Source organism: Nocardiopsis potens DSM 45234 (genome assembly GCF_000341105.1).
GTDB classification, from domain to species: Bacteria; Actinomycetota; Actinomycetes; order Streptosporangiales; family Streptosporangiaceae; genus Nocardiopsis_A; species Nocardiopsis_A potens.
The window spans coordinates 1-55,576 of record NZ_ANBB01000057.1; the positions used below are offsets into that span (position 1 = coordinate 1).

General features: G+C 73.8%; 54 protein-coding genes, 3 tRNA genes and 1 riboswitch (1 of these 58 cut by a window edge). Of the genes, 29 read left to right on the forward strand and 28 right to left on the reverse strand.

Annotated features, from left to right (window positions below; all coding sequences use genetic code 11):
- Positions 1 to 288: 288 nt before the first annotated feature.
- The gene (locus D459_RS32480) at positions 289 to 1,284 is read left to right on the forward strand and encodes a helix-turn-helix transcriptional regulator (RefSeq protein WP_040710884.1); all 996 of its coding nucleotides are present in this window, start codon (positions 289 to 291) and stop codon (positions 1,282 to 1,284) included.
- 623 nt (positions 1,285 to 1,907) lie between these two features.
- Here D459_RS32480 and D459_RS0123155 read toward each other — a convergent pair.
- Positions 1,908 to 2,216, reverse strand: a complete 309-nt coding sequence (locus D459_RS0123155; protein ID WP_017595393.1) for a hypothetical protein — start codon at positions 2,214 to 2,216, stop codon at positions 1,908 to 1,910.
- A 230-nt stretch (positions 2,217 to 2,446) separates the two neighbouring features.
- Positions 2,447 to 2,508: riboswitch (guanidine-III (ykkC-III) riboswitch) on the forward strand.
- A 30-nt stretch (positions 2,509 to 2,538) separates the two neighbouring features.
- On the opposite strand from D459_RS0123155, the gene D459_RS0123160 reads away from it, so the two are divergent.
- From D459_RS0123160 to D459_RS0123185, 6 genes are all read left to right on the forward strand, one after another.
- Positions 2,539 to 2,853, forward strand: a complete 315-nt coding sequence (locus D459_RS0123160; protein ID WP_017595394.1) for a DMT family transporter — start codon at positions 2,539 to 2,541, stop codon at positions 2,851 to 2,853.
- Positions 2,854 to 2,977: 124 nt separating this feature from the next.
- A complete protein-coding gene (locus D459_RS0123165; RefSeq protein WP_081620674.1) occupies positions 2,978 to 3,811 on the forward strand; it encodes a helix-turn-helix domain-containing protein in 834 nt (277 codons plus the stop codon).
- Between the two features lie 328 nt (positions 3,812 to 4,139).
- Positions 4,140 to 4,262, forward strand: coding sequence for a DLW-39 family protein (locus tag D459_RS37075; RefSeq protein WP_017595396.1), 123 nt, complete (start codon positions 4,140 to 4,142; stop codon positions 4,260 to 4,262).
- A gap of 147 nt (positions 4,263 to 4,409) precedes the next feature.
- A tRNA-Ala gene (locus tag D459_RS0123175) sits at positions 4,410 to 4,482 on the forward strand.
- 293 nt (positions 4,483 to 4,775) lie between these two features.
- A complete protein-coding gene (locus D459_RS0123180; protein ID WP_017595397.1) occupies positions 4,776 to 5,570 on the forward strand; it encodes a VOC family protein in 795 nt (264 codons plus the stop codon).
- Between the two features lie 147 nt (positions 5,571 to 5,717).
- Positions 5,718 to 6,341, forward strand: a complete 624-nt coding sequence (locus D459_RS0123185; RefSeq protein WP_026120689.1) for a DUF1707 and DUF4870 domain-containing protein — start codon at positions 5,718 to 5,720, stop codon at positions 6,339 to 6,341.
- Between the two features lie 1,528 nt (positions 6,342 to 7,869).
- Here D459_RS0123185 and D459_RS0123190 read toward each other — a convergent pair.
- Positions 7,870 to 8,478 carry a hypothetical protein gene (locus tag D459_RS0123190; protein ID WP_017595398.1) on the reverse strand — a complete coding sequence of 203 codons (609 nt, stop codon included), beginning with the start codon at positions 8,476 to 8,478 and terminating at the stop codon, positions 7,870 to 7,872.
- Between the two features lie 271 nt (positions 8,479 to 8,749).
- On the opposite strand from D459_RS0123190, the gene D459_RS0123195 reads away from it, so the two are divergent.
- Together D459_RS0123195 and D459_RS0123200 are read left to right on the forward strand one after the other, a co-directional pair.
- Positions 8,750 to 9,274: a peptidylprolyl isomerase gene (locus D459_RS0123195; RefSeq protein WP_017595399.1), complete on the forward strand. Its 525-nt coding sequence runs from the start codon at positions 8,750 to 8,752 to the stop codon at positions 9,272 to 9,274.
- Between the two features lie 13 nt (positions 9,275 to 9,287).
- On the forward strand, positions 9,288 to 10,226 hold the full coding sequence (locus tag D459_RS0123200; protein ID WP_017595400.1) for a rhomboid family intramembrane serine protease: 939 nt from the start codon (positions 9,288 to 9,290) through the stop codon (positions 10,224 to 10,226).
- 277 nt (positions 10,227 to 10,503) lie between these two features.
- Here D459_RS0123200 and D459_RS0123205 read toward each other — a convergent pair whose 3' ends face one another.
- The 8 genes from D459_RS0123205 to D459_RS0123240 form a co-directional block, all read right to left on the reverse strand.
- Positions 10,504 to 10,764 carry a cell division protein CrgA gene (locus D459_RS0123205; protein WP_017595401.1) on the reverse strand — a complete coding sequence of 87 codons (261 nt, stop codon included), beginning with the start codon at positions 10,762 to 10,764 and terminating at the stop codon, positions 10,504 to 10,506.
- A 115-nt stretch (positions 10,765 to 10,879) separates the two neighbouring features.
- The gene (gene pknB, locus D459_RS0123210; protein WP_017595402.1) at positions 10,880 to 12,724 is read right to left on the reverse strand and encodes a Stk1 family PASTA domain-containing Ser/Thr kinase; all 1,845 of its coding nucleotides are present in this window, start codon (positions 12,722 to 12,724) and stop codon (positions 10,880 to 10,882) included.
- A gap of 42 nt (positions 12,725 to 12,766) precedes the next feature.
- The gene (locus D459_RS0123215) at positions 12,767 to 14,224 is read right to left on the reverse strand and encodes a serine/threonine-protein kinase (RefSeq protein ID WP_017595403.1); all 1,458 of its coding nucleotides are present in this window, start codon (positions 14,222 to 14,224) and stop codon (positions 12,767 to 12,769) included.
- Positions 14,221 to 15,660, reverse strand: coding sequence for a peptidoglycan D,D-transpeptidase FtsI family protein (locus D459_RS0123220; RefSeq protein ID WP_017595404.1), 1,440 nt, complete (start codon positions 15,658 to 15,660; stop codon positions 14,221 to 14,223). Before D459_RS0123220 ends, D459_RS0123215 begins: the two co-directional genes overlap by 4 nt.
- Complete coding sequence (locus D459_RS0123225; RefSeq protein WP_017595405.1) at positions 15,657 to 17,096, reverse strand: FtsW/RodA/SpoVE family cell cycle protein; 1,440 nt, start codon at positions 17,094 to 17,096, stop codon at positions 15,657 to 15,659. The genes D459_RS0123220 and D459_RS0123225 overlap by 4 nt, the downstream gene beginning before the upstream one ends.
- Positions 17,097 to 18,560, reverse strand: coding sequence for a Stp1/IreP family PP2C-type Ser/Thr phosphatase (locus D459_RS0123230; RefSeq protein ID WP_020380303.1), 1,464 nt, complete (start codon positions 18,558 to 18,560; stop codon positions 17,097 to 17,099).
- Positions 18,557 to 19,039, reverse strand: coding sequence for an FHA domain-containing protein FhaB/FipA (locus D459_RS0123235; RefSeq protein WP_017595407.1), 483 nt, complete (start codon positions 19,037 to 19,039; stop codon positions 18,557 to 18,559). The genes D459_RS0123230 and D459_RS0123235 overlap by 4 nt, the downstream gene beginning before the upstream one ends.
- Positions 19,040 to 19,377: 338 nt before the next feature.
- Complete coding sequence (locus D459_RS0123240) at positions 19,378 to 20,139, reverse strand: FhaA domain-containing protein (RefSeq protein WP_449289439.1); 762 nt, start codon at positions 20,137 to 20,139, stop codon at positions 19,378 to 19,380.
- Between the two features lie 224 nt (positions 20,140 to 20,363).
- On the opposite strand from D459_RS0123240, the gene D459_RS0123245 reads away from it, so the two are divergent.
- Positions 20,364 to 20,446: transfer RNA gene (locus D459_RS0123245), tRNA-Leu, on the forward strand.
- Between the two features lie 146 nt (positions 20,447 to 20,592).
- Here D459_RS0123245 and D459_RS0123250 read toward each other — a convergent pair.
- Both D459_RS0123250 and D459_RS0123255 read right to left on the reverse strand, forming a co-directional pair.
- Positions 20,593 to 21,228 (reverse strand): TetR/AcrR family transcriptional regulator, encoded by a 636-nt coding sequence (locus tag D459_RS0123250; protein WP_017595409.1) that lies wholly within the window; start codon positions 21,226 to 21,228, stop codon positions 20,593 to 20,595.
- Positions 21,229 to 21,319: 91 nt separating this feature from the next.
- Positions 21,320 to 21,796, reverse strand: a complete 477-nt coding sequence (locus D459_RS0123255) for an SSI family serine proteinase inhibitor (protein ID WP_017595410.1) — start codon at positions 21,794 to 21,796, stop codon at positions 21,320 to 21,322.
- A gap of 70 nt (positions 21,797 to 21,866) precedes the next feature.
- Here D459_RS0123255 and D459_RS0123260 point away from each other — a divergent pair, with 70 nt between their 5' ends.
- The 7 genes from D459_RS0123260 (at position 21,867) to pheA (ending at position 27,653) form a co-directional block, all read left to right on the forward strand.
- Entirely contained in the window at positions 21,867 to 22,199 is a 333-nt protein-coding gene (locus D459_RS0123260; RefSeq protein ID WP_017595411.1) for a rhodanese-like domain-containing protein, read from the forward strand.
- A gap of 111 nt (positions 22,200 to 22,310) precedes the next feature.
- A complete protein-coding gene (locus tag D459_RS0123265) occupies positions 22,311 to 24,263 on the forward strand; it encodes a PAS domain S-box protein (protein WP_040710898.1) in 1,953 nt (650 codons plus the stop codon).
- 105 nt (positions 24,264 to 24,368) lie between these two features.
- Positions 24,369 to 24,863, forward strand: coding sequence for an ATP-binding protein (locus D459_RS32485; protein ID WP_017595413.1), 495 nt, complete (start codon positions 24,369 to 24,371; stop codon positions 24,861 to 24,863).
- 60 nt (positions 24,864 to 24,923) lie between these two features.
- A complete protein-coding gene (locus tag D459_RS0123275) occupies positions 24,924 to 25,271 on the forward strand; it encodes an STAS domain-containing protein (RefSeq protein WP_193790291.1) in 348 nt (115 codons plus the stop codon).
- 10 nt (positions 25,272 to 25,281) lie between these two features.
- A complete protein-coding gene (locus tag D459_RS0123280) occupies positions 25,282 to 26,082 on the forward strand; it encodes a glycosyltransferase family 2 protein (protein ID WP_017595415.1) in 801 nt (266 codons plus the stop codon).
- A 52-nt stretch (positions 26,083 to 26,134) separates the two neighbouring features.
- Positions 26,135 to 26,698, forward strand: a complete 564-nt coding sequence (locus D459_RS32490; protein WP_051065519.1) for a DUF4446 family protein — start codon at positions 26,135 to 26,137, stop codon at positions 26,696 to 26,698.
- A gap of 10 nt (positions 26,699 to 26,708) precedes the next feature.
- Complete coding sequence (pheA, locus tag D459_RS0123290; protein WP_017595417.1) at positions 26,709 to 27,653, forward strand: prephenate dehydratase; 945 nt, start codon at positions 26,709 to 26,711, stop codon at positions 27,651 to 27,653.
- 220 nt (positions 27,654 to 27,873) lie between these two features.
- On the opposite strand, the gene D459_RS0123295 is transcribed toward pheA, so the two are convergent.
- Positions 27,874 to 28,602, reverse strand: coding sequence for a GNAT family N-acetyltransferase (locus D459_RS0123295; protein ID WP_051065521.1), 729 nt, complete (start codon positions 28,600 to 28,602; stop codon positions 27,874 to 27,876).
- Positions 28,603 to 28,685: 83 nt separating this feature from the next.
- Here D459_RS0123295 and serS point away from each other — a divergent pair, with 83 nt between their 5' ends.
- Positions 28,686 to 29,951 (forward strand): serine--tRNA ligase, encoded by a 1,266-nt coding sequence (gene serS / locus D459_RS0123300; protein WP_017595419.1) that lies wholly within the window; start codon positions 28,686 to 28,688, stop codon positions 29,949 to 29,951.
- Between the two features lie 82 nt (positions 29,952 to 30,033).
- On the opposite strand, the gene D459_RS0123305 is transcribed toward serS, so the two are convergent.
- Both D459_RS0123305 and D459_RS0123310 read right to left on the reverse strand, forming a co-directional pair.
- Positions 30,034 to 30,585 (reverse strand): bacterial proteasome activator family protein, encoded by a 552-nt coding sequence (locus D459_RS0123305; protein ID WP_040710901.1) that lies wholly within the window; start codon positions 30,583 to 30,585, stop codon positions 30,034 to 30,036.
- A 41-nt stretch (positions 30,586 to 30,626) separates the two neighbouring features.
- Entirely contained in the window at positions 30,627 to 31,613 is a 987-nt protein-coding gene (locus tag D459_RS0123310; protein ID WP_017595421.1) for an NAD(P)H-quinone oxidoreductase, read from the reverse strand.
- Positions 31,614 to 32,814: 1,201 nt separating this feature from the next.
- Between D459_RS0123310 and D459_RS37080 the strand changes: the two genes are divergently transcribed.
- The 5 genes from D459_RS37080 to dnaN all read left to right on the forward strand — a co-directional run bounded on the left by D459_RS37080 (position 32,815) and on the right by dnaN (position 38,957).
- The gene (locus D459_RS37080; protein WP_241485111.1) at positions 32,815 to 35,160 is read left to right on the forward strand and encodes a MinD/ParA family ATP-binding protein; all 2,346 of its coding nucleotides are present in this window, start codon (positions 32,815 to 32,817) and stop codon (positions 35,158 to 35,160) included.
- A 98-nt stretch (positions 35,161 to 35,258) separates the two neighbouring features.
- Positions 35,259 to 35,346 (forward strand) — tRNA-Ser (locus D459_RS0123320).
- Between the two features lie 521 nt (positions 35,347 to 35,867).
- Positions 35,868 to 37,148 carry an acyltransferase family protein gene (locus tag D459_RS32495; protein WP_017595423.1) on the forward strand — a complete coding sequence of 427 codons (1,281 nt, stop codon included), beginning with the start codon at positions 35,868 to 35,870 and terminating at the stop codon, positions 37,146 to 37,148.
- A gap of 101 nt (positions 37,149 to 37,249) precedes the next feature.
- Positions 37,250 to 37,711, forward strand: a complete 462-nt coding sequence (locus D459_RS0123330) for a DUF4442 domain-containing protein (RefSeq protein ID WP_017595424.1) — start codon at positions 37,250 to 37,252, stop codon at positions 37,709 to 37,711.
- Between the two features lie 97 nt (positions 37,712 to 37,808).
- Complete coding sequence (gene dnaN, locus D459_RS0123335) at positions 37,809 to 38,957, forward strand: DNA polymerase III subunit beta (RefSeq protein WP_017595425.1); 1,149 nt, start codon at positions 37,809 to 37,811, stop codon at positions 38,955 to 38,957.
- 88 nt (positions 38,958 to 39,045) lie between these two features.
- On the opposite strand, the gene D459_RS0123340 is transcribed toward dnaN, so the two are convergent.
- The 3 genes from D459_RS0123340 to D459_RS0123350 all read right to left on the reverse strand — a co-directional run bounded on the left by D459_RS0123340 (position 39,046) and on the right by D459_RS0123350 (position 41,004).
- Positions 39,046 to 39,471: a PPOX class F420-dependent oxidoreductase gene (locus D459_RS0123340; protein ID WP_017595426.1), complete on the reverse strand. Its 426-nt coding sequence runs from the start codon at positions 39,469 to 39,471 to the stop codon at positions 39,046 to 39,048.
- 223 nt (positions 39,472 to 39,694) lie between these two features.
- Positions 39,695 to 40,498, reverse strand: a complete 804-nt coding sequence (locus D459_RS0123345; protein WP_026120692.1) for a DUF2786 domain-containing protein — start codon at positions 40,496 to 40,498, stop codon at positions 39,695 to 39,697.
- Positions 40,499 to 40,596: 98 nt separating this feature from the next.
- Positions 40,597 to 41,004: a hypothetical protein gene (locus D459_RS0123350; RefSeq protein ID WP_017595428.1), complete on the reverse strand. Its 408-nt coding sequence runs from the start codon at positions 41,002 to 41,004 to the stop codon at positions 40,597 to 40,599.
- Positions 41,005 to 41,224: 220 nt separating this feature from the next.
- Between D459_RS0123350 and D459_RS0123355 the strand changes: the two genes are divergently transcribed.
- Positions 41,225 to 42,034 (forward strand): PhzF family phenazine biosynthesis protein, encoded by an 810-nt coding sequence (locus D459_RS0123355; protein ID WP_017595429.1) that lies wholly within the window; start codon positions 41,225 to 41,227, stop codon positions 42,032 to 42,034.
- Between the two features lie 118 nt (positions 42,035 to 42,152).
- Here D459_RS0123355 and D459_RS0123360 read toward each other — a convergent pair whose 3' ends face one another.
- Positions 42,153 to 43,004 (reverse strand): NUDIX domain-containing protein, encoded by an 852-nt coding sequence (locus tag D459_RS0123360; RefSeq protein WP_040710888.1) that lies wholly within the window; start codon positions 43,002 to 43,004, stop codon positions 42,153 to 42,155.
- A 122-nt stretch (positions 43,005 to 43,126) separates the two neighbouring features.
- Here D459_RS0123360 and D459_RS0123365 point away from each other — a divergent pair, with 122 nt between their 5' ends.
- The gene (locus D459_RS0123365; protein WP_017595431.1) at positions 43,127 to 44,425 is read left to right on the forward strand and encodes a hypothetical protein; all 1,299 of its coding nucleotides are present in this window, start codon (positions 43,127 to 43,129) and stop codon (positions 44,423 to 44,425) included.
- A gap of 103 nt (positions 44,426 to 44,528) precedes the next feature.
- Here the strand turns inward: D459_RS0123365 and D459_RS0123370 are convergent, their stop codons facing one another.
- From D459_RS0123370 to D459_RS0123380, 3 genes are read right to left on the reverse strand one after another with little or no spacing between them, the layout of a single operon-like run.
- Positions 44,529 to 45,140 carry a hypothetical protein gene (locus D459_RS0123370; protein WP_017595432.1) on the reverse strand — a complete coding sequence of 204 codons (612 nt, stop codon included), beginning with the start codon at positions 45,138 to 45,140 and terminating at the stop codon, positions 44,529 to 44,531.
- A gap of 1 nt (position 45,141) precedes the next feature.
- Positions 45,142 to 45,810 carry a hypothetical protein gene (locus D459_RS32500; protein ID WP_017595433.1) on the reverse strand — a complete coding sequence of 223 codons (669 nt, stop codon included), beginning with the start codon at positions 45,808 to 45,810 and terminating at the stop codon, positions 45,142 to 45,144.
- A 5-nt stretch (positions 45,811 to 45,815) separates the two neighbouring features.
- Positions 45,816 to 46,508, reverse strand: coding sequence for a hypothetical protein (locus D459_RS0123380; protein ID WP_026120693.1), 693 nt, complete (start codon positions 46,506 to 46,508; stop codon positions 45,816 to 45,818).
- A gap of 289 nt (positions 46,509 to 46,797) precedes the next feature.
- Here D459_RS0123380 and D459_RS0123385 point away from each other — a divergent pair, with 289 nt between their 5' ends.
- The 3 genes from D459_RS0123385 (at position 46,798) to D459_RS0123400 (ending at position 50,376) form a co-directional block, all read left to right on the forward strand.
- Positions 46,798 to 46,992 (forward strand): hypothetical protein, encoded by a 195-nt coding sequence (locus D459_RS0123385; RefSeq protein ID WP_017595435.1) that lies wholly within the window; start codon positions 46,798 to 46,800, stop codon positions 46,990 to 46,992.
- A 62-nt stretch (positions 46,993 to 47,054) separates the two neighbouring features.
- Complete coding sequence (locus D459_RS0123390) at positions 47,055 to 47,243, forward strand: hypothetical protein (RefSeq protein ID WP_017595436.1); 189 nt, start codon at positions 47,055 to 47,057, stop codon at positions 47,241 to 47,243.
- A 169-nt stretch (positions 47,244 to 47,412) separates the two neighbouring features.
- Positions 47,413 to 50,376 carry an AfsR/SARP family transcriptional regulator gene (locus D459_RS0123400; RefSeq protein ID WP_241485112.1) on the forward strand — a complete coding sequence of 988 codons (2,964 nt, stop codon included), beginning with the start codon at positions 47,413 to 47,415 and terminating at the stop codon, positions 50,374 to 50,376.
- Positions 50,377 to 50,457: 81 nt separating this feature from the next.
- On the opposite strand, the gene D459_RS0123405 is transcribed toward D459_RS0123400, so the two are convergent.
- The 6 genes from D459_RS0123405 to D459_RS32505 form a co-directional block, all read right to left on the reverse strand.
- On the reverse strand, positions 50,458 to 52,050 hold the full coding sequence (locus D459_RS0123405) for a polyamine aminopropyltransferase (protein WP_017595438.1): 1,593 nt from the start codon (positions 52,048 to 52,050) through the stop codon (positions 50,458 to 50,460).
- A complete protein-coding gene (locus D459_RS0123410; protein WP_017595439.1) occupies positions 52,047 to 52,466 on the reverse strand; it encodes a DUF350 domain-containing protein in 420 nt (139 codons plus the stop codon). Before D459_RS0123410 ends, D459_RS0123405 begins: the two co-directional genes overlap by 4 nt.
- 31 nt (positions 52,467 to 52,497) lie before the next feature.
- Positions 52,498 to 52,836, reverse strand: coding sequence for a hypothetical protein (locus tag D459_RS0123415; protein WP_017595440.1), 339 nt, complete (start codon positions 52,834 to 52,836; stop codon positions 52,498 to 52,500).
- Entirely contained in the window at positions 52,833 to 53,411 is a 579-nt protein-coding gene (locus tag D459_RS0123420; RefSeq protein WP_017595441.1) for a DUF2617 family protein, read from the reverse strand. Before D459_RS0123420 ends, D459_RS0123415 begins: the two co-directional genes overlap by 4 nt.
- Positions 53,412 to 53,414: 3 nt before the next feature.
- Positions 53,415 to 54,032, reverse strand: a complete 618-nt coding sequence (locus tag D459_RS0123425) for a DUF4178 domain-containing protein (protein ID WP_040710890.1) — start codon at positions 54,030 to 54,032, stop codon at positions 53,415 to 53,417.
- 209 nt (positions 54,033 to 54,241) lie between these two features.
- Positions 54,242 to 54,553, reverse strand: a complete 312-nt coding sequence (locus tag D459_RS32505; protein WP_017595443.1) for a hypothetical protein — start codon at positions 54,551 to 54,553, stop codon at positions 54,242 to 54,244.
- A gap of 156 nt (positions 54,554 to 54,709) precedes the next feature.
- Between D459_RS32505 and D459_RS0123435 the strand changes: the two genes are divergently transcribed.
- A protein-coding gene (locus D459_RS0123435) for a WD40 repeat domain-containing protein (RefSeq protein ID WP_017595444.1) crosses the window boundary here: on the forward strand, positions 54,710 to 55,576 show its 5' portion. 198 nt of this gene lie beyond the right edge of the window; the window shows 867 of its 1,065 coding nt (coding positions 1–867); the start codon lies at positions 54,710 to 54,712; its stop codon lies beyond the right edge, outside the window.

Genomic DNA, 55,576 nt, shown 5'->3' on the forward strand with positions numbered 1-55,576 from the left:
GCGCCGATGGTACTGCCTCCATGGTGGGGGTGGGAGAGTAGGTCGCCGCCGCATTTCTTTTTCCGGGTTGGGCGGGGTTCTCTTCGGAGGGTCCCGCCTTTCCTTGCGCGCTGGCTTGTGAACATGTGAAATCATGGGTCTGCGAGAATTCCTTGGAAGGATCCGCGGTGAAAAGGGCCGGCCTTCCCGCCGCCGGGTCGAGGTCTTCCCCGGGTAGGTTGGACCGGAACAGGGGCGGGCTCTCCGCTCTTGCCCCTCGTCTCGGTGCCGCTGGAGGTCGGAAGGTCCATGTCGTCTCTCACCTCTGCGCGGCTGCTGCGGCTCCTCTCCCTTTTCCAGGCGAGGCGGGACTGGACCGGGACGGAGCTGGCGGAGCGGCTCGAAGTCACGCCCCGGACTGTCCGGAGGGACGTGCAGCGGCTCCGGGACCTCGGCTACCCGGTGGACGCCACCCCGGGGGTGGCCGGCGGGTACAGGCTCGGGGTCGGGTCCACCCTTCCTCCGCTGCTGCTGGACGACGAGGAGACCGTCGCCGTCGCGGTGGGCCTGCGCGCGGCCGCGTCCGGGGGGTCGCTGTCCGGGATCGAGGAGACCTCGGTCCGGGCCCTGGCCAAGTTGGAGCAGCTGCTCCCGTCCCGCCTCCGGCGCAGGGTCAGCGCGCTGAACACCTTCACCGACACGGTCGGCCGGAAGTCCCCGACCGTCGACGGCGAGTTCCTCACCGTCATCGCCGGCTGCTGCCGGGACGGCGAGCGGCTGCGCTTCCGGTACCGGAACCACCACGGCGAGGAGAGCCGGAGGGTGGTCGAGCCGCACAAGATGGTGCACGCCGCCGGCCGCTGGTACCTGCTCGCCTGGGACACGGGCCGCGAGGACTGGCGGGTGTTCCGGTTGGACCGTATGGAGGGGCCGCTGTCGACCGGACCCCGGTTCGAGCCGCGGACCCCGCCGGAGGACGCCGCGGCCTACGTGGCCCGCGGAATCTCCAGCAGTGCCTACCAGCAGACCGCCCGGGTGCTGGTGCACGCCCCCGAGGAGGAGGTCGCGCAGGGCATGTCCCCCTTCGACGGCACCCTGACCAGGGTCGACGACCGCACCTGCGAGCTCCGCATCGGCGGCAACGGGCTCGACATGCTCGCGGTCTACCTGCTCTTCTTCGGCTTCGACTTCTCCGTTCTGGAGCCGGCCGAGCTGGAGGCGGAGCTGAAGGCGCTGCGCGACCGCATCGACCGCTCCCTCGGCGGCGGCCCGCGGTCCGGTCAGGAGGTCGGGAGCGGCGGCTGAACCGCCGGCGGGGAGGAGCTGAGATTCTCCCGGCGGAGGGGCGGGGGAGGAGTCGCCGTCGATTTATCGACAAAGCGACTCGTCGATGAATCGTGCTGCAGATAACAGCGGATACGGAGTGTCCGTAACAGGGGCGGTTTCGGTCGGGTGTCGATGGCGGCGAGGTGCGGCCGCACGGAAGGGCGGCGCGGCGGAGCGCGCGCGAGGAGCGGCGAGGAGAGGGGGGAGGGGAGGAGAAGGAGGCGGTCCGGGGCGGAGGCCGGCCGCGGGCAGGACTGACGGGAAGGCGACCGGCCCGACCGCGGCCGGAGCGTCTTCCTCGGGGTTCGCACGCCACCGGGAGGAGGGCGGGAGCGCGCGGGGAGACCGCCCTGCCGCTCGGGCCGGGCGGTGCGAGGGCGCGGAGAGGTTATTCGTCGTCGCTGGGGGGCGTACCGGGAGCGTCGATCAGCTGGCGCACCAGCGCCAGGAACTCTTCGTCGCTCATCGTGGCCCAGTCCACACGCTCGTTCATGTTGAGCGGTTTCCCCGGCTTCAAGATCGATAAGCATGAATAGCCGGATCCGGCCGGAGGAAACGTGAAACCCCTGCTCAGGGCGGCCTTCTCGGCGGGCCTTCCGGGATCAGAAGCGGCGGTTCACCGCGGCCCGGCACTGCGGGCAGCGGCACCGCTTGTTGAAGCCGGTCACCGTGCCGTGCGGGAGGGCGGGGTCGCGCTCGGCGGTGAGGGTGGCGTCGAGCTGGTCGCCGAAGGACGCGAGGATGCGGGCGGCGGAGAAGACCTGCTGCGGGGTCATGCCGAGGTCGTGCGCGGCGTCGTCGATGTGCTCCCCCTTGCGGAGCTTCGCGATCAGACGCGAACGCAGCGGCGGCGGGAATTCCTCCTCGGCGTTCGCGATCAGCTGCTCGGCATCGTCGATGGGGTGGCTCATTGTCGTCCTTCTGAGTGCGGGAACCGGGCGCCCGGGGGCGCCCGTCCTGCTGCATGGTACGCGTTCCAGCGGGCGCGGCGGCCGCCGGTGACGATGATCTCCGGCGGGGTGGGAAGCCGGCCCTGAGGGAGGAGCGTTGTGGAAAGCGGAGGCCACGGGGGCGGTGCCGCGCGAGGCGGGCCCCCGGGGCACGGGGCGGAGGCCGCTGCTACGATCCCGGATCGGGACCGGCTTCGAACTCCTGTTCCCCCGGACGAGGGCGCTGTACCCGGTCAAGACAAGACGGCGCGCGACTGACCACCGCTCTTCCGGGAGGCGCGCCATGGCGTGGATCGTTCTCGTCGTATCCGGGTTCCTTGAGACCGTCTGGGCCACCGCCCTGTCCAAGACCGAGGGCTTCACCCGGCTCTGGCCGACCCTCACCTTCGGGGTCGCCCTGGTGCTCAGCATGGCCGGCCTGGCCTACGCGCTGAGGAGCATCCCGGTGGGCACCGGGTACGCGGTCTGGGTCGGAATCGGGGCGATCGGCACCGCGGTGGTGGGCATGGTCTGGATGGGCGAGGGCGTGAACCTCGCGAAGATCCTGTGCCTGCTGTTGCTGGTGAGCGGAATCGTGGGGCTCAAGCTGCTGCACTGAGGCCGCGCAGGGCGGGAATCGGCGAAGAACTCCCGGCTGATTTCTAGGAATTCATTGCTAGAGGCTAGGTGTAGTGCTTCGCTAGAGCCACGGAACCGGTACGTCGCGTGTACGGATCAGTGCTATGACCAGCCCCACCGTCCGACGCCGCCGGCTCAGCGCTGAGCTGCGCCGGAGGCGCGTCCAGGCAGGAATGACCCTGAGCGACGTCGCCGACGTGCTCGAATGGTCCCCTGCGAAGCTGGGCCACATCGAGACCGGGATACGCAAGTGGCCCTCGGTCATGGAGGTCTCCGCGCTCCTGGAGCTGTACGGGGTGACGGGGGGCCAGCGGGAGGCCGTGCTCACCCTGGTGCGGGAGTCGCGGCTGCGCCCCTGGTGGACCGAGTACGAGGACGTGCTCTCCTCCGCCTACGTCGGCAACGAGGCGGGCGCGGTGGCCATCGACACCTACGCCGGGATCCTCGTCCCCGATCTGCTGCAGGCCCCCGAGTACACCGCGCTGCTGGCCCGCGCCCGCGGGCACGGCGAGCGGACCGCCGAGCGGATGGTGGCGGCCTACCTGAAGCGGCAGGAGGTCCTGGACCGGGACAGCCTGCTCCGCTACAGCGCGGTGATCGAGGAGGACGCGCTGCGCCGGCTCTCCGGCGACCCCGACCTGCTCCACGCCCAGCTGCGCCGGATCATCGAGGTGGCGCTCTCCAACGACCGGGTGACGGTGCGGCTGGTGACCACCTCCGCCGGGCCGCACACCGGTTCCTCCGGTCCGTTCACCGTGCTGGAGTTCGACGAGGACGAGGCGTCGCTGGCGTTCGTGGACACCCCGCAGGGCGGGACGATCGTGGAGTCGGAGGAGGAGGTCCGCGGGTGCCAGCGGGTGTGGAGCGGCCTGCTCCGCGCGGCGCTGGACCCCCAGGCGACGCTGACCAACCTCAAGCGCCTCTCGCTGCTCACCTGACCCGGTCGGCGCCCCGGTGCCGACCGCGGCCGGTTCCGGCCGGTCCGCCCGCGCGGCGCCGGCGCGGCTCTCCGGGCGCGTCCTTCCCGGTCGCGTCCGCGGTTCCCGCGCCGTTCCGCCCTGCGCCGGGGGTGTCGCGGGCGCTCGCCCGGCCGTCCGGGGCCCGGTGAACCCGACGGGGTGGGGCGGCGGGCCGGGGGGTTGCTAGTCTGCTGGGAGACAACCCCATAAAGTTCTCTACTGACGCCTTCCGCTCGGTGCTGTACCTCCGAGCCCGTGCGTCATCATTCGACCGCATTACCCGTGATCTAAGTAAGGGGTCCACGCCGTGAAGAAGATCATCGTGCTGGTGCTGGTGGCCCTCGGCGCGTTCGCCGTCTACCGGAAGATCCAGGCCGACCGCGCCGAGCTCGACCTGTGGACGGAAGCCACCGCGGCCAGCGAGAACTAGTTCCGTCGCAGACCGGTCAGCCACGGCACCGAGGGTGCCGGTGGCTGTCGGTTGTGCCGTGGGCGGCGTTCGTCCCCTTGCGGCGCCCACGACCTCCCCCGCGGGGCGGTATGCTCTAGACGGCCGACGCCCGTCAGGGGCGTGCCGGGGGCCATAGCTCAGCTGGCAGAGCGCTGGTTTTGCATACCAGAGGTCAGGGGTTCGACTCCCCTTGGCTCCACCCATATCGATACAGGTCGAGAACGTGAAGACGGCCGCTCTCCCGATCAGGGAGGGCGGCCGTCGCGCATTCGGTGCACATGGTGCCGGAGCGGGCCGGCGGGATCGCCATGACCGGCGGCGGGGGACACCGCCCTGCCCGGCCGCCGCGGAGGCGGACACCCCCGGTCGCGGGGTTCCGGGGCAAGGCTTTGCCCGGTGGGGAGAGACAGCGCGCGCCTGCGGGGCGAATGTCGGTGGTGGACGTCACACTGCGATCCCGGGCGCTCTGCCCGGGCGGTGAAGGGAGCGACCATGATCACCACCGATTTCGTTCCGGGTTCCCCGTGCTGGCTCGACCTGGGGGCGGCCGATCCGGACGCCGCCGTCCGGTTCTACTCCGCGGTGTTCGGCTGGGAGGCCGACCGGGGGACGGAGGGCTACACGATCCTGCGCCGGGCCGGCCGGGCGGTGGGGGCCGTCGGGGTGCTCACCGAGGAGGGGGCCCGGCCCGCCTGGGTGGTCTACTACGCCACCGAGGACGCCGACGCCGCCGCGGAGGCGGTGGAGGAGGCCGGCGGGGCGGTCCGCGCACGGCCCTTCGACGTCGGGGACGCCGGGCGGATCGCGCAGCTCAGCGACCCGCAGGGCGGCGAGTTCGCGGTCTGGCAGGCGGGCACCGTGGCCGGCCTGGAGGACACCGACGGACCGGACTCCTTCGGCTGGGCCGAGCTGTGGACGCCCGACGCGGCCGCGGCCCGCGCCTTCTACGAGTCGGTGTTCGGCTGGTGGTACACGGACTTCCCGATGCCCGACGGGGAGGGCGGCGACGCGACCTACACCATGATCGCCCCGAAGGGGCAGCCGGCGGAGCGGATGCACGGCGGCCTGATGCAGGTCGGCGCGGAGGAGCTGGCCGGGAGCGGTGGGAAGGCCGACTGGCACCCGGTGTTCTTCGTGGCCGACTGCGACGCCTCCGCGGCCAGGGCCGGCGGCTCCGGCGGGCGGCTGCTGATGGGGCCGGAGGACGCCACGGGGGTGGGCCGGCTGGCGGTCTGCACCGATCCCGAGGGCGCCGGATTCGTACTGCTGGCCCCGTCCCCGGACTGAACCCGGTGGATATCCTGATGGGCGGGAGCGCTCCGCCCCGGACGGGGTTCAGGGTCGCGTCAGGGCGTTCCCCGATGGCCCGTCCTCTCCCGACCGGGCAGGATGGGCAGCGGTAGACGCGGTCCGGCGATGCGGTGAGGAGTGAACGTGGCCGTGCATGATCCGATCCCGCGTCCAGGGCGGGGGCCCGGAAACGGTCCCCAGGTCCCGCAGATCCGCCTCACCCATGCCGACCGGGACGCCGCGGCCGAGCAGCTGCGCCAGGCCTTCTCCGAAGGGCGGCTCGACGAAGACGAGTTCGACGAGCGGATCGACGCGGCGCTGAAGGCCAAGTTCCCGGCCGACCTGGAGCCGCTGCTCCGGGACGTCGTCCCGGTCAACCCCCGGCAGCAGGGCGCGCAGATCCCCGGCGCCGCCCAGGCGCCGGCCGTCCAGGAGGGGGCGCCGACCGGCGCCGAGCGGGTCTGGGGGGCCGCGGCGCACGTGTCCGGCTACCTCCTGCTGCCGCTCGGCCCGCTCCTGGTGCTGCTCCTCCAGGGCGACAGCTCGCCGTTCGTCCGCCGGCACGCGATGGAGGCGCTCAACTACCAGCTGACCACGGTGATCGGCTGGATCGTCGGCTTCGGCCTGTTCTTCCTGGTGCTGCCGGCGATCGCCGCGGTCCTGATGCTGCTGGGGTGGATGTTCCTGCCCGCGATCGCCGGCCTGGTCACGCTGCTGGGCAGCGGCTGGAAGTACCCGCTGACCTGGCGCCCGGTGAAGGACCGCTAGACGGCCGAGGGGAGGGGGCGGTCGGCTGCTCCTCCCCGCACACGATGATCTCGGCGTTGCGGCCCTATCAGAGCGCGGTGGTTTCCAGTTCCTGTTGCAACACCACGCACCAGAGGACAGGGGGACCGGCCGGTCGGTCGGGTGCGGCGCCCCGCAGAGTGAAGGTTCAGACGGGCGGCGACGGCGGGCAGGGGACCGGCCGGTCGGTCGGGTGCGGCGCCCCGCGGAGTGAAGGTTCAAGCAGGCGGCGACGGCGGAGGTAGGGGCGGGGTGCGAGTGTCGCCCGGGTGCGGCGCCTCGCGGGGGCGGGGTTCAGGCGGACAGCGACGGCGGCAGTGGGAACCGGCTGGTCGGTCGGGTGCGGGAGAGCGGGTGGGGCCGGTCGGAGTGAGCCGGGGCGGTCGGGGCGGCGGGTTCGCCGTGCCCGCGTCGCCCCGGGCGCCGGGGCCGGCCGCCTCTGAAACCGCTGCCCCTCTCTGACCTGGGTGAATACGCAGGGTGATGGTGGGGCGGGGCGCCCTGCGCACCGCGAGAGCACCTCGGTGATTCCCGGGCGCGCATCCCGGCCCGGATCGGCCCCCGGCAGCCTGAACTGCCCCGATCGGGCCGGTGGCGAGGGGTTCGAGCCGCCCGGAAGGCCGGAAGGCAGGGGCCGGAACCCGAGCAGGAGCAGCGTGGGGGCGAGATGTCGCATTCATCCCCCCACCAGGCCCCGCCTTGGCCACTCTGGGTGACCGACGAGGGGGCGATGGGGGCTTCGGGGCTTACTACTCGCTGGTAGATGCAATCGGGGTGCTGCGGAGGTGCGCAGGCCGCCCCCGCCCCTGCCCGTTCCCTGCCGCAAACCGGGCATATAGGGATAAGGCCCCTGGCGGACGCGAGCGGGCCCGCCCGCACCGCCGAGGCGCCGCCGGTTCCCGCCGGGAGCACGCGCGGGCCGGGCCGGTGAACGCGGCGCCCCCGCCCTCGCCGCCAGCCTGAACCCCGCCCCCGTGGGGCCTGGCACCCGGGCGACCACCTCCGCCCCCGCCCCTACCGCTGCCGTCGCCGCCGGTCTGAACCTTCGCTCCGCGGGGCGCCGCGCCGGACCGACCAGCCGGTTCCCACCGCTGCCGTTGCCGCCGGTCTGAACCTTCGCTTCGCGGGGTGCCGCGCTTGACCGACCGGCCGGCACGCCCCCTCCCTGCCGTCGCCGCCCGTCTTGACCTTCGCTCCGCGGGGTGCCGCGCTTGGGCGATCGCCTGCGCCCCGGCCCTACCCCTGCCGGCGCCGCCGGCGTGAACCCTCGCCCCGTGGGGCGCCGCACCCGGCCGGGGCACCTCCAGTCCCTCGAGCCTCCCCGAGTTCCTCGTTCTCGTTCCTCGTTCTCGTCGTTGCAACGGCTACTTGACGACAAGCGCTCTGATCCCCCCGCAACGCCAAGATCATCGTGTGCGGGGAGGCGCGGGGGAAGAGGGAGGGGCGGCCCGGCCCCTCGGACCGGACCGCCCCCGCGGACGCGTCCCGGCGGCGGCCGCCGGGAGGCCGCTCACTTCTCGGCGCGGCCGTTGGACTCGGCCGGGGCGGTGCCGACGCCGGCGGTCTTCTTCTCCTCCGCCTCGTCCGCCTGCGCGGTCTCCTCGTCCGCCTTCTTGCCGGCGCGGGACGCCTTGGCGGCGAGCTTCTCCCGCGTTTCGCGGACCTGCTCGCGGGCCTGGTCGAGGTTCTCCTGCCACTCCGCGTCCTGGGCGGCCTTGCGCAGCTTGATGACGCCGTACAGGGCGAGCGCGCCCAGCGCCGCCACGCCGGCGTAGACCACCGGCCGGGGGATGCGGCGCCCGCCCTGGCGGGCGGCCATCAGGCCGCGCCGGGCCGGGTTCGGCTCGACCCGCTGGGCCGCGGTGTTCAGCAGGTCGGAGACGCGCGGTGCGACGGTGTCCTCGACCCGGAGCGCGGCGGTCTCCAGCCGGGGGGCGGTCCAGCCGCGGGCGCGGAGCAGCCGCTGCTCCGCCAGGGACCTGGCCTGCTCGGCGCGGGACCGGGCCTGGTCGGCGTAGGGGCCGAAGCGGTCGGCCTGCTCGCGGGCGAGCTCCTGCAGCCGCGCCATGGCCGCCTCGGCATCGAAGTCGCCCCGGCGGCGCTTGATCTGGATGGCCACGGTGATCTCCTTATTGCGTCGAACGATATGGATACGCCCCTGCCCACTGGTGCGGGCCCCCATGCATCGGCCGGAGGGTCGGTCCGATCACCCTGTCCACCGGTGGGCGTTATGCACGTGTTATCTCAACATACGCGCTCCGCCGGTCCCGAACGGGGCTCCGACACGGAAACGGTGCCCGGCAGGGCCCGGAGCGCCCCGGAGCGCTGCGGGGCGCCGGAGCGGGGCCGGTAACGTGGGGGCGTAAGCGAAGGCGAAGAAAGGCAGTTGGGTGAGCGACTCGAACACCCAGCCCAAGGCGCGGCTGAAGACCAACAAGGGCACGATCACCGTCAGGCTCTTCGGGGACAAGGCCCCGGAGACGGTGGAGAACTTCATCGGGCTCGCCGAGGGCGGCAAGCAGTGGATCGACCCGACCACCGGCAAGCCGAGCAACGGCAAACTGTACGACGGCACGGTCTTCCACCGGGTCATCGAGAACTTCATGATCCAGGGGGGAGACCCGCTGGGCAACGGCCGCGGCGGCCCCGGCTACAAGTTCAAGGACGAGTTCCACCCGTCCCTGCGCTTCGACCGCCCCTACCTGCTGGCGATGGCCAACTCCGGGGCGAACACCAACGGCTCGCAGTTCTTCATCACCGTCGGCACGCCGGACTGGCTGAACGACCGGCACACCATCTTCGGCGAGGTCGTGGAGGGGGCCGAGGTCGTGCAGGCGATCTCGGAGGTGCAGACCAACGCGCAGGACCGCCCGGTGGAGGACGTGCGCATCGAGTCCGTCGAGATCGTGCGCTAGGGGACCGGATCCCATGTCAGCGGAGGACTCCGGGACCGAGGGCGCCGGCGCCGCGCCGGCGGTGCCCACCTGCTACCGCCACCCCGACCGGGAGACCTACGTCTCCTGCACCCGGTGCGAGCGGAACATCTGCCCCGACTGCATGCGCGAGGCGGCCGTGGGCCACCAGTGCCCGGACTGCGTGGCCGAGGGGAACCGCGGGCTGCGGGCACCGCGCACGGTGCTCGGCGGCAAGGCGGTCTCGGCGCCCTACGCGACCTGGACCTTCCTGGCCCTGATGGTGCTCGGCTACGTCGCCCAGCTGGTCGACGAGGCGGTCAGCGGCGGCATGCTCACCGGGGCGCTGGCGATGAACCCGTGGCGGGTCATCGTGCAGGGCGACTGGTACCTGCTGATCACCGCGGCGTTCCTGCACGGAGGGGTGCTGCACCTGGCGTTCAACGGCTTCGCGCTGTACGTGGTGGGGCGGCAGCTGGAGGACTGGCTGGGCCATCTGCGCTTCACGGTGCTGTGGCTGCTCAGCGCGGTCGGCGGCTCGGTGCTGTCGATGGCGGTCGCGGTGGCCGGGGCGGTCGCCGCCCCGACGCCGGCCGACATCCCGGTGCAGCTCTCGGTGGGAGCCTCCGGGGCCATCTTCGGGCTGTTCGGGGCGGTGCTGCTGGTCGGCCGGCGGCTGCGCCTGGACACCCGGTTCATCCTGGGGCTGCTGGCGGTGAACCTGCTCATCACCTTCCTGGTGCCGGGGATCTCCTGGACGGCGCACATCGGCGGGCTGGCCACCGGCCTGGTGCTGGGCGCCGGCTTCGCCTACCTGCCGCGCCGGGAGGGCGCCTCGCGGACCGCCGCGCACATCGCGGTGGCGGTGGCCTGGGCGGTGGTGCTGGCGGCGGTGGCGGTGGCCTCGGCGGTCATCGGCACCGATGCGCTGATGCAGCAGATGACGGCGGCCTGAGCCGCGCCGCCGGCGGCGGCGCGGCCGAGGACGGCGGAAGGGGCGGGAACCCGGTTCCCGCCCCTTTTCGCTTTTCCGCTCCTGCTCGGCGCCGCGCCGTTCCGGTCCGTCCGGGACCGCGGTCCGGGCGGCCGCTCCGGACCGTCCGGCGGGCACGCCGAAGCCGCGGGGGCGGGTTGTGCATACTTTCCCGCAGCCTGTGGAAAAGTATGTGGACAAACCCCCGCGGGGTTGTGGAGAAAGTCGTGTATAGCGCTTCTGAACTGCGGAAACGTGATCAGTGCCAGCGTGTGGACAACAGCACGCAAATGATGATTCCGCCGAAGCCGATGGCGAGGTTCCAGTTGCCCAGCTCGCCCATGAACGGGATCTTCCCGTCCACGCCGGCGATGTAGTAGGTCGCGATCCACAGCACGCCGAAGAGCCCGAAACCGAGCATGGTGGGGGCGAGCCAGCGCGGGCTGACCTTGGGCTTGGCCGCCGACGGCGGAGGCGTGTAGACGGCCTTCTTCTTGCGATCGTTGCGGGACTTGGGCACGGTCGCTGCTCCAAAACGAATCGGCCGGGACTTCGGACCTGGTGAGGCACCAGTCTACGCCCGGCGGGCGGTCGGCCGGGCGCCGGAGCCGTCCGGCCCCGGCGCCCGCCTTCGGCTAGCCGCGGTAGTACTGCTCCCAGCCGCGGTGGGTCTGCCAGTCGCGCTCCCAGGGGAACTGGACGTCGTCCTCCCCGCCGTCGGGCGGGACCGGGGAGTCGCCGTCACCGCCGGTCGGCGGGGGCGGGGACTGGCCGTCGGTCGGCCCGTCGGTCGGCTCGTCCTGCGACTCGCGGGCGATGGTCACGGTCACCTCGGTGCCCGGGTCCACCCTGGTCCCGGCCGCGGGGTTCTGCCCGATGACCCGGCCCGGCTCCTGGTCGCCGCTCTCCTCCTCCTGGAAGGAGGCGGTCAGGCCGGCCCCCTGGAGCTCGGACTGGGCCTCGCTCTGCGTCATGCCGCTCAGGTCGGGGACCTCCACCTGGCTCGGCCCGGAGGAGACCACCAGGGCGACCTCGCTGCCGGGGGCGGCCTGCTCGCCCTCGCCCGGGGAGGACGAGGAGACGATGCCCGCCTCGTACTCGTCGGACGGCGCCTCGGAGACATCGCCGACCTGGAAGCCGGCGTCGCTCAGCGCCTGCCGGGCCTCCTCCTCGGACATGCCGACCACCCGGGGGACCTCTTCGCTCTCCGGTCCGGCGGAGATGTACAGGGTGACCCCGTCGTCCGGGGCGATCTCCGTCCCGGCCTCCGGGTCGGTCCGGGTGGCGCTCCCCTCCTCGACGTCGGAGCTGGCCTCCTGCTCGACCTCGATCCGGTCGTCGTCCAGGCCCTCCTCCACCAGGGCGATCCGGGCGTCGGCCTCGCTCTGCCCGGCCACGTCCGGCACGGTGACGGTGTCCTCGTCGCCGCCCCCGCCGCCGCCGAGGAGCAGCCAGCCGCCGATGGCGATCGCCGCGATCGCCGCCAGGGCCAGCACCACCCACAGCGCGGTCCTGCTCTTCCGCTCGCCGGACTCGAAGTCGTCGTCGTAGCGGCCCCGGTCGTAGCGGTCCTCGTCGACCGGGGGGAGCGCGGTGGTGGAGCCGGCCGCGGCCATGGCCATGGTGCCCGCCGCGGGCTGCATGCCCTGCAGGCCGCGCTCCAGGTCCTCGCGCATCTCCTCGGCGCTCTGGTACCGCTCGTCGCGGTCCTTGGCCATGGCGCGCAGCACCACGGCGTCCAGCCACTCGGGGATCTCCGGGTCCACCTCGCCGGGCGGCACCGGGTCCTCCCGGACGTGCTGGTAGGCGATGGAGACCGGGGAGTCGCCGGTGAACGGCGGGCCGCCGGTCAGCAGCTCGTACAGCACGCAGCCGGTGGAGTAGAGGTCGCTGCGGGCGTCCACCCGCTCGCCCCGCGCCTGCTCCGGGGAGAGGTACTGGGCGGTGCCGATGACCTGGGAGGCCTGGGTCATGGTGGCCTGGTCGTCGTTCATCGCCCGCGCGATGCCGAAGTCCATCACCTTGACCTCGGCCTGCCGGGTCAGCATCACGTTGGCCGGCTTGATGTCCCGGTGCACGATGCCGTTGCGGTGGCTGTAGTCCAGCGCCCGCAGGATGCCCATGGTGATCTCGGCGCACCGGTCCGGGAGCAGCTTGCGGCCGTCGTCGAGGAGCTCCTTGAGGGTGCGCCCGTCGACGTACTCCATCACGATGAAGGGCAGCGAGACCCCGTCGACGACGTCCTCGCCGGTGTCGTAGACCGCGATGATCGAGGGGTGGTTCAGCGACGCGGCCGACTGCGCCTCGCGCCGGAACCGCTCCTGGAAGATGTGGTCCCGCGCCAGGTCGTGGCGGAGCGTCTTGACCGCCACCAGCCGGTCCAGACGGAGGTCGCGCGCGCGATGGACCTCGGCCATGCCGCCGCGCCCGACGACGGCGTCGAGTTCGTAGCGGCCTCCGAGAAGCCGGGGCTGTGACATGTCCTGAACAGTTCCTTCAGCGGTTCGCGGTCGGTGGGCGGATCAAGCTCCGTCGTCGTCTCCCGGGTTCTCCCCTTCGCCAGGGCCGGTCCCGCCGCCACCGCCGCCGCCGTTGCCGGGCTCCTCCGTGCTGCCCGGGGGCGGCGGCTCCTCGGTCCCCGGGTCGCCGCCGGGGTCGGGGGTCTCGCCGGGGTCCGGCACGGCCGGGGTCTCGGGGGTGGTCGGCTGGTCCTCGATCGGCGGCGGCGGCTCGCCGCCCGTATCCGGAATGTACCCGCCGCCGCCGGTGTCCTCGTCGACGGCGTCCTCGTCGGGCGCCTCCTCCTCGCCGCGGGTGGCCGACGGGGTGCTGGACGGTGAGGGGCTCTGCTCGTTGCCGACCGGCTGGCCGTTCTGCCCGTCGCCGCCGAACTGCGAGCCGGCCCAGGCCACCCCGATGACCACCGCGACGGCGGCGACCACCGCGGCCAGTACCATCGGCAGGCTCGGCCGGCCGCCGCGCCGGGTCGCGGGCGCGGGCCCCCCGCCCTGCTCCTCGGTGGCGGCGGCGGTGCCCTTCCGCTGGGCGGCGGTGATCGGCCCGCCGCCGCCCAGAACGGTCCTGGTCGGGTCGGTGAGGTCCATCGCCGTGGTGGCGCCCAGGTCGTCGTTGGCGGCGCTGCGCAGCAGCTGGGCGACCCGGGCGACCTCGCCGGCCGACTCCGGCCGGTCGTCCGGCGCCTTGGCCAGCATCGTCTCCACCAGCTCGACGAGCTGCGGCGGAAGCGAGTCGGGCAGCGGCGGCGGGGGCTCCCGGGTGTGCGCCAGTGCCAGCGCGATCGGGCTGTCCGCGGTGAACGGCGGCTGCCCGGCCAGGCACTCGTAGGCCACCACGCCCAGCGCGTAGATGTCCGAGGCGTAGGTGGCCGGCCGGCCGGAGGCCTGCTCCGGCGAGATGTACTGGGCGGTGCCCATCACCATGCCGGTCTGGGTCAGGGTGACCGAGTGCTCGCCGCGGGCGATGCCGAAGTCGGTGAGCTTGACCGTGCCGTCGTCGGTGACCATCAGGTTGCCCGGCTTGATGTCCCGGTGCACCACCCCGCGCCCGTGCGCGGAGGCGAGCGCCGCGGCGGACTGGGCGAGGATGTCCAGGGTCGCGCCGGGCTCCAGGCCGTCGTTGCGCTTCAGGATGGACGACAGCGTCTCGCCGAGGACCAGCTCCATGATGAGGAACGCGCGGTCGCCCTGCTCGCCGTAGTCGTAGACCTGGGCGATGCCCGGATGGGACAGGCCGGCGGTGATCCGCCCCTCGGTGCGGAACCGCTCGCGCGCGGTCGGCTCGGCCATCTGCGCCGGGTGCAGCAGCTTCACCGCGACCGGCCGGTTCAGGATGGTGTCGGTGGCGCGCCACACGGTGCCCATCCCGCCCGAGCCGATCTGCTCGTCGAGCTGGTAGCGGCCGCTGAGCAGATCGCCGGACGGCCCGCTGCGCTCCCCGGCGCCGGAGTCGTTGTCGGTCACTGGTCGATCACAGCTTCCATGATCCGCTTGGCGATGGGAGCGGCGAGCGTTCCGCCGCTGCCGCCGCCGTGCTCCACCACGACCGCGACCGCGACCTGCGGGTCGTCGGCGGGTGCGAAGGAGACGAACCAGTTGTGCGTCGGCCCGCTGGCGGTCTCGGCGGTACCGGTCTTGCCGGCCACCTGCATGCCGGGGATGGCGCCCCCGGGACCGGAGGCCTCCGCGCCCTCGGTCACCCCGATCATCATCTGGGTCAGGTCCTCGGCGCTCTTGGCGCTCACCGCGGTGCTCAGCGTCTCGGGGGTGTGCCCCTCGATCTCGGACAGGTCCGAGTCCTTCACCGACTCCACCAGGTACGGCTTCATGACGTCGCCGTCGTTGGCGATGCCGGCGGCGACCATGGCCATCTGCAGCGGGGTCGCCTCGACGTTGGCCTGGCCGATGCCGGAGCGGCCGAGGGTGTTGCGGTCGTCCTCGGTGGGGTAGAGGCTGCCGGTCACCGGGAGCGGGATCGCCATCTCCTCCCCGTTGAAGCCGAACTTCTCCGCCTGCTCGGTCATCTTGTCGGCGCCGAGCTCGATCGCCCAGTTGGCGAAGGAGGTGTTGCAGGAGCGCTCGATGGAGTGCGCCAGCGTGTCCGGGTCGCCGCCGTTGCACGGCCCGCCCCAGGCGTTGGGCAGCGGCACGCCCAGGTCCAGGGTGGCGGGGGCGTCCATGGTGGACTCCGGGGTGGCGCCGTTCTCCAGCGCCGCCGCCGCGGTGACCAGCTTGAAGGTGGAGCCCGGCGGGTAGCGCTCGTTGAGCGCCCGGTTCAGCAGCGGCTTGTTCTCGTCGGCCTCGTAGTCGGTCCAGGCCGTGTTGGCCGCCTCGGCGTCGGTGACGCTGCTGACCGCGTTGGGGTCGAAGGTCGGGTTGGAGTAGGAGGCGAGCACCGCGCCGGTCTCCGGGTCCAGGGCGACGGCCGCGCCGTTCTTGCCCAGCTCCTCGAAGGCGGCCTGGGCGGCCTCCTGGGCCTTGGCCGACAGGGTCAGCTCGACGCTGGCGCCCTGGTGCTCCTTGCCGGTGAGGCTGTCGATGAAGTTCCGCACCACCAGGCGCTCGTCGGACCCCTCCAGCAGCGCGTTCTGCCGGGTCTCGATGCCCTCGCCGCGCACCGGGAAGGTGCCCACCAGGTGGGCGTAGAGCCCGCCCGCGGGGTACTTCCGCTGGTACTTGTCGTCCTCCTCCTCGCCGAGCGGCTCGGAGAAGGCGACCTCCTCGCTGCCCACCAGGATCGGGCCGCGCGGCTGGGTCAGCTGGTTGGCGTACTGCCGGTTGTTGAACGGGTGCTCGCGGAGCGACTCGGCCTGGAACACCTGGATGTAGCTGACGTTGACCAGGAGCACGCCGAACAGCGCCATGGCGAAGAAGGCGAGGCGGCGGATCGGCTTGTTCATCGGGAGATCACCTGGGTGGCGCCCTCATCCTGGATCGACTGCGGGGCGGGTTTGCGGGCGTTGTTGCTCATCCGCATGAGCAGGGCGAGCATGATCCAGCTGGACAGCAGGGCCGAACCGCCCTTCGCCACGAACGGGATGGTCGCACCGGTCATCGGGATGACCCGGGTGACGCCGCCGATGACCACGAAGGTCTGGAAGGCGATGAGGAAGGAGATGCCCGAGGCGAACATCTTGATGAACAGCTCCTTGGCCGCCAGCGCGATGCGCATGCCCCGCTCGACCAGGAGCGCCAGCGCGAGCAGCATCACCATCAGGCCGGTCAGGCCGAGCTCTTCACCGAACGCGGTGAAGATGAAGTCGTTCTGCACCTCGGGCACGTAGCCCGGCTGCCCGCCGCCCAGCCCGGCCCCGGTCAGGCCGCCCTGGGCGAGCGCGAACAGGCCCTTGACCAGCTGCTGGCTGGTGCCGGAGGTGGTGCAGAAGGCGTTGGGGTCGTTGAGGAACTGGTCGGTGCAGTACACCTCGGGGTTGAACGCGTCCAGCCAGGTCACCATGCGGACCCGGAAGTGCGAGACGAACGGGTAGAGCAGGGCGCAGGCGCCGAAGAAGGCGACCAGCCCGATGGCGATCCACGACGACCGGTGGGTGGCCACGTAGATCATCGCCAGGAAGGTGCCGAACAGCAGCAGCGAGGTGCCCAGGTCGTTCATCAGGATGACCAGGACGATGATGCAGAAGCCCCACATGAGGGCCATCGGCGCCATGTCGCGCATCCGCGGCAGGGCGAGGACCTTGAACCGGCCGATCTTGACCTGCTTGCCGGCCAGGGAGAGCACGTCGCGCTTGCTCACCATGTAGCCGGACAGGAAGATCACCAGGGCGATCTTGGCGAACTCCGAGGGCTGCAGCGAGGTGAACCCGAGGTTGACCCACTGGCGGGCGCCGTTGATCGTCATGCCGAGGCCGGGGATCAGCGGCAGCAGCAGCAGGAACACCGCGGAGAGCGCGGTGATGTAGGGGTAGCGCTGCAGGATCCGGGGTTCCTTCAGGAAGAAGATGATCCCCGCGAACACGGCCATGCTGGCCGCGGTCAGGATGAGCTGGCTCATCGCGCTGCCGTTGGAGGTGTCGCCGGTCGCCTCGAAGAGCCGCCACAGCATCGCCAGGCCGAGCCCGTTGAGCAGGGTGCCGATCGGCAGCAGCAGCGGGTCGGACCAGGGCGCGAAGAACCGGATGAACACGTGCGCCAGGATCGCCAGCCCGCCGAAGAGCGCCCCGTACAGGAAGAGGCTGGGCGGCATCTCCCCGTTCCGGGTGAGGCCGGCCTCGATCATGGCGAACAGGGTGAGCCCGATCGCCATGAGCGTCATCACGAGCTCGGCGTTGCGCCGCTTGACCGGGGGCAGCGGCCGGTTGGGGACGGGAGCGCTCATCTACCCCTCCCCGCCGGTCGCCGGCTGCTCGGCGCCGCCGGCCGGGGCCTGCTCCTGGGGGGCCTCACCGGGCACCGCGCCCTGCGGGCCCTCCTGGGAACCGGGCTCCTGGGAGCCGGAGCCGCCCCGCTCCCCGGACTCCGTGGCGGTGCCGCTCTTGTCGTTCTGCGCCCCGCCCTGCCCGCTGCACTCGGGGTCGTCCGCGCACTTCTCGGCCTCGGCGCGCAGCGCCTCGATCCGCTCGTCGGCGGCGGCCCGGTCGTCGACCTCCAGGCCCTCGGCGATCAGGTTGCGCTGGTTCTCCGGGAGCGAGTCCAGCGGGATGTCGGTGGCCTCGTCCAGGTCGGCCAGGCTGAACCCGGCGATGTCGGTGTTGACGCCGTTGTAGACCGCGACGTTGCGGTCGTCGGGGGTGGGCGCGATGAAGTACTGGCTGCCGATGTAGGAGGAGGCGAAGTAGTAGCCGGCGCCGGCCACCACCGCCACCACGGCGAGGAACACCAGGACCATCGGCCACCAGCGGCGGGTGCGCTGCTCCGGCTCGTCGTCCTCGTCGGCGGGGGGCGGCGGGGCGGGGGAGCGGAGGTTGGGGACGCGGTCCATCTCGGCGGTGTCGCCGGCCCGCTGGTTGAGGTTCTGCGCCCGGCCGGCCGGGGTGTCCGGGGTCATCACCGGCTCCCGGCGCTGGTCGGCGGCGCCGACCAGGAACGTCTCCTGGGTGGGGCCGCCCTGGTCGGTCGCGCTGTCGATGACGTCGGCGATCACCGCGGTGATGTTGTCCGGCCCGCCGCCCCGGTTGGCCAGGTCGATCAGGCGCCGGGCGGCCGCCTCCGGGCTGCCCTCGGCGAGCAGCGTCTCCTTGATCGTCTCGGCGCTGACCACGCCGGACAGACCGTCGGAGCAGAGCAGGTAGCGGTCGCCGACGGCGGCCTCGCTGACCGAGATGTCCGGGTCGACCTGGCTGCGGCCGTCCAGCGCGCGCAGCAGGAGGGAGCGCTGCGGGTGGGTGGCCACCTCCTCCTCGGTGATCTTGCCCTCGTCCACCAGGGTCTGCACCAGGGTGTGGTCGTGGGTGATCTGCCCGAACTCCCCGCCGCGCAGCAGGTAGGCGCGGGAGTCGCCGACATGGACCAGGGCCACCCGGGAGCCGGACCACAGCATCGCGGTCAGGGTGGTGCCCATGTTCTCCAGCCGGGGCTCTTCGCGGACCCGCTGGGCGAGGGTGCCGTTGGCGGTCTCGACGGCTCTGAGGAGGGACCCCGTCATCTCCTCGGCGGTGGTCACGTCGTCATCGAGCGGCATGAGGGTCGAGATGGCGATCGCGCTCGCGATCTCCCCGCCCGCATGTCCGCCCATCCCGTCGGCGACCGCGAGGAGGTACGGGCCGGCGTAGGCGGAGTCTTCGTTGCCTTCGCGGAGGCATCCTACGTCGGAGTACGCCGCGTATCGGAGAGCGATTGTCATTTGCGCAGTTCCAGGACGGTCTTGCCGATGCGGATGGGTTGCCCCACCGAGATGGGCTGGGGGTGGGTCAGCCGCTGCTGGCCCAGGTAGGTGCCGTTCGTCGAGCCGAGGTCTTCAACGATCCACTTGCCCTGGTCGGAGAAGACCCGGGCGTGCCGACCGGAGGCGTAGTCGTCGCTGATGACGAGCGTGCAGTCCTTGGCGCGGCCGATGACGATCGGTTGCGAGGTGAGGTCGAGGGAGGTTCCGGCGAGCGACCCCTTGGTGACGACGAGCGTGCGCGGCTCGTTGCGCCGACCCCGGGGGGCGCGGGGCGCGGGGGAGGAGCGCCGGGGGGCGGGCCGCTTGGGCTTCTTGCTCTTGCCCTTGGTGGAGGGGCCGAGAAGATCGGTGCGGATGACACCGACCGCCATGATGACGAACAGCCAAAGCACCGCCAGGTAGACGAGCTTGATCAGCATGAGGGTCAAGTCGGACATCGAACTGTTCTTCAGCCCCTGTCGTGCTCTGGCGGGCGGACCGGGTCGGCGCCGCCACCGCGTTCTCTCGGCTCGAACCCTAGGAGATCGGCGGGGAAAAGCCCAACGGATCCGGTGCGCATCGGCGCCGCCCCTGGTGGGGCGCTGCCGGCCCGCGTTCGTCCGTCGCTGCTGCTCTCCTGGGTCCGCCCCGCGGGTGCGGGGCGGTGCTCTGCGGAACTCGCCTGGACGAGTCCGCCCCCTCAGACGTCGAGGGGGCGGTTTCGGTTCGCCCCGGATCACGGAGATTCCGGGGCGGCTCGGGGGATTGTCCGGAGTGAGGCCTTGAGGCCGCGGCCTCAGTCGCGGCGGAACGTCATGGTGGTGCGGCCGAGGCTGATCCGGGTCCCGTCGACCAGGCCGGCCCGGCGCACCTGCTGGCCGTTGACGAAGGTGCCGTTGGTGGACCCCAGGTCGACCAGGACCGCGTCGTCGTCCTCGATCCGGATCTCGGCGTGGTGCCGGGAGACGCCGTTGTCCACCAGGCGCAGGTCGCAGTCGGTACCGCGGCCGAGCAGGGTGACCGGGGTGTTGAGTTCGTAGGACTGCTGCATGCCCTGGCTGGCGGCGCTGCCCTCCTGGGTGGCCCCGCCGGGGGAGATGAGCAGCCGGGGCCGGCCCGGGCTGGGGGCGCTGTCCCGCGGGGGCTCGCCGACGGGCTGGCGGATCTCCCCGCTCTCCACGGTGGAGCCGCGCACCACCCCGGAGCGGATCCGGAACCGGCCGGTCTGCAGCTCCGCGTCGGACGAGAAGTGCACCCGCACCGGTCCGACGAAGGAGTAGCCCTGCTCGGTCGCGTAGTCGCGGGCCAGTTTGGCCAGCTCCTGGCCGATGCTGTCGGCCATGGCGTCCATCTGCTCGCTGTCGCCCGCGGACAGCTCGACGATGAAGTCGTTGGGCACCAGGGTCCGTCCCTGGGCCACGATGGCCGCGCGCTCGTCCATCTCCCGCTGCACGGCGCTGGCGATCTCGACGGGCTCCAACTTGGACTTGAAGGCCCGCGCGAAGGTGCCTTCGATCATGCCTTCAAGGCGGCGCTCGAAGCGTTGGAGCACTCCCACGAGGTACCTCCCTTACTCCACTCCGGTCTAGAACGATCGTAACCGGGTATCCGCGTCCTCTGTTTCACCCGCGTCCCCCTTGCGCCCCCGGGGGAGGGCATCGGGCCGGAAAAAAGGTGTGCACGAGCGGTCCCGGGACCGTGCTAGCCTTATCCATGTCGCCAAGCGGACGGCACGGGGGAATCCGGGCCACATGCAGGCGACAGACTATATGCAAGTCACCCGGGCGGGTGGCGGAACGGTAGACGCGCACGGTTCAGGTCCGTGTGTCCGAAAGGACGTGAGGGTTCAAATCCCTCCTCGCCCACTCTGCAGTACCGAAGTGATTCGACCCCTGCGGCCCCGGAGGAATCCGGGGCCGCAGGGGTTTTTCGCACTTCCGGCCAGGGCGCCCGCGGCGGTGCTTTCCGGGGCGCCCGGACAATGGCGCCGGTTTCCCGCGGGCCCGCCGGATCAGCTCCGCGGATGGCCGATGCCGGTCGCGCCGAGTCCGCGCAGCACCGCCTCCACCACCCGGTCGGTGTACTCCCGGGTGAGCGGCTCGGTCCGGTACAGCCAGCGCTGGAACACCGGGGACCAGATCAGGTCGATGGCGATGTCCAGGTCCAGATCGGCGGGGAGCTGCCCGGCCCGCTGGGCGGAGCGCAGCCGCTCCCGCTTCATCTCGCGCAGCGGCCCCCCGAGCCGCTCGGCGTAGACCCCGGCCAGCGCGGGGTCGCCGGCGATCTCGATGGACAGCGCGCGGAGCGGGCCCTCGAAGAGCGGGTCCTCGGTCTCGGCGACGGTGGCGTGCAGCACGGACTTGAGGTCGGCCTCGATGTCCCCGGTGTCCGGCAGGCCGCCGCCCCCGGCGCCGGTCCCGCCCCCTTCGGAGAGCATCAGGAAGGCGTCGAAGAGCACCGCGCCCTTCGACGGCCACCAGCGGTAGATGGTCTGCTTGCCGACCCCGGCGCGGGCGGCGATGCCCTCGATGCTCAGCCGGTGGTAGCCGACCTCGCCGACCAGGTCGAAGGCGGCGGTGAGGATCGCCCGCCGGGACGACTCGCTGCGCCGCGTCGCGTCGGGGCGGGTTCTGCGCTGGGCTGCCATGGCGGCGAACCTACCAAACGGGAGACGGTGCGGACCGTCTCGTTCCAGAGAGGGCCGGGACGCGGCCCCGACGGGCGGGGCCGCGCCGGGGTCAGGGCGCCAGGACGGCGCCCATCCCGTCGTAGCGGTCCAGTTCGCAGCCGCCGGCCTTGTTGAACTCGGTGTCGATGTCGGTGCCGCCGAGGTGCCCGGTGACGCTGGCGGTCTCCGGGCCGCCCATGATGTGGGTGCACATCGCGTCCTCCGGGACCTCCTCGAAGCCCTCGGCGCCGACCTCTTCCAGGGCGGCGCAGGCGGCCTCCGGGTCGGGGTGGTCGCCGCCGGCCGGCGAGCAGGTCAGCGTCCAGGACTTCGGCTCGGGCGTCTCGCCCGCACCGGCGTCGTCCCGGTAGTCGATCTCGATGGACAGTTCGGTCTCGGGTGCGGGGGATTCGGAGGGGACGGTGGACGGGTCGTCTGCGGGTGCCGCGACCTCCGTGGAGCCGCCGCCGCACGCCGCGGCCGCGAGCAGCACGGCCGCGAGCGCTGACGAGCGGGCCAGCGCGGTCGCTCTGATCTGCGTGCGCATAACCTTTGGACGCGGGGCGCCACAGGGCGGTTCCCCGGTGCAACGGAAAGTCGGATGAGGAGAGGTCCCGGTGTTCGAAGAGAGCGTTCCGGTCGTGGAGGTCAGCACGGTTCCGGATGACGGATACCTGCTGGACGTTCGCGAGCAGGACGAGTGGGCGGCGGGCCGCGCTCCGCAGGCGGTGCACATCCCGCTGAGCGAGCTGGCGCAGCGCGCCGGCGAGATCCCGCGGGACCGCCAGGTCTATGTGGTGTGCCGGGTCGGGGGCCGCTCGGCCCAGGCGGTGCAGGCGCTGAACGAGGCGGGCTGGCGCGCCGCCAACGTGGCCGGGGGGATGCAGGCCTGGGCGCTGACCGGGCGGCCGATGACCGCCGACGGCGGCGCGGAGCCCCGGGTGGCCTGAGCACCGCCCACCGATGATCTTGACGTTGCGGCCCCGTCAGAGCGCTCTGACGGGGCCGCAACGTCAAGATCATCGGTGAAGGGCGCCCCGGACGGCGCCCGCGGTGGCACGATGGCGTTCGTGACCCCTCAACCCCGGGGGCCGAGCGCCGAGGCGGTGGTGGCCCTCTCCGCCGACGCGATCGTCGCGGTGGACACCGAGTTCCGCGTCACCACGTGGAACCCGGCGGCCGAGCGGCTGTTCGGCTGGAGAGAACGGGACGTGCTCGGCTCCCCCGCCCCGATCGTCCCGGCGGAGCTGCTCGCCGAGACGCACGCCGTGCTGGAGCGGGCGCGCCAGGGCGGCACGGTCTCCATCGTCAGCCGCCGGATGCGCCGCGACGGCGTCCTCATCGACGTGCAGGTGGACACCTCCTTCCTGCGCGACCGGGACGGCACCGAGGTCGGCTGGACGCACGTCTTCCGGCAGCGCAGGGACGGCACCGCGCCCGGTTCGCACCTGGTGGAGCGGGCCCGGCTGGTGCGCCGGCTCAACGACGTCGTCGCCGACATCAGCGCCGACCTGGACCTGGACGCGGTGCTGGACCGGATCGCGCGCAGCCTGACCGAGCTGACCGGCGCCGACGCCGGCGGCTTCGTGCTGATCGAAGGGGACCGGCTGCGCCTGGTCAGCCTCACCCGGCTCTCCGAGCACCTGAAGGGCTACACCGCGCCGCTGGACGGCAGCCTCTTCGGCGAGCTGCTGGGCAGCGGCCGGACCGTGCTGCTGGCCACCGAGGACGACCGGTCGCTGGACGACCTGATCTGGGCCGACCTGGACGGCCTGCACACCATCGCGCTGGGGGTGTCCAGCGTCCAGGGGCGGCCCTACGGCGCGCTGTACGCGCTGTACAGCGGGCGCAAGGTGGGCCACGTCGAGCTGGAGCTGCTGGAGCTGCTCGCCGGGCACGCCGGGGTGGCGCTCGGCAACGCGCTGGCCTACCAGGAGATGGTGCGCCGGCGGGCGCAGGGTCAGGCGGTGGTCGACTCCAGCGCGGACGGGATCGCGCTGCTGGACGAGGCCGGCCGGGTGCGCACCTGGAACCGGGCCGCCGCGGAGCTCACCGGCTGCTCGCAGGAGGCGGTGGCGGGCCGGCCGCCGCCGTTCCCGCTGCCCGGGGCGGCCGCCGAGCCGCTCCGGCACCGGCTGGACTGCGGCCGCTGGCTGGAGATCCTGGTGACCGGGGTGCCCGGCACCGGCGAGCGGGTGGTGGACTTCCGCGACATCACCCAGGCCAAGCAGCTGGAGGAGGAGAAGGACCTCTTCATGGCGACGGCCGGGCACGAGCTGCGCACCCCGGTGACGGTGGTGCAGGGGTTCGCCGGGACCCTGGTGCAGCGCTGGGACCGGCTGGACGAGGCGGCCCGCAGGGACGCGGTGCGCACCATCGCCGAGCGGTCCGGGACCCTGGCCCGGCTGGTGGAGAACCTGCTGATCGGGTCGGCCGCGCGCAGCGGCGAGCTGAGCGTCGGGGCGGGCCCGTTCGACCTGCGCCGGCTGCTCCGGGAGACGGCGGCGGCGTTCGACGCGGCCTCGGCCCGGCACACCCTGCTGCTGGACGTCCCCGAAGGGCTGCCGCCGGCGCTGGGCGACCCGGTGGCCACCGACGTGATCGTCGGGCAGCTGCTGGAGAACGCGTTCAAGTACTCGCCGGACGGCGGCCGGGTGCTGGTCCGCGCCCGGGAGGAGGGCGGCCGCCTGGTGGTGGCGGTGGAGGACGAGGGCGTCGGCATCGCGCCCGGGGACGAGGAGCGCATTTTCGGGCGGTTCGTCCAGGGGGAGGCGGGGGACCGGCGCCGGTTCGGCGGGATCGGGCTGGGCCTCTACATCGTGCGCCGGCTGGCGCGGGCGCAGGGCGGCGACGTCACCGGGGCCACCGCGGACGGGGTCACCCGGATGAGATTCACATTACACCGGGGCGGGCCGGGCGCCCGCCCGCCGTCCGCAGAAGCCGGAGGGAGCGGCGTTTCAGGCCCGTCCGGAACCAGGCCGGAGGCGGACGGCCGGGGGGATCGGCCGAGGTGAGGTGTTTCCTCGGGAGCGGATCGGGGCATTTCGGCCCTGGTGGTTTTCGAGACCTGCGCTTTGCCCGACGCCGGCGAGCGCAATACCGGCGGAACGGGAGAAGGCATGGCGAGGACGGTACTGGTCCCGTGCACGCCGTCGAGCGTCACCGGTGCGCGGCAGCGGCTCTGCTCGGACCTGGAGGCGGACGGCCTCGGGGCCGGGTCGGTCGGCGACGCGGCCCTGGTGGTGAGCGAACTGCTGAGCAACGCGCTGCGGCACGCCGCACCGCTGCCCGCCCCCTTTCCCCCCGACCGGGTCCAGGTCGCCTGGCGGCTGGATTCCGACGAGGCGGGGGCGGTGCTGGAGGTCTCGGTGCGGGACGGCGGCGCGTCGACCCTGCCGCGGATCGCGCGGCCCTCGCTGTCCGCGCTGGGCGGCCGCGGGCTGGGCATCGTGGAGCACCTGGCGGAGCGCTGGGGGACCGAGGTGGAGGACGGGTCGACCACCGTCTGGGCGGTGCTCCGGGTGTCGGTGGAGGAGCCCGGCCGGGCCGTGGAGCGGACCGGAGCCCCCGCCGCCGGGATCGGAACCTCCCGTACGCGAGCGATGTCCGGGTGATCCGGCGAAACACCCGTGACCAGGTGGCCAGGCACGCGCTGTGCCGCTACAGTCACGACTGTGGAGTTGAAGATCTCAAGCGAGTCTCACGCGGGTCACGCATTGGTGACCGTCCGCGGTGAGATCGACCTTTACACGGCCCCGCAGCTGCACGGCGAACTGGTCGGTGCGCTGGACGACGGCGCCCGCCGGCTGGTGGTGGACATGTCCCGGGTGGAGTTCTGCGACTCCACCGGCATGAACGTGCTGCTGTCTGCGATGAAGCGCTCCCGGGAGAAGGGCGGCGATCTCGAACTCATCGCCCCGCGCCCGGCGGTGATGAAGATCCTCGAGGTCACCGGCCTGGACGCGGTCTTCACCATCCGGGACTCCGCCGACGGGCTGCCGCTCGCCGGCTCCCCCCGCTAGCCGCCCCGCGATGGCGGCGGCGGTCGGCGGCCCGGGGCGCGGCCCCGGCATCGCGGTGATCATCCCGGCCAAGGACGAGGCGCGCCGGATCGGCGCCACCGTCCACGCGGCCCGCGGGCTCCCCGGAGCGGACCTGGTCGTCGTGGTCGACGACGGCTCCGCCGACGCGACCGCGGAGGTCGCCCGGGACGCCGGCGCCCGGGTGCTCCGGCACGGGCGCAACCGGGGCAAGGGCGCCGCCATGCAGAGCGGCGCGGAGGCCGTCCGGCTCCTGGAGGAGGGGCGCGAGGGCGGCCGGCCCCACCGGCACCTGCTCTTCCTCGACGCCGACCTGGGCGCCACCGCCTCCGCGGCGGCGCCGCTGATCGGCCCGGTCGCCGCGGGCGAGGCGGACATGTCCATCGCGCTGTTCCCCGCCACCCGGCTGCGGCTCGGCGGGCACGGCTTCGTGGTGCGGCTGGCCCGCGAGGGCATCCGCCGGGCCACCGAATGGGAGCCGGAGCAGCCGCTCAGCGGGCAGCGCTGCATCACCCGGGAGGCGTTCCGGTCGGCGCTCCCGCTGGCCCCCGGCTTCGGGGTGGAGACCGGCCTCACCATCGACGTGCTGCGCGGCGGCGGCCGGGTGGTGGAGGTGGAGGTGCCGATGGAGCACCGGGCCACCGGCACCGACCTCCGCGCCCAGCTGCACCGCGCGCGGCAGTTCGCCGACGTGGGCCGGGCGCTGGCCGCGCGGGGGATCGGATCCGCCCTGCGCCGGGGCGCGGTGTCGGTTTCCCGAAAGATCAAGCAAGATCGGGCAAAGTCGCCGTAGAACCCGGCGAAGGCGCCCCTTTCGCTGCGCTCCGTGGCGGTAGGGTCGCAGCGTGCTCACTACGATCCTCGCGGTGCTCGGGCTGGTGGCGGGAGTGTGCGGTCTCGCCGTCGGCGGCTGGGCAGTGCTGAACATGCGCAAGACGATCCACGAATGCGAGGCGGTGGTCCGCCGGATACTCCCGGAGTCGGGCGGCGTCGATCCGCGGGCGGTGCGCGACGTCGGCCTGGTGCGCTACGACGCGCTGGAGGAGATGTCCGGGGCCCGCTCGTTCTCCCTGGCGCTGCTGGACGCGGCGGGCGACGGCGTCGTGGTCACCTCGATCAACGGCCGGACCGAGTCGCGGACCTACGCCAAGCTCATCGAGGCGGGCCGCTCCGAGGAGGCCCTCTCCCCGGAGGAGTACCGGGCGATCCGCTCGGCCCGGCTGGGCCGCGGACCCGGGGCCGGCGTCGGCGCCGCCTTCCCGGCGCCGGCCGAGGAGCCGGAGGAGCCCCCGGCGGCGGTGCGGCCGCTGGCGCCCCGGCCCCGCGCCGAGGCCGGGGAGGCGCCCCGCCCCGAGGCGCGGGAGGAACCCCGCGCCGAAGCCCGGGAAGCGACGCCGCCCCGGGTATAACCTGCAGGACATGCGGAACCGCCACGCCTATCTCGGCCCTGAGGGGACCTTCACCGAAGCCGCCCTGCGCGCGCTGCTGCCCGACGCCGACACCGGGGACCTCGTCCCCTGTGCCGGCGTCGACGCGGTCTTCGGCGCGGTGCGCCGCGGGGAGGCGGCCACCGGGGTGGTGCCGCTGGAGAACTCGGTGGAGGGCGGCGTCCCCACCACCATGGCCGAGCTGATCAACGGCGAGCCGCTGCTGATCACCGCCGAGGTCGCGGTCCCGGTGGAGTTCACCCTGTTCGCCCGGGAGGGCACCGACGCGGCCGGGGTCAAGCGGGTCGCCACGCACCCGCACGCGCTGGCCCAGTGCCGCCGCTGGCTGGCCGCGAACCTGCCGGACGCCGAGGCGCACACCGTGTCGTCCACGGCGGCCGCGGCGCAGGCGGTGGCCGAGCCCGGCGCCCCCTACGACGCGGCGATCTGCGCGCGCATCGCCGGGGAGCGCTACGGCCTGGTGCCGCTCGCCTCCGGCATCGGCGACCGCGCCGACGCCGCCACCCGCTTCGTGCAGCTGTCCCGGCCCGGGCCGCTGCCCGCGCCCACCGGCGCGGACCGCACCTCGCTGGTGGTCTTCCTCGCCGACGACCACGCCGGGGCCCTGGCCGAGCTGCTCGACCAGTTCGCGGTGCGCGGGGTCAACCTGACCCGGCTGGAGTCCCGGCCCACCGGCGACGGGCTGGGCCGGTACTGCTTCTGCCTGGACGCCGACGGGCACGTCGCCGACGCCGCGCTGGGCGAGGCGCTGATGGGCCTCCGCCGGGTCTGCGCGGACGTGCGGTTCCTGGGCAGCTACCCGCGGGCCGACGAGAGCGCCGACCTCACCCCGTTCCTGCCGTCCCGGACCGCGTCCGAGGCCGACTACCGGGCCGCGGCGCGCTGGCTGGAAGAGATCCGCTCCGGACGGGTGTGACCCCGGCCTCCTCCGCCAGCGCGGCCCGCACCAGCTCGCCGCGGAGCGCCTTGGCCAGCGCGGCGTCGTTCGGCGCGGCCTCCGCCAGCCGCTCCAGCGCGGCCAGCAGCTCCTCGGCGGTCATGTCGCTCAGCGCCTTCGCCGGCCAGATCTGCGTCATCACGGGCACGTCCCCCTCTTCGGCTCCTCGTTCACCAGGGGACACGGGGCAGGGCGCGGATCATGACGCGGACACGGCGGAATTCTTCGTGCCTTCTCCGGATCCGTCCTCCCCGGGCCCGCTCTCCCCGGGCCCGTCCTCCGCGGCGTCCGCGCCGAACATGTCCAGGCACCGGGAGACGCCCTCGGCCCGGACCGGCACGGTGCGGTGCCGCTCCCAGTCCGCCCGCTCCAGCAGCAGCCGGACCTCCCCGCGGCGGCGCCCGTCGACCGCGAGCCGCCCGGTGCCGTTGGTCCGGTAGCCGAGCTTGCGGGAGACCGCCAGCGACGCCGGGTTGTCGCTCATCGCCGCGCTGCGCGCGGTCTCCGCGCCCAGCTCGGCGAAGCCCAGGTGCAGCACGGCGGCGCGCATCTCGGTGCCGTACCCCCGCCCGTGGTGCTCCAGGCCCAGCCAGGAGCCGGTGTCGAAGTCGCGGACCAGGCCGAAGTCCTCCGCGGCGATCTCCTGGATCCCGATCGGGGCGCCGCCGGCGAACACCACCAGCGGGAGCCGCCACCGCTGCGGGTCCCACTCGCCGAGCAGCTTCCAGAAGTGGGCCATCACCCGCCGCCCGCGCTCGGCGGGCGGGCAGTCGGTCCACGGGAACGCGAACGGCATGGAGCCGGGTTCGTGCACCCCGCGCGCGGCCGTGCCGGCCAGCGCGTCCAGCTCCGCCAGGTCGGGCAGGCGCAGTTCCAGCCGGGGCGTGCACAGCCGCAGCCCGTACAGGGGCCAATGGGTCAGTTCCATCTCCCGCATTGTGCTCCGGTGCAGGTGGGATCGCCACGGGTTATCGCCGTGCGGCGGTGCCCGGGGGCCGGTAGCCTGCAGACGTGATCGACCTCCGTGCTCTCCGCGACGACCCTGACCGACTCCGCGCCTCGCAGCGCGCCCGAGGGGAAGACGACTCCGTCGTCGACCGGCTGCTCGACCTGGACTCCTCGCGCCGCGCCGCGCTGTCCCGCTTCGAGACGCTGCGCGCCGAGCAGAAGAGCGTGGGGAAGTCCGTCTCCAAGGCCTCCCCGGAGGAGCGGGAGGAGCTGCTCGCCAAGGCCAAGGGCCTGGCCGCCCAGGTGAAGGAGGCCGAGGCGGAGGCCGACCGGATCGCCGCCGACCTCGACGGCGTGCTGTCCGGCGTGCCGAACCTGGTCGAGGAGGGCGCCCCCGAGGGCGGCGTGGACGACTTCCGGGTCCTGGAGGAGGTCGGCGCGCCCCGCGAGTTCGACTTCACCCCCCGCGACCACCTGGAGCTGGGCGAGATGCTCGGCGCCATCGACACCGACCGCGGCGCCAAGGTGTCCGGCGCCCGGTTCTACTTCCTCACCGGCGTCGGCGCCATGCTGGAGCTGGGGCTGCTCAACATGGCGATGCGCCAGGCGGTCTCCAACGGGTTCACCCCGATGATCCCGCCGGTGCTGGTCAAGCCGGAGACGATGGAGGGCACCGGGTTCCTCGGCGCGCACGCCGACGAGGTGTACCGGCTCCCCGCCGACGACCTCTACCTGGTGGGCACCTCGGAGGTGCCGCTGGCCGGCTACCGCTCCGGGGAGATCCTGGACGCCGACGGCCTGGCCGAGCGGTACGTCGGCTGGTCGTCCTGCTTCCGCCGGGAGGCCGGCTCCTACGGCAAGGACACCCGCGGCATCATCCGGGTGCACCAGTTCAACAAGGTGGAGATGTTCGTCTACACCCGCCCCGAGGACGCCCACGAGGAGCACCTGCGGCTGCTCGCCTGGGAGCGGGAGATGCTGGACAAGCTGGAGCTGCCCTACCGGGTGGTCGACATCGCCGGCGGCGACCTGGGCGCCAGCGCCGCGCGCAAGTACGACTGCGAGGCGTGGGTGCCCACCCAGGGCCGCTACCGGGAGCTCACCTCCACCTCCAACTGCACCGACTTCCAGGCGCGGCGGCTGAACATCCGCTACCGGGACGCCGACGGCAAGCCGCGGTTCGCCGCCACGCTCAACGGCACCCTGGCCACCACCCGGTGGATCGTCGCCATCCTGGAGAACCACCAGCAGGCCGACGGGTCCGTGGTGGTGCCCGCGGCGCTCCGCCCCTTCGTCGGCCGGGACGTCCTGGAGCCGGTGAAGAAGTAGCCGGGGCAGGTGGCCGGAACGGAAGCGGGGCGGGGCCGGTCACCGGCCCCGCCCCACCGCGCTCTCCGGCTACAGGTAGGGCCTACAGGTAGGGCCCGGAGGGCTGCGCGGGACCGCTCTGCTCGCCGCGGACCGCCCCCTGCGGCAGCGCCTTGCGCATGTTCTCCAGCTGCGCCCGCGCCGCCATCTGCTGCGCGAACAGGGTGGTCTGGATGCCGTGGAAGAGGCCCTCCAGCCACCCCACCAGCTGGGCCTGGGCGATCCGCAGCTCGGCCTCGCTGGGGGTGTTGCCGTCGGTGAACGGCAGGGTCAGCCGGTCCAGCTCCTCGACGAGCTCCGGGGCCAGGCCGTCCTCCAGCTCCTTTATGGAGTTGGCGTGGATCTCCCGCAGCCGCGCCCGGCTGGCCTCGTCCAGCGGCGCGGCCTTCACCTCCTCCAGCAGCTGGCGGATCATGCTGCCGATCCGCATCACCTTGGCGGGCTGCTCCACCATCTCGCTGAGCGGGCGCGGCTGCTCGCCCTCCTCGCCGCCCGGCTCGCCCCCGGCGGGGCCGCCGGCGCCGACGATCAGCACCTGCGGGTGCTGCTCCCCGCTGCCGCCGCCATTGGGATCTTCGTTCAAACCGCTGTTCATCACAGGCTTCACCTCGTGGACGATCGGAACCCGGGACAGGGTCACGCGGTGGTGAGCACGATCTTCCCGACGTGCGTGCTCGACTCCATGACGCGGTGCGCCTCCGCCGCCCGGGGGAGGGGGAGGTACCGGTCGATGACGGGACGGACGGTCCCCGCGTCGACCAGGGGCCATACGTGCTCCGCCACGCCCGCGACGATACCCGCCTTCTCCGCCGCGGGGCGGGACCGCAGGGTGGTCGCGTGCACCGACAGCCGCTTCACCAGCATCCGCCCCAGGTCCAGCTCGGCCTTGCGGCCGCCCATCAGGCCGATGACGACGATCCGGCCGCCCACGGCCAGCGACCGCAGGTTCGGGTCGAGGTAGGAGGCGCCCATGATGTCCAGCACCACGTCGGCGCCGGCCCCGCCGGTCTCCTCCTTGACCCGCGCGGGGAAGTCCTCGGTGCGGTAGTCGATCGCGGCGTCGGCGCCCAGCTCCAGGCAGCGGCGGAGCTTCTCCGCACTGCCCGCGGTGGTCACCACCCGGGCGCCGAAGGCGCGGGCGAGCTGGATCGCGAAGGTGCCGATGCCGCTGCCGCCGCCGTGCACCAGCAGGGTCTCGCCGGCCTTGAGCCGGCCCGTCATGAACACGTTGGACCACACCGTCGCGGCCACCTCCGGCAGCGCGGCGGCCTCGGCCGGGTCCACCCCCTCGGGGATGCGCAGCAGCTGCCCGGCGGGGACGGCGACCCGCTCGGCGTAGCCGCCGCCGGTCAGCAGCGCGCACGCCCGGTCGCCGACCGCCCAGCCGGAGCCCTCTGCGCCGGGCCCCAGCGCGGCGATCCGCCCGGAGCACTCCAGGCCGGGGTAGGGGGAGGCGCCCGGCGGCGGATCGTAGGAGCCCTGGCGCTGGTTGACGTCGGCCCGGTTCACTCCGGCGGCGGCGACGTCCAGCAGCACCTCGCCCTCCCCGGGAACCGGGTCGGGCACCTCGCTCCACCGCAGGACGTCGGGGCCGCCCGGCCCACTGATCTCGATCGCGTGCATGACCTGAACGCTACCCACCGGGCGCGGTGGTGGTTCGGGCTGGATGCCGTGCTTTTGCCGCCGGGTTCTATCTTTGTTGACGGAGATGGGAAAACAGACGACGCTGGGTGCCCGCAGCCCCGTCCCCCGCCCCCGCGGAGGCCGGCGCCCCCGCGTCGTCACGCTTACGCCCCTGAAAAGCGTCTTGAGGAGAACCTCGGTGGCACAGAGAGATCACGACGGCCCGGAGCAGCCGACTCCGCGTCCGCCGGAGGACGGGCGTGACCACGGGGCTGCCGATCAGCCGGGTGCGGAGGGCGCGGGCCACGGCTGGCAGGCCCCCGTCATGTCGCCCTCGGACCAGTGGTTCGGCGACGGCGGCGCGCTGCCGCCGCCCCCGCCCTACGCGGTGGGCGGGGCGCCCGGCGCGGAGGCGCCGGTCCCGGCCGCCTTCCCCTCGCCCGAGCCGCCCTCGTTCCCGTCCCCGGAGCCGGCAGCGGAGCAGGCGGCGGAGGCGCCGGCCCCCGATCCCGAACCGGCCGCCGAGCCGTCCCCCGCGCCGTCCCCGGAGCCCGAGCCCGCCCCGGAACCGCAGAGCGCGCCGACCGCGGAGGCGGCACCGGCGCCCGCGCCCGCGCCTGCGCCGGAGTCGGCCCCTGCACCGGCTCCGGAGCCGACCTCCGCGCCCGCACCCGCCCCCGCTCCGGAGCCGGCGCGCGAGGCCTCCGGGCCGCAGGCGCCGCCCCCGGCCCGGCCGCAGCAGTACGCCGCCCCGGCGGCTCCGCAGCCGCCGCGGAACGCCCCGCACCCGCCGCCCCCGGGCCCGCAGGTGCGGCAGGGCGCCCCGATGCCGCCCGGGCCCTACGGGCCGCCGCCCGGCGGTCCGCGGCCGCCGCACCCGCAGCGGCCTCCGCAGGGCCCTCCGCCGCCGCAGTACCGGCAGCCGCAGAACGGGCAGCCGCCGCACCCGCCGCAGGGACCGCACCAGGGGCCTCCTCCGGGGCGTCCCCCGCACGCGCCGCAGCGTTCCCCGCAGGGGCCGCCGGTGCCGCCCGGGCACCCGCAGCAGAGGCCGCAGCAGCCCCCGCAGCCGCCCGTCCGCGACGACCGGCGCCCGCCGGCGACCGGTCCGAGGCCGGGAGCGCCCGGTCCCGTTCCGCCGCCCGCTCCGCAGGCCCCGGCGCCCCAGCCGGTCCCCGCCGCCGAGGAGCGCGCCTCCGACGTGCCCGAGCCCGAGCAGCTGCCGCCGCTCGGCGCCGAGCCGTCCGCGGCCCCCGCCGAGGAGCGGCAGGGGGACGACGCGTTCGACCCGGCCGAGATGACCGTGCGCCTGGGCGCCCCCGACCCGGTGCCCGCCGCCGAGCCGCTCCCCGAGACCCCGGCCGCGGAGCACGCCGAGCCTTCCGGGCCCCCCGGGCCCTCGGCGTACACCGAGCCCTCCGAACCTTCCGTGTCTTCCGGGAGCGCCGTCCGGGCGGACGAGGAGGAGGACGGCGAGGACGACGAGTTCGAGTCCACCGTCCGCCTCCAGCCCGGGGCGGCCGCTCCGGACAGCGCCACCGTCCGCCTCGGAGCGGGGCCGCGCGACTCGGCGCTGGCCGAGCGGCTCGGCGAGGCGGCCCCGCCCGCCGACGCCGCGGCTCCCCCCGCCCCGGCGGAGGAGGCCCCGCAGCAGTGGGAGCAGGCCCCCGCAGCGGCGCCGGAGGCGCCGCAGTGGGACGCGTCGGCCGCCTATGCGGAGAGCGGCGCCCAGCCGGCGCAGCAGTGGGAGCGGCCATCGGACGAGGCGGAGCAGTGGGGCCCGGCGGCTCCCGCCGAGGCGCCGCAGCCCGCTCCGCAGCAGTGGGAGCAGGCTCCCGAGGTGCCGCAGTGGGACGCGTCGGCCGCCTATGCGGAGAGCGGCGCCCAGCCCGCGCAGCAGTGGGAGCAGCCGCCAGCCGAGGCGGTGCGGCCCGCCGCCGAGACCGGTGGTCACTCCCCCTACCAGTGGGACCAGGCGCCGGCCGAGGCCGCGCAGCCCGCCGCCGAGACCGGCGGTCAGGCCGGGTACCAGTGGGAGCAGGCTCCGCCCGCTCCCGCGGAGGCCTCCCAGGAGTGGCAGCAGAGCGCGGCCCCGGCCGCGGCGGAACCCTCCGACCAGTGGCGGCAGTGGGAGCAGGCCGCTCCCGCGCCCGCCCAGGAGCAGGCGTGGTGGGACCCGTCGGCCGCTCCCGCCCAGCCGCAGCCGTCCGCCGCGGAGAGCGGCGGTCAGCAGCCGTACCAGTGGGACCAGGCGCCGGCCGAGGCCGCGCAGCCCGCCGCGGAGAGCGGTGGCCGGCAGCCCTACCAGTGGGACCAGGCGCAGCCTCAGGCCGAGGCGGCGCGGCCCGCCGCCGAGACCGGCGGCCAGTCCCCCTACCAGTGGGACCAGGTGCTCGCCGGGACCGAGCAGCCCGCCCCGCAGGCGGCCCCCGCTCCGCAGCAGTGGGAGCGGCCCGCCGATCAGGGGTGGGCGCAGCAGGCCCCGTACCAGCCGCAGTACCCGGCGACCGGCGGGCAGCAGCCGTATCCGCAGCAGGGGCAGCCGCCCCAGGCCCAGCAGCCGCAGATGCAGCCGGTCCAGCAGCCCTACGAGCAGCCGCCGGTGCCGCAGGGGCCGGAGGACCTGGACACCGCCGCGCTGGTCCGCGGCGGCGGGGCGCGGAAGAACAAGCCCGGCAAGGGCTGGCGCAAGGCCGTGCACGCCATGTCCCTCGGGCTGGTCAACCCGGGGGAGTCGGCGGCGGACAAGCGGCGCAACGAGCTCGTCGCGCGGGCGCGCACGCACGTCGCGGGCGGGCACCACCGGGTGGCGGTGCTCAGCCTCAAGGGCGGGGTCGGCAAGACGACGACCACTGTCGCGCTGGGCTCGATGCTGGCGTCGCTCCGCGGCGACCGGGTGCTCGCCGTCGACGCCAACCCCGACCGCGGGACGCTCTCCGACAAGGTCCGGCTGGAGACCGCCGCGACCATCCGCGACCTGCTCAACGAGCAGCACATGATCACCCGCTACGCCGACATCCGCGGGTTCACCTCGCAGGCGATGAGCCGGCTGGAGATCCTCGCCTCCGACCGCGACCCCGCGGTCTCCGAGGCGTTCAGCGAGTCGGACTACCGGGAGGTCTCCCGGCTGCTGGAGCACTACTACTCCATCTGCCTGACCGACTGCGGGACCGGCCTGCTGCACTCGGCGATGCGCGGCGTGCTCGGCCTGGCCGACCAGGTGGTGCTGGTCAGCTCGCCGTCGGTGGACGGGGCGCGCAGCGCCAGCGCCACCCTGGACTGGCTGGAGGCGCACGAGTACGGCTACCTGGTGCGGGGCGCCGTGGTGGTGCTCTCCATGGTCCGGCCCAGCGGCAAGAGCTCGGTCGACCTCGACCGGCTGGAGCAGCACTTCGCGAGCCGCTGCCGCGCGGTGGTCCGGGTCCCCTGGGACTCCCACCTGGAAGAGGGCGCCGAGGTCGACCTCGACCGGCTGGCCCCGGGCACCCGCGACTCCTACCTCAAGCTGGCCGCGACCGTGGGCGAGGCGTTCGCCTGGCCGCGCTGACCGGACGGGACCCCTTCCCGCAGCGGAAAGCCTCCTGCGGGAAGGGCCCCACCGGCGGATGTGAGCTAGCATCTGTCGAGGCGCCGGGAGCGCCACCAGGAGGGTTCGCATAGCGGCCGAGTGCGACGGTCTTGAAAACCGTTAAGTCCTTCCGGGGCTTCGTGGGTTCGAATCCCACACCCTCCGCAGCGAGCAGCGAAGACCCTCGCCCACCAGGCACGACGCCGACCGGGCGGGGGTCTTCGCCGTCTCTGGGGGATGCGGCCGCATGCCGCCGTGAGCGGCCCGAGGCGGGTGGCCGCGGAATGTACGCGGAATGCTTCCGCAGGTGTCTGCGCAGGTCAGTGCCGACATACAGAAAGGGGCGGAGTCCGGGGCCCGGGCTGACCGGCGGACGCCGCCCTGGTGGGAGCGGCACGGGCCGGGGAGCCGGGGCGGGCCTCCCGGAAAACGGGCTTGGGGATGTCCGGAAGGGGTTATCGTGTGCCGCGCCCCTCTTTCCCGCCGGCCTCGTTCCCCCGGAGGCCGCCGGCGGCCGCGACCGGTGAGCCCTGCGCCGGGCGGGTGAACACGCAGGTGGGTGCAGGCGGGGTCGTGCTCGCACCACCGTGTGCGGGAGGGTGTGCCCCTGCCGAGAGGGGTGTACGGGATATCGTCCGGATCGGTCCGGCCCGCCTAGGGTCGTCGATCTGACGAAGGAGCGATCGATGACCCCTCCGACCGCGTTCCCCGAACGCGACCTCTTCCTGGACGCGCTGCGGCTGCTGGTGATCGTGCTCGTGGTGGCACAGCACTGGTCGCTTCCGGTGCTGTCCTTCTCCGCGGCCTCGGACACCCTGTCCATGGGGAGCGTCCTCAACGCCGAGGGCGGCTTCGCGGTGACCTGGATCGTCCAGGTGATGCCGCTGATCTTCTTCGTCGGCGGCGCGGTGAACGTGCTGAGCCGCCGCGCCTCGGCGGCCAAGGGCACCACCGCGTCGGAGTGGCTGGCCAAGCGGCTGCGCCGGCTGGCCTGGCCGGTGATCCCGCTGGCCGCCGCGTGGATACCGGCGGCCTACCTGCTGGACGCGGCGGGCGTCCCGGAGCAGCCGCTGCGGGTCGGTACCGAGGCCGCCGGGATCGTGCTCTGGTTCCTCGCCGTCTACGTGCTGGTCGTCGTCGCCACCCCGGTGCTGGTGCGGGCCGAGGACCGGTTCGGCTGGGCGGTGCCGGCCGCGCTGCTGGCCGGGGCCGCGGTCGTCGACACCGTCCGGTTCGCCACCGGCGCGGACGCGCTCGGCTACGCCAACATCGCGTTCGTCTGGCTCGGCCTGCACCAGCTCGGGTTCCGCTACTCCGCCGGGGCGATCGGCCGCCGCGGGGCCGCGGCGATGGCGGCCGGCGGGTTCGGCGCGGCCGTCGCGCTGGCCGCGTTCGGCCCCTACTCGCCCAACATGACCGGGGTGTTCGCGGTGGAGGCGTCCAACGCCGGCCCGCCGACCCTGGTCCTGGCCGGGCTGGGCGTCGGCCAGATCGGGCTGGCGGTGCTGCTCCGCGACCGCATCGCCGGGTGGGTCGCGCACCCGGCCCCGGCGCGGGTGCTGCACTGGATCGGCCCCCGGCTGATGACGGTCTACCTGTGGCACATGGCGCCGCTCTCCCTGGTCGCCGGGGTGCTGGTGCTGGGCCTGGGGATGCACACCCCCGCTCCGCTCTCCGGCGCCTGGGCGGTGTGGTGCCTGGTCGGCGCGGCCCTGGTGCTGCCGCTGCTGTGCACGGTGGTCGGCTGGGCGGTCCGGTTCGAGGAGCCGCCGCGGGCGCTGCGCGGCGACCCGGGGACGGCGCGGATCCTCGGCGCGGCCGCGCTGACCGGCGGCGGCCTGCTGGTGCTCACCACCGGCGGGCTGGGCACCGGCCCGGTCCCGCTGCTCGGCGCCCTGGCGGTCTGCGCGGGCATGCTGGCCACCCTGCCCTCGGTGCGGGTGCCCAGCCCGGCCCCGGTCGGCTGAGGCCCGCGGGCGGGGCCGGGGAGGGGCGCACGGCCCGTTCCGTCCGGGGCAGGGGGTGGCGCCGCTAATTACTCGTGAGTAACATGACCGGCATGACGACGATGAGCGCCGAAGCGGCGGAGATGGTCAAGTCCGGCTTCCTCGCCGCGGTCCCCTTCGCGCGGACCCTCGGGGTGTCCTTCGAGGAGATCGACCACGGCCGCGCCGTGCTGCGCCTGCCGGACAACGCCGACCACCACAACCACGTCGGCGGACCGCACGCCGGCGCCATGTTCACCCTGGCCGAATCGGCCTCCGGGGCGATCGTCATCGGGACCTTCGGCGACCAGCTGGAGCGCGCCGTCCCACTGGCCGTCTCCGCGGAGATCCGCTACCGCAAGCTGGCGATGGGCGACGTCATCGCCGAGGCGAAGCTGGGCCGCACCCGCGAGGAGGTCCTCGCCGAGCTGGACGCCGGCGGCCGCCCCGAGTTCCCGGTCGAGATCGAGCTCCGCACCGAGGACGGCACCGTGACCGGGCTGATGACCGTGGTCTGGACGCTCAAGCCGAACAAGTCCTCCTGACCCGGCCCGACCTGCGGTGGACTGTCGGCACCGGTGGGTACGGTGACGGCAGTCTCCGGCCCGCGAACAGGGGCCGGCCCGCCCGTGGGAGGTCCGAGTGAAGTTCCGAGTCGACCGAGACGCGTTCGCCGACGCGGTCGCCTGGACCGCCCGGGCGCTGCCCGCCCGGCCCGCCGCCCCGGTCCTCGCCGGGATGCGGCTGGAGGCCGCCGAGGACGGCCTGCGGCTCTCCGGGTTCGACTACGAGGTCTCGACCCGCGCCCGGGTGGACGCCGACATCGAGGAGCCCGGCGAGGTGCTGGTCTCCGGGCGGCTGCTCGCCGAGATCGCCCGCAGCCTCCCGGCCGAGCCGGTCGAGCTGCACACCGACGCGGCGCGTGCCCTGCTCACCTGCGGCAGCGCCCGGTTCACCCTGCTCACCCTGCCGCTGGAGGACTACCCGGTCCTGCCCGAGATGCCGGGGAGCGCGGGATCGGTGCCGGCCGACCGGTTCGCCGCCGCGGTGCGCCAGGTCGTCCCGGCGGCCGGCCGGGACGACACCCTGCCCATGCTCACCGGGGTGCACCTGGCCTTCCGCGGCGACGCCCTCACCCTGGCCGCCACCGACCGGTACCGGGTGGCGGTGCGCCGGATGCGGTGGCGCCCGGAGGACCCGGAGCTGTCCGCCTCGGCCCTGGTGCCCGCCCGCACCCTGCACGACTTCGCCCGCTCGCTGCCGTCCGGCGGCAACGTCGGGGTGGCGCTCTCCTCGCTCCCCCTCGGGAAGGCGGCCGGCTCCTCCCGCGGGGAGGGGATGATCGGCTTCGACACCGGCTCCCGGCGCACCACCTCGCGGCTGATCGACAGCGACTTCATCGACTACGAGCCGCGGTTCCCGGCCGAGGCGGCGGCCCGCGCCGAGGTGCCGGTGGCCGCGCTGGCCGAGGCGGTCCGCCGGGTCGCCCTGGTCGCGGACCGGAGCACCCCGCTGCGGCTCTCCTTCACCGAGGGGGAGGTCGTGCTGGAGGCCGGCTCCGGCGACGACGCGCAGGCCGCCGAGGCGCTCAGCGTCGCCTACCGGGGCGAGCCGATGCGGGTGGCGTTCGCCCCCGGCTACTTCCTGGACGGCCTGGGCGGGGTGGGCACGGAGACGGCCTGGCTGGACTTCACCCTGCCGACCAAGCCGGTGGTGATCTCCGAGGTCCCCGAGGAGGAGGGCGGCAAGCCCGACTTCCGCTACCTGGTGATGCCGCTCCGGGTCTCCTGACCCCGGGCGATGCCCTCGAAACCGCGGCCCTCCCGGCGAAGCCGACGGTGGGGACCGGCCGGCCGCCCGGCCGGCCGATCGGCCAGGGTCAGTCCGGGCAGCCCTCGTTGCTCTGCACCTCTTCGGTGTCGAGCGGGACGAGTTCGTAGTGGAGGGTGCGGTAGCGCAGGAGGCGGTGCGAGATGGGGACCGCCCAGCGCTGCAGTACCGGGTGGCGGCGGCCGAGGAGGAGGGAGGCGTGCCGGCTCTCCGGCTCGGTGAGCAGGCGGACCCGGCCGTGCACCGGTTTGCCGCGGGGCTCGCCGCGGAAGGTGCTCGGGCGGAGGTCGGCGAAGGGGTGGCCGCCGAGCCGCTTGGCCTTGCCGGAGTCCTCCCAGGTGCGGAAGATGATGCGGCCCTTGTCGACCACGTAGCTGACCGGGGTGTCCACGCCGGTGACCCCGTCGTCCCGGTAGGTGGTCAGCAGGCCCGTCTTGTAGTCGCGGAACGCTTTCAGGAGCGCGGTTGCGTTCATCCTCGGTGACTCCCTGGATCCATGGCTGGTACTGAGCAGCCTTCCCAGGAGAGTGACGCTCGTCACTTTTTGCCGGCGCTTTGGCGGCGGTGGGATGCGCGGCAGGGCGGAATCCGCCTTATCCACAGGCAAGGCCCGGAAATCGGGGGTTATCCACAGCAATTTTCCGGGTTGTGCACAGAGTTATCCACAGGGTGACCCCGTCAGGGGAAAACCCCGGCGATCATTCGCCCTCGGTGATCCGGCCGCCGCCGTCCCCGCCGACCGCGGTCTCCATGCCCAGCTGCGCGGAGCGGCCGCGCAGGTAGCCGGCGCGCGCCCCGGCCCGGTGGTGGGTGCGCTCCGGCCGGGTCGGCTTGAGCTGCGGGAAGCGGCGCTGGAAGTCCTCCTTGACCCGGTCCACATCGCTGCGGAGCACCAGGTCGGCGCCGACCGGCGCGGGATCCTCCGCGGAACCGGAGCCGGAGCCGCCGGCCGCCGGCTCCTCGCGCAGCCGGGCGCGGAACTCGCGGATCCGCTCGGCGACGGCGTAGCCGTAGGCGCGGATGAACGAGCGGTAGAACCGGCTCCGCTCGCCGGCCAGCGCGGACCGGTCCAGGTTGCGCAGCTCGCGCAGGTCGGCGATGTGGTTGCGGGCGGTGAACCGGGCGGAGGCCTCCATCTGCAGGGTGATGGAGGGCAGCAGCACGCGCAGCGAGTCCAGCGCGGAGACGGTGCCGACGATGATCAGGGTCCGCTCGGTGTTGGCGGAGGTGTTCCCGCGCACCGCCGACTGGCAGCCGAACGCGGCGGCGATCCCGGCCAGCGCCTTGACCCGCGCCTTGCCGTGCCCGCCCACACCGGAGACGGGGAAGTCCAGGCGGGAGACGGACTCCGCCTCCTCGCCGCGCTGGGCGCGCGCCTCCGCCTCGGCGATGGCGTGCCGGGTCATCAGCTCGGCGGCCTTGGCGGTGAACGCCTGGCTCTCCGCGTCGGTGACCGCGGGGTCCTCGGCCATCCGGAGCAGGGCACGCACCCGCTCGACCATCTTCTGCCGGGCGGGCTCACGGTTCTCGGTGGTCTCGGTGGTCAAGGGGCTCCTCTCAGCGACCCTGACCGAGACTACCCGCCGATGCCCGGCGGCGGTCAGCTACGGCCGCCGGCCACCGTCCCGATCACACCGAGGATGACCCAGAGCACGGCGGCGGTGAGCAGGCCGGAGCCGATCGCGCCGAACAGCCCGCCGCCGAAGACCAGCGCCACCGCGGCCACGCCCAGGGCGCCCGCGAGCGCCGGCGCACCGGCGAACTTCCACGGGTACTGCGCGGCCCAGCGCTTGGCCCGCCGGTCGCCCTTCTTGCCCAGCAGCGCCACCGCGCCGCCGATCAGGGTGAAGAAGAAGACACCGGCGGCGAGCCCCGAGCTCACCGAGAACGAGTTCAACAGGAAGAAGGCGATGCCGCCGACGGCGCCGCCGCCGAGGGCCGTCCCCCACGGCCACATCATCGTCGCCGAGGCGACCGGGGTGAAAGCGTTGCCGCGCTCCAGCGTCATGTCTGCTCCTCGCGAGTGGTGCGGGCGTTCCCGCCCGGATCCGGTCGGGTCCCAGGCTCGCCTTCCAGACTGCCCGCGTGCCCGCGGGAGTGCATCAGGGCCCATCCCTGACTTACCCCTGACCCGTCGGCCGTGCACGTCGACAGGTCAACGAACGGCGCCGCCGGGGAGTGCCCGGGCCTCCGCGCCCCGCGGAGAGCAGCGGGTATACCGTTCCCGGATGACCCGATTCCGCGTCGTCGACGCCTTCACCGACCGCGCCTTCAGCGGGAACCCGGCCGCCGTCCTGGTCCTGGACGAGCCCTGCGCCGACGGCCGGGCGCAGCGGGTGGCCGCCGAGTTCAACCTCTCCGAGACGGCCTTCGCGGTCCGGCTGCCGCCCGGCTCGGCCGCCGACTACGAGCTGCGCTGGTTCACCCCCGCCGTCGAGGTGGACCTGTGCGGCCACGCCACCCTGGCCACCGCGCACGCCCTCGCCGAGGACGGGGTACGCGGCGAGGTCCGGTTCGCCACCCGGAGCAGCGGCGTGCTGACCGTCGCCGAGCGCGGCGGCGTGCTGTGGATGGACTTCCCGGCCAACCCGCCGGCCCCGGTCGAGGTGCCGGACGGCCTCGCCGCCGCGCTCGGCGCCGAACCGGTGCGCGCCGCCGCGGCCGGCACCGGCGACCTGCTGGTGGAGCTGGAGTCCGAGGACGCGGTGCGCGGCCTGGACCCGGACATCGCCGGGCTGGGCGCGTTCGCCGAGCGGGGCGTGGTGCCCACCGCGCCGGCCGCGCCGGGCCGCCCGTACGCCTTCGCCTCCCGCTTCTTCGGCCCCAACGTCGGCGTGCCCGAGGACCCGGTGACCGGCAGCGCGCACACCGCGCTCGCCCCCTACTGGGCGGAGCGGCTGGGGCGCACCGCGTTCGACGCGGTGCAGTGCTCCGCGCGCGGCGGCCTGCTCTCCCTGGAGCTGCCCGCCGGCGCCCCGGGCCGGGTGCGCATCGGCGGCACCGCGGTCACCGTCTCCGAGGGCGAACTCCGGCACTGACCCTGAGCCGCCAGCCGCCAGGGCGCTGATCCCGGCGCCGCCGCGGCGCCGCGCCACCGTCTCGACGCCGGTCGCGACGCCGGCGGCGCCGAGGCCGACGGGAGCGGCGCGGGGCCGGTCAGGCGCAGTGCACCAGCGGTTCCAGCCCGGCCTTCTCCAGCAGCCACTCCGGGGCGGCCGTCCCGGTCCGCCCGGTCCGGTCGGTGACGGCCAGCACCGCGCGGCCGCCGGCGGAGCGGGCGGCGCCCGCGGCGTCGGCCGAGGCGGTGCCGCGGGCGATGGTCACCCCGGGCACCGGCGCCACCTCGGCGGCGGTGACCAGGTGCACCCGGGGGAACCAGAGGTGCAGCGGGGGCAGCGCGAGGTGGTCGGGGAGCGCGTCGCCGGGCACCCCGGACCCGGCCAGCCCGGCCAGCGCGTCGCGCAGCTCGGCCACCGCCTCCTCGCCGGTGCCGCCGCTCCGGGCCAGCACCGCGTCGGCGTCGACCACCAGGTCCAGCCGGGACGCCAGGGCGCCGCGCAGCAGCGGCCAGATCTCCCCGAAGGCGGGCAGCAGCGGCAGCTCCTCCACCCGGTCCACCGGGACCCAGCGGATCTCCCTGCTCTCCGCGTTCCTGTTCGAGAACGCGCCCATCGCCTGCGAGCGGGCCAGCACGGTGTCGTAGTGCCAGGTGCCGCGGGCCGCCCGGTGCACCGCGGACACATCGATCGGCCCGAGCTCGCCGGCCACCTCCTCGCCGAACTCGCGCAGCGCGCCGTCCACCGAGGACTCGCCGCTGTCCAGAGCGCCCCCGGGCATCCCCCAGGTGTCCCCCTGGTGGGTCCAGGCGGCCCGGTGCTGGAGCAGGACGTGCGGCGCCTCCCCATCGCTCCCGGGGGCGTGCAGCAGCACCCCGGCCGCACCGTAGAGCCCCCATCGCTCCGAACCGTCGGGCAGGGTCACCCACCCGTCGCCGTCTCCTCTGCTCACCCGGTCCTCCTCAGCAGCTCGCACGGTCCCGCTCCCGTTCTTACCGCACCCGGCCGCGGAGCGGCGGCCGAATCCGGCCAAGGCGGCGGAGGGCGCCCGGGGGTCGCTAAGATTCACCCGCGATGACCAGGCAGATCCCCTTCGCCGCGTTACTGCCCCTGTACACACTGGACCTCGTCCGCCGGTACTGGGCGCCACTGCTGTGCGTCTGGCTGCTGGGCGACTTCGCCCACCGGATGGCCATGCGCGGCATGGCGAAGCTGGTCGCCATCGAACCCTACTTCGGCTACGCCGTGCTGGGGATCGTGCTGGTGCTGCAGCTGGCCGCCTACATCATCATGTTCCACCTGCTCCGGCCCGGCCTGCCCACGGTGGACGCCGAGTACCGCAGGGCGCGCGGGACCGGGGAGCGGCGCGGCATCGCCGAGGCCGAGCGGAACCTGGTCGACGCGGTGGCCATGGCGATCCTGCCGTTCCTCATCTTCTACAGCGCCTGGGACCTCATCGCCGAGGAGTACCGCAGGTTCCTCATCGCCACGGTGAACCAGGAGGGCATGGAGTTCCTGCTGGACATCGGGGCGATGGACGCCACCGGCCCGCTGATCGCGATGGCGCTGCTCGCGTTCGGCCTGCGCGCGTTCTTCGAGTACGTCTACGACCAGACCGGCAACAAGACCACCGGCGTGCTGACCGCGCTGTTCGAGTCCACCTGGACCTTCCTCGCGCTGTTCAGCGTGGTCGACCTGCTCGGCAAGTTCTGGAAGTGGGTGGACACCCGGGCCGCGACGGTGGCCGTGCACGACACCCTCAACGCCGGCCTGGCCTGGGCCAACGGTCTGGTCACCCCGTTCCCGCTGCAGGAGCTGGTGCTCGGCGCGATCGGCGCGGCCACCGCCCTGTGGGCGATGCTCAAGGGCGGGTTCATCGAGCCGCTGCTCTGGCTGACCATCACCGCGGTGGTGTTCGGCGCCCAGATGGACCGCTACACCGGCCTGTTCCGGAAGGGCACCCGCGCGGGCCGGCTGGAGCAGGCGATCACCGGGCGGCGCGGGCCGCTCCGCACCGCCGCCGGGTGGGTCCGCCGGGACATGGGCGACAAGTACGTCCCGTTCCTCAACGCGTTCCGGTTCATCCTGGGCACCAGCCCGGTGTTCTACCTGTCCTTCTCGCTCTACTACGTGCTGGTGGAGCTCGGCTTCGACTGGCTGGAGCGCGGGGTGTTCGTCGCCGTCGGCCCGGCCGAATGGCTGGGCTGGTGGTGGCCGTGGATGAGCCCGATCGAGGTGGTGCTGGACGCCGCCAAGTACATGCTGCGGATCTGCCTGCTGGCCGCGACCTTCGAGCTGATCCTGCGCAAGGTCGGCGGGGAGAGCATCGGCCGCCGCGCCCGCGCCTCCACCGGGGCGGCCCTTTCGCGTTGATCTTGGACTCATCGACCGGTCCCGGACTGCGGCCCCGTACAGGTGGGTTTTCCTAGACCGGTCGATGAGTCCAAGATCAACGCAGGTCAGGGCGCCGGGCGGCTCAGTTCTTCTTCTCGGCCCGGAACTCCGCGGCGACCGGGGCCCGCGGGTGCTCCTCGTCCTCGCCGCTCCCGGTGTCCACCTGCACCTGGAAGACCAGGGAGTCCACCGCGTCCTCGGGCACCAGGAAGCTGACGATGACCCCGGCCTTCTCGCCGGGCGGCAGCGGCTCGCCCTCCGGGTCGGCGCAGCCGCCCAGGCCGGGGGTGACGGCGCCGGCCTCGGTGACCGCCGCGCGGGTGGAGAAGGAGCCGTCCGGCCGCCACACCCGGCCCCGCCCGTCCTCGGCCCGGAAGTCGCAGCTGAGCAGCTTCTCCGCGGCGGCCTCGTCGGACGGGACGGCGCGGAACAGCACGTCCACCAGGCTGATGCCCGGCGGGGGCGGTTCGGCCTCGCCGAACTCGTCCTGCAGGAAGCCGCGGACCTCCCAGGAGCTGCCGGCGAGGTCGGCCCGGCCGCCCTGGGCCGGCACCGGGTCCGCCGGGACGGCGCCGCTCTCGGCCAGCTTCCGCTCCTCCAGCCACCACGGCACCGCGACGGAGACCGGGAGCAGCACCGCGACCGCGGCCACGTAGGGCAGCTGGAGCCTCTTCCACAGCGGGGGCACCGTCACCTCACGCCTTCCGGATCTCGCTCTGCGGCACGGCCACCGCCTCCTCCGCCCCGTCGACCGCCTTCTTCAGCTCGGAGCCGCTCAGCTCCAGGTCGACCAGGGCCGAGCCGGACAGCCGCCGGTCCAGCCCGGAGAACACGTTGAACCGGACGGAGGGGGAGGCCAGCCGCTCGGGGGGAAGCTCGAACACCACGGCGCCGCGCCGGGGGATCCCCGGGGAGAACGCGTCGCCGATCGACCCGAGCGCGTTCATCGACACGCCGGAGGAGCCGTAGGTGGTGCCCTCGCCGGTCTCCAGCTCGGCCTCGACCCGCTCCAGCGTCCGCTCCGCGGCGGTGATGTCGGCCGTCACCACCACCCACACGCCGTTGGCCTCGACGGCGCCGTCCGCCGCCCCGGCGTCCGCCTCATCGCCGCCGAAGGAGAAGCCGGACTCGTCGTAGACGGACCGGGCGAAGGCGACGTCGACCACCTCGACGGTGAACGAGCGCGCGTCGACCGGCTCGGACGCGGCCCCGGACGCCTCGATCGGCGCGGTGCGGTCCTCGTCGTCGTGGATCCGGAGCGCCTGGGCTCCGAGCAGCAGCGCCAGCAGCACGGCCGAGGCCAGCACCGTCGACGCGCGGCCCGAGCGGCGCCGGGCCGGCCGGGGGTCGGGGGCGGCGCGCATCCGGCTCACCCCTTCTCCAGCGGGAGCGTGTAGACGCCCGCCGTCTTGTCATCGGTCCACCAGCGCTTGGCGGGATCGGTGAAACCGGGCTCGAACTTGGCGCCGGTCACCGTGATCTCCGCCTTGTCCACCTCGGCCAGCTGCGCGGAGACGTCGTCCGGCTCGGCGAGGAAGTCCTCGCCGAAGGTCTCCTCGGCGGTCTTGATCTTGTCGTCGGCCGGGTCGCCCTCGGCCAGCGTCCAGACCAGGACGACCTCCTCCGGCATCTTCGGCTGGAGGTCGCCCAGCTCGGTGTCGGGCAGGCGGACCAGCCGGACGCGCATCGTCTCGGCCTTCAGGTCCTTGCGCCCGAAGTCCACCTTGAACAGGGTGTTCAGCTGCGAGGCCGGGACGGGCTCGTCCGCCAGCGACTCCAGCTCCGCGCGGACCTCCAACCGGTACCCGCCCAGGTCCGGGTCGGCGCCGACGGAGGCCTCGTGCAGCGTCGCCTTCAGCAGCTTGTTCTGCACGGCCTTGCCCGGCTCGGCGGTCTTGAACTGGACCGCCTTGGCGTCGTCCAGCCCTCCGGTGAGCCAGAGGGCGACCAGCAGCAGCGCGATGACGGGCGCGCCGGCGGCGGCCAGCAGGACACGCCCGCGCACGGTCCGGGGGAGCGGGAGGTCCGGGCCGTCGTCGAGGTCGGGCAAGTGGTGCGCCACAAAAGGGAAGCTTAAGGGGCCCAGGGGAGGAGAGGGGAACGAGCGGCCGAATGAGGACACCGCGCCCGGCGCCGCCCGCACCGCGCCGAGCAGGCGCCGCACCGCCCCGCGGGCCCGTTCCCGGCCCGAAAGCGGGTTGAAAGCGCTGCGGAAGACGGCCTCTCTAGGGTTGGACCCGTTCGGCGACATCCGGCACCCGCGGGAGGACGGCCCGCGGGTGCCGCGTCGGCGGACGGTGAAAGGCCGCACGAACACGGCGCAGTCCTCCGAGAGAAACGGAAGTGGAAGCATGCTGCTGGTCGAGCAGGGTGTTGTCGACGAAGAGTTCTCCCGGATCGTCGAAGGCCTCGACGCTCCAGCCCCGGTCCCCGGCCCGGCCGCGAAGATGAAGCCGATGGAGGAGGACGGGAACTCCCGCCAGGAGGAGATGGAGCCCTGGGAGGACGAGGACGACGCCGCCGGTATCGACATCGAGTGGCCTTGAAGTGGGACGGGGCCTGCCGGATGTGCAGGCCCCCGCGACGACCGGAAAGGACGGGGGCGGGGATGGTGCTCACGGTTGCCCCGGAAGCGGGATTCGAGGAGATCGTGGCCGGGCTCGGCCTGGGCGCGGCGGCCAAGCTGAAGCCCTACGAGGACCCGGTCCCCGTGCAGGAGCGGGAGCGCGAGGAGGAATCCGCTCCCGCGCGCGAGGGCGAGGGGTCGGAGAAGGCCCCGGTCGAGCGGGAGCGCTGAAAACCGGTTCCGAAGGACCGAGCGCGGGCGCACACCGGCGCGGCAATACGCGGCGGTGAATGGGGAGGGCGCCCGCGCTCTCCGGTGATCCGCAAATGGCCTTGGTACAGTGCCGTTTGTGGATTTCGGCGTGCTCGGCCCCATAACCGCATGGGAAAACGGAGAATCGGTGCCCGTCGGGGGGCCGAGGCAGCGCTGTGTCCTGGGCGCACTCCTGGTCGACGTCGGTAAAGAGGTGCCGATCGACCGGCTCATCTCCCACCTGTGGGGCGACGATCCCCCGCGCACCGCGCGCTCCGTCGTCCAGGTGCAGATCTCCCACCTCCGCCGGGCCTTTCCCGGAACCATCGTCACCACCCCCGGCGGATACCTGGCCGACGTCGACCCGGTCCGCGTCGACCTGCACCGGTTCCGCTCGCACGTGGCGCGGGCCCAGGCCGCGGCCGACCCCGCCGAGGCGATCGCCGACTGGGACCGCGCCCTGGAGTGCTGGCGCGGCCGGCCCTTCTCCGGCACCGGATCGGAGCGGCTCTGGTACGCCCTGGGCCAGCCGCTGCTGGAGGAGCGCTGGGCCGCGGTGGTCGCCTGGGCCGAGTGCGCGTTCGCGCTCCGCCGCCACACCGAGGTGGTCACCCGGCTGTCGCCGCTGGTCCGTGAGGAGCCGCTCCGCGAGCGCCTGCGCTACCTGCTGATCTCCTCGCTGTACCGGAGCGGCCAGCGCGCGGCCGCGCTCGCCGCCTACGAGGACAACCGCCGCCACCTGGCCGAGGAGCTGGGCGTCGACCCCAGCCCGGAACTGGTCGAGCTGCACCAGCGGATCCTCACCGACACGGAGGGGGAGCCGGAGCCCGCGCCGCCGGCGTCGGCGCTGGAGGACACCGCGCCGCAGCAGGTCCTCCAGGTCGACGCGGCCGCCTGGTCGCCCCGGAACGACCTGCCCCGGGACATCCCCGACTTCACCGGCCGCCAGGAGGACCTGGGCCGGCTGCTGGCCGCCGGGGAGCAGGGCGCCGACGTGCACGTGGTCACCGGGCCGGGCGGGGTGGGCAAGACCGCGCTCGCGGTGCGCGCCGCGCACCGGCTGGCCGGCCGCTACCCCGACGGGCAGCTCTTCATCGACCTGTACGGCTACAGCCCCGACCAGGAGCCGCTCCGCCCCGAGGCCGCGCTGGGCGTGCTGCTGCGCGCCACCGGGGTGCCGCCGGAGGCGGTCCCGGAGAGCCTGGAGGAGCGCTCGGCGCTGTGGCGGGCCCGGCTGGCCGGCCGCAGGGTCCTGGTGGTGCTGGACAACGCGGTCGGCCACGCGCAGGTCGCCGCGCTGCTCACCGCCGGGCCCGGCTCGCTCACCCTGGTCACCACCCGCAACGACCTGCCCGGCCTGGGCGGGGCCGGGTACGTCTCGCTGGGCATGCTCGACGAGGGCGAGTCGATGCAGCTGCTCGGCACGGTGCTCGGCACCGAGCGGGTGGAGCGCGAGCGGGACGCCGCGGCCGAGGTGGTCCGGCAGTGCGGCGGGCTCCCGCTGGCGCTGCGCATCGTCACCGGACGGATGCTGAGCCGGCCCCGGTGGACGTTCGCCCACGTCGTGCAGAGGCTGAGCGAGCAGCGGCGGCGCTTCCGCGAGCTGCAGGTGGAGGGGCAGAGCGTCGAGGCGGTGTTCGAGCTCTCCTACCTGAGCCTCACCCCGGAGCAGCAGCGCTCGTTCTGCCTGCTCGGCATGATGATCGGCGGCAGCGTCGACCTGTTCGGCGCGGCGGCGCTGCTGGACCTGGAGGCCCCGGACGCCGACGACCTGCTGCAGGAGCTGGTCAGTGTCTGCCTGCTGGACGAGCCCGGCGCGGACCACTACCGGTTCCACGACCTGATCGGCGTCTACGCCCGGCACAAGGCGAAGAGCGCGCTGCCGGAGAAGGAGACCGACGCGGCCCGGTGGCGGCTGGCCGAATATTACCTGGGGACCGCGAATAGGGCCTCGGATTTCCTCGGCCCCCGGGCGCACGAATACGAGGTGTCCGTCGAGAAGAAGTCACGCTACGAAAACGAAATCACCGAACGGAGTCAGGCGGTTTCCTGGTTCGATATCCACCAGGACAACCTCGCCTCGGTGGTGGATTTCTTCGCCTCCGTCCGGGCCGGCGAGCACGCCTGGCAGATCGCCGATTCGGTGTGGCTGTACTACGCCTCGCACGGCCGCACCGAGCTGCTGCTCGCCACCCAGGAGAAGGCGCTGGAGGTCAGCCGCCGCCAGGGCAACGAGCGGGGCAGCGCGGTGACGCTGGTCGGACTGGGCATCGCGCAGTTCATGGCGGGTCGCTTCAACCTCGCCCTCGACCTGCTCAACGACGCCCGGAAGATCCTCGACCGGATGGGCGACCACCAGGGCCTGATCCGGGTCGACGCCAACCTGGCCATGATCTACGAGCGGCTCGGCCGGTTCACCGATGCACTGGCCTCGCTCGAGCAGGTGATGGGCTTCGTCGAGGAGTCCGGCGACCGGCGGCTGATCCTGCTGCAGACCCTGAACATCGGCGCGGTCAACCAGGTCATCGGCGATTACGGTGCGGCGATCGCGGCCGGGCGGACGGTGCTCGGCGCCGCGGAGGAGGACGGCGGGGCGGAGCTGCGCTCGGCCGCGCTGCGGGTGATCGGCGAGTCCAGCGCCGGCCTGGGCGACCACGAGGCCGCCTTGCAGCACCTGGAGGAGGCGGTGGAGGTCGCCCGGGAGGGCGGCAACCACTCCGATCAGATCTACGCCCTCAACGGCCTGGCCATCGCGCTGCGCGGGGCGGGCCGCCCGGAGGACGCGGTCGACGCCCACCAGAGCGCCTACGAGCTGGGCCGCAGGGCCGGGGTGCGGAACGCCGACGCGGAGATCCTCGCCGAGCTCGGCCGGACCCTGGCGGTGCTGGGGCGGCGCGAGGAGGCCCGCACCGCCCAGGAGAAGGCGCTGCGCATCGCCCGAGAGCGCAAGGAGCGCTACCCCGAGGCCCGCGCCCTGCTCGGCCTCGGCCTCCTCGACCGGGAGGAGGGGGCCGGCACCACCGCCGAGGACCGGCTCACCGCGGCCGCCGCGCTCCTCGGCGAACTGGGCGTCCCCGAGGCGGCCGAGGCCCGCGCCGCCCTGGGCGGCTGACCGCGGCCTTACCCCGATGATCTCGACGTTGCGGGGGTATCAGAGCGCTCTGATACCCCCGCAACGTCGAGATCGTCGTTTTCAGTAGCCGGCCCAGGCCTCCGGGTCCTGCTCGTAGCCGATGACCGAGGGGTCGAGCAGGGTGGAGGGGCGGACGTCGCCGGTCGCCTCCAGGGAGCGGTCCTCCGGGAAGACCTCGGCCGCCTGCAGCACGGAGCCGCTGAGGAAGCGCAGGTCGGGGGCGTCGGAGGGGAGGCCCAGCGGGGGGCCGTCCCCCTCGCCGCCGCCTTCGGGGGCGGCCAGGAAGTACCCCCAGTCGCCGAAGCTGGGCACGTCCACGTGGTACGGGGTGGTGGCCCAGCCGGCCTCCTCCAGGGAGGCGCCGATGCCCCAGTAGGCCTTCGGCGCGAAGAACGGCGAACCGGCCTGGACCGCGAACCGGCCACCGTCGGCCAGCGCGTTGCGGACCAGCCCGTAGAACTCCACCGAGTAGAGCTTGGCGGTGCCGACGTCGTCGGGGTCGGGCATGTCGGCGATGATCGCGTCGTAGCGCTCGCCGTTCTCCCGCAGCCAGTTGAAGGCGTCGGTGTTGACCACCTCCACCCGGGGGTCGTCCAGGGAGTCTCCGTTGAGCTCGGAGATCTCGGGGTCGGTGCGGGCCAGCCGGGTGACGGCCGGGTCGAGGTCGACCAGGGTCACCGACTCGACGTCGGGGTAGCGGAGGATCTCGCGCACCGCCAGCCCGTCGCCGCCGCCGAGCACCAGCACCGAGCCGCGCGCCCCGTCCAGCACCGGGTGCACCAGCGACTCGTGGTAGCGGTACTCGTCCAGCGAGCTGAACTGCAGGTCGCCGTTGAGGAAGAGCCGGGTGTCCCGGCCGTCGGAGGTGCGGGTGACCACGATCTCCTGGTAGTCGGAGCGCTCCGCGTGCACGATCGGGGCCCGGTAGAGCGCCTGCCGGGCGGTCACCTCGAACCGGCCGGAGTAGGCGAACGCGGCCGCGAGCACCGCGACCACCAGCACCATGGCCGAGGTGGTCAGCACCCGCGACCGGCGCCGCAGCGACGAGCGGAACAGCCACAGCACCACCCACATGCCCACCACGGCGTTGACCGCGCCGACGATGAGCGCCCCCTCGACCAGCCCGAACACCGGCAGCAGCAGGAAGGGGAAGGCCAGGCCGCCGATCAGGCCGCCCACGTAGTCGGCGGCGAACAGGTCGGCGACCGCGTCGGCCGCGTCCTGCCGGCGGATCCGCTGGATCAGCTCCATCAGCAGCGGGATCTCCGCGCCGATGAGCGCGCCCACGGCGAACGCGCACAGCACCAGCGCCGGCTGGTACAGCGACAGGTAGGCGTAGGCCGCGTACAGCGCCAGCACCGACAGCCCGCCGACCAGGGACAGCGCCCCCTCGATCACGGCGAACCAGAACGCGGGCCGGGCGGTCAGCCCCTTGGACGCCAGCGAGCCGACGCCCATCGCGAACACCATCACGCTGAGCACGATGGAGGCCTGGGTGATGGTGTCGCCCAGCAGGTAGCTGCCCAGCGCGACCAGGGCCAGCTCGTAGACCAGGCCGCAGGCCGCGCAGATGAAGACCGCGAGCAGCACCAGGAAGCGTGCCGCCCGCGGCGGGACCGGGAGCCGGAGGGGGGATCCGGAGGGGCCGGTCAAGAGATGGCCGCGGCGACCACGAGGGCGACCGCGATGTGCGCCGAGGCGTTGATCCAGGCGGCGGGCTGGAGGTCGGCGTGGGTCACCACGGCGCCCAACTTACCGGGGGTGAGCAGGTCGATGACGACGAAGGAGAGCCCCATCAGCACCAGCCCGATCACGCCGTAGACGCCGGTCAGCAGCAGGCCCTCGGCGAGGGGGCCGGTGCTGGTGTAGACGGCCATGGCCACCACCAGGGCGACGCCCAGCGTGTTGGCGGCCAGCACCAGGGTGGCGTTGGGGTTCTTGTCGGTCCAGATCAGGGCGTGCAGCTTGCCCGGGGTGAGCACGTCGACCAGCAGGTACCCGAGGGCCATCAGGACCATTCCGAGTACGCCGTAGGCGAGGCAGGCGAGCGCCTCGTACACGATGAACACCGTTATCCGCTCCTATTCATGATGCTCGCGTTCACTTGCCCCAGCCCGGGCCGCCGCCGCGGTACCCCGAGCCGTTCCGGTGGCCGTCGCCTCCGCCGAAGAACCACCAGCCCCCGCCGGAGGAGCCGCTGGAGGAGCCGTGCGAGGAGGTGGTCCGGCAGCCCACGTAGATGTATTCGCCGTCTTCGTACTCGTAGTCGCCGCGGTCGTCGTTGTACACGTACCGGCCGTCGACCAGGTCGTAGTCGCCGCAGTCCGGGCGCCCGCCGCCGCTGCTGCAGGCGGCGATCAGGAAGACGAACAGGACCGCCAGCAGGCCCAGGGTCAGGAATATCTTTCCGGCGCCGGACGCGCCGCTCTCGTCGTTCACGGTCGTTCGGTCCTCCCAGGGAGGTCGGGGGGAGAGAGGTGCGTCTCGGTGCGCACCAGCTCACCGCTCTGCGGATAGGAGTGCCAGGTCGTCCAGTGCAGCCGCCCGGGCCCCGGAGAGCCGGCGGCGAGCGCGGTGACGGCGGCCGGGTCGCCGGGGAAGGACGCCGCGACCGAGGCCGGATGCGCCTCGGCGGCGGCGATCAGGGCGGCCACCCGCTCGGTGAGGGCGTCCGCGCCGTGCCGCTCGACGGTGCTGCGGAACCGGTAGCCGAGCCGGCCGGGGAGCTCGCGCCGGGCCGACTCGGGCAGCGGCCGGGCCTCCCGGCCGGGATCGGCCAGGCAGGCGACGGTCTCGGTGAGCAGCGCGGCCCCGGTGCCCGCCGCGGCGACCGCGACCTGGTGCGAGGCGCCGAGGACGCGCAGCTCGACCCGGTACCCGGCGATCCGGGCGCGGGTCCGGGCCAGCGCGGGAAGCCCGGCGTGCTCCAGCGACCAGGAGAGGTCGGCGGCGCGGGTGTCGGTGAACGGGACGTCCACGGCGACCGCGCCGAGCAGGGGGGCGGGGGAGGGCACGGGTCAGGCCTCCGGGGCGTCCGTGGACGGGTAGACGGTGATGTCGCCGCGGTTCACCACGGTTCCGGTGGCCGCCTCCCATCGGCCGTGGTCGAACCGCTCGAAGGAGAGCAGCGACCCGTCGGCGGCCTCGTAGTCGGCGTAGTCCATGCCGCCCTGGGCGCGCAGGCCGGTGGTGCCCTCGGAGCGGTAGGAGGCGCTGCCGCGCTCGGTCAGCCGGTAGGTGGTGCCCTCCAGCTCGACGGTGCGGCCGTGCGGGGTCAGCTCCAGGTCGGGGCGGCCGGTCCAGAGCGCCATCTGCAGGTCGGGGTCCTCCTCCACGGAGAGCCAGCGGCGGCCGCCCTCGACCTCGATGAAGTGCTCGGCCCAGACCGCGCCGCCCTCGGACAGCCGCAGCGAGCCGCGGATCCAGGCCTGCTCCGCGCCGTACTCCAGCATGTCCCCGGCGCGCAGCGAGAGCGGGTCGCCGCCGGTCTCGCCGATGTCGGCGAACGGGTCGCGGGGCGGCTCGGGCGCGGCCGGAGCCGCCGCGGGCCGCTTCCGCAGCAGGACCACCAGGAGCGCCGCGACCACGATCGCCAACACGGCCACCAGCAGGAACAGGATCACTGTGGTGTTCAAGCGGGGGCTCCCATCGGTACTTCGGCGTGCACGGTCCGGCCCCGCCACCCGGGGCATCGGGGGGTAGGACGAGGAAGGGGCCGGGCGGGTTCCCGCCTGGCCGCGACCGGACGTATCGTCTCAGACCGCGCCCCGGCCGAGGGAGGGCGGTACGCCCCGGACCTTCGGCGGAGCCACGCCGGCAGGGCCGCGTCGGCCTCGGGCCGGGATCAATGCCTCGGGGACGGCGGCACGTTCCACCGCCCGGCGGCCGCCCGCTCCCGCAGCAGCGCGTCGTCCCCGTGCGCCCGGCACAGCCCGCCGTGCACCGGCCCGCCCTCCCGCGGCCGCGGGCACCCCTCCCGCGCGCACCGCCGCCCGCCCAGCCGCACCCGCCGCTCCCGCACGTCGTCGGCGTGCGCGGCGCAGTACGGAGCCCCCTCCGCCAGCCCGATGCAGTCCGGCACCGCGCACACCCGGTCCCCGTTCAGCCACCTTCCCAGCAGCACCCACCAGGGCGCCTGCCACTCCGCACCGTCCATGCCCAGAAGGTCCGCCCGCCCCCGGCCCCCGGCAACCGCCGCGGCCGCCTCCGGCCGTTCTTCTCTGCAGAGGTTTCACCCCGAGTCCCCCGCCGCCCCCTGCGGCTCCTCCGCCCCGCGGACGCGTGTCGGACCCCGCCCCTACACTCCGCGCCCATGACGCCCCCCTTCATCTCCTCCCGAGCCCCCTCCCACGAGATCTGCGACCTCGACCTCGTCACCGTCGACGGCCGCCCCCTCTTCGTCTGCGCGGACGGAGGCCCGCGGGTGTACACCTGGGACCCGTCCGACGACCGCTGGACCGAGTACCGGCTCCGGCAGCCGTACCGCCCGGACGAGTTCCACGCGCTCTACGGGTTCCTCCCGGAGGAGGACGACGACTACAGGATCACCGCCGTCTGCGCGGCCGTCGCGGACGGCCGGATCGTGGTCGGCGGCGGCAACTACGAAGAGCCCTTCGCCCAGTGGGACCTGCACACCGGCGCCGTCCGCGAGCACGCGAGGCTCGACCACGGCGGGGTGCAGACGGCGGTGAGCGCGGCACCGGGCGGGCGCCCGCACTTCATCGTCGGCGACTGCAGCGCGTTCCCCGCCTTCCTGCGCGTCTGGGACGCGTCGCGCGGCGGCGGGGACGGCGACGGCGCCGCGGCCGCCGAACCCGCCCGGTGCGACGGGCACGGGGACAGCGTCGGCGGCATCGCGGCCGGAACGCTGGACGGCCGCCCGGTCCTGGTCTCCGGCGGGTGGGACGGCCTGGTGATGATGTGGGACGCCGGCGGGCGGACCCTGCTCAGGGAGTTCGAACCGGCCGTCTCCGTCATGGGCCTCGGCCTGGCGGACGTGGACGGCCGCACCCGGGTGGTGGCGGTCGGCGAGGGCGAGGTGGTCCTGGGCGACCCCGGCACCGGCGAATGGCAGGACTGCATCGACATCGCCGGCGAGCGGCCCGACGGCGACGAGGACGACGAGGACGACGAGGACGACGGCTCCGCCGTCACGTGCGCGGACGTCGGCACCGCGGCC

Coding starts and splice junctions, on each gene's coding strand:
- D459_RS32480 (WP_040710884.1), top strand. CDS start 289: ATGTCGTCTCTCACCTCTGCGCGGCTGCTGCGGCTCCTCTCCCTTTTC.
- D459_RS0123155 (WP_017595393.1), bottom strand. CDS start 2,216: ATGAGCCACCCCATCGACGATGCCGAGCAGCTGATCGCGAACGCCGAG.
- D459_RS0123160 (WP_017595394.1), top strand. CDS start 2,539: ATGGCGTGGATCGTTCTCGTCGTATCCGGGTTCCTTGAGACCGTCTGG.
- D459_RS0123165 (WP_081620674.1), top strand. CDS start 2,978: ATGACCAGCCCCACCGTCCGACGCCGCCGGCTCAGCGCTGAGCTGCGC.
- D459_RS0123180 (WP_017595397.1), top strand. CDS start 4,776: ATGATCACCACCGATTTCGTTCCGGGTTCCCCGTGCTGGCTCGACCTG.
- D459_RS0123200 (WP_017595400.1), top strand. CDS start 9,288: ATGTCAGCGGAGGACTCCGGGACCGAGGGCGCCGGCGCCGCGCCGGCG.
- pknB (WP_017595402.1), bottom strand. CDS start 12,724: ATGTCACAGCCCCGGCTTCTCGGAGGCCGCTACGAACTCGACGCCGTC.
- D459_RS0123220 (WP_017595404.1), bottom strand. CDS start 15,660: ATGAACAAGCCGATCCGCCGCCTCGCCTTCTTCGCCATGGCGCTGTTC.
- D459_RS0123225 (WP_017595405.1), bottom strand. CDS start 17,096: ATGAGCGCTCCCGTCCCCAACCGGCCGCTGCCCCCGGTCAAGCGGCGC.
- D459_RS0123230 (WP_020380303.1), bottom strand. CDS start 18,560: ATGACAATCGCTCTCCGATACGCGGCGTACTCCGACGTAGGATGCCTC.
- D459_RS0123235 (WP_017595407.1), bottom strand. CDS start 19,039: ATGTCCGACTTGACCCTCATGCTGATCAAGCTCGTCTACCTGGCGGTG.
- D459_RS0123250 (WP_017595409.1), bottom strand. CDS start 21,228: ATGGCAGCCCAGCGCAGAACCCGCCCCGACGCGACGCGGCGCAGCGAG.
- D459_RS0123255 (WP_017595410.1), bottom strand. CDS start 21,796: ATGCGCACGCAGATCAGAGCGACCGCGCTGGCCCGCTCGTCAGCGCTC.
- D459_RS0123265 (WP_040710898.1), top strand. CDS start 22,311: ATGGCGTTCGTGACCCCTCAACCCCGGGGGCCGAGCGCCGAGGCGGTG.
- D459_RS32485 (WP_017595413.1), top strand. CDS start 24,369: ATGGCGAGGACGGTACTGGTCCCGTGCACGCCGTCGAGCGTCACCGGT.
- D459_RS0123280 (WP_017595415.1), top strand. CDS start 25,282: ATGGCGGCGGCGGTCGGCGGCCCGGGGCGCGGCCCCGGCATCGCGGTG.
- pheA (WP_017595417.1), top strand. CDS start 26,709: ATGCGGAACCGCCACGCCTATCTCGGCCCTGAGGGGACCTTCACCGAA.
- D459_RS0123295 (WP_051065521.1), bottom strand. CDS start 28,602: ATGGAACTGACCCATTGGCCCCTGTACGGGCTGCGGCTGTGCACGCCC.
- D459_RS0123305 (WP_040710901.1), bottom strand. CDS start 30,585: ATGAACAGCGGTTTGAACGAAGATCCCAATGGCGGCGGCAGCGGGGAG.
- D459_RS0123310 (WP_017595421.1), bottom strand. CDS start 31,613: ATGCACGCGATCGAGATCAGTGGGCCGGGCGGCCCCGACGTCCTGCGG.
- D459_RS32495 (WP_017595423.1), top strand. CDS start 35,868: ATGACCCCTCCGACCGCGTTCCCCGAACGCGACCTCTTCCTGGACGCG.
- D459_RS0123330 (WP_017595424.1), top strand. CDS start 37,250: ATGAGCGCCGAAGCGGCGGAGATGGTCAAGTCCGGCTTCCTCGCCGCG.
- D459_RS0123340 (WP_017595426.1), bottom strand. CDS start 39,471: ATGAACGCAACCGCGCTCCTGAAAGCGTTCCGCGACTACAAGACGGGC.
- D459_RS0123345 (WP_026120692.1), bottom strand. CDS start 40,498: ATGGTCGAGCGGGTGCGTGCCCTGCTCCGGATGGCCGAGGACCCCGCG.
- D459_RS0123350 (WP_017595428.1), bottom strand. CDS start 41,004: ATGACGCTGGAGCGCGGCAACGCTTTCACCCCGGTCGCCTCGGCGACG.
- D459_RS0123355 (WP_017595429.1), top strand. CDS start 41,225: ATGACCCGATTCCGCGTCGTCGACGCCTTCACCGACCGCGCCTTCAGC.
- D459_RS0123365 (WP_017595431.1), top strand. CDS start 43,127: ATGACCAGGCAGATCCCCTTCGCCGCGTTACTGCCCCTGTACACACTG.
- D459_RS32500 (WP_017595433.1), bottom strand. CDS start 45,810: ATGCGCGCCGCCCCCGACCCCCGGCCGGCCCGGCGCCGCTCGGGCCGC.
- D459_RS0123385 (WP_017595435.1), top strand. CDS start 46,798: ATGCTGCTGGTCGAGCAGGGTGTTGTCGACGAAGAGTTCTCCCGGATC.
- D459_RS0123390 (WP_017595436.1), top strand. CDS start 47,055: ATGGTGCTCACGGTTGCCCCGGAAGCGGGATTCGAGGAGATCGTGGCC.
- D459_RS32505 (WP_017595443.1), bottom strand. CDS start 54,553: ATGGACGGTGCGGAGTGGCAGGCGCCCTGGTGGGTGCTGCTGGGAAGG.